Below are 54,121 nucleotides of genomic sequence, written 5' to 3'. Positions count from 1 at the left end.
CTGCACCGAGGTGCCGCTGCTGCTCTGCGCGGCGGATGTCACCGTGCCTCTGGTGGATTCCGCCGAGGTGCTGGCGCAGGTGTGCGTGGAGCGGTGTGGCTGAGACAGGTTGCCTAAAGCCCCGACCCTCGCCAAACCTGTCGCGATGACGACGCGTAGCCTGATTATCGATTGCGACCCCGGGGTGGATGACGCCGTGGGGCTGTTGCTGGCTTTCGCCGCGCCCGGGCTGGAGCTGCTGGCGATCACCACGGTGGGCGGCAATGTCCCGGTCGAGGCGACGGCGCGGAACGCCCGGATCATGCGCCAGATCGCCGGGCGCGAGGACGTGCCGGTCTATGCGGGCGCCGAACGGCCTCTGGTGCGTGAACCCGCGGGAGCGGGCGAGTTTCACGGGCTGGAGGGGACGGGCGACCTGACCGTTTTCGAGCCTGGCGCCCCGATGGCCCAGGGCCATGCGGTCGACGCCATGATCGCCATCGTCATGAGCCGACCGGCGGGCGAGGTCGCGCTCTCGGTCATGGGGCCGATGACCAATGTGGCCCTGGCAATGCGGAAAGAGCCCCGGCTGGCGGCGCATCTGGGCTGTGTGGTGGCCATGGGCGGGGCGCGCAGCGAAGGCGGCAACATCACCGCCTCGGCCGAGTTCAACATCTGGGCCGACCCGGACGCGGCGGCCGAGGTCTTCGCCTCGGGCTGCGAGATGATCGTCATGGGTTTGGACGCCACCCATCAGGTGCGGGCGACCGAGGACCGGATCGCCGCGATCGAGGCTATCGGCACCCCCGCCGCCGAGGCGACCGCGTCCATGCTGCGCTTCTCGCATCGGATCGAACGCGAGATCGTCAGGGGCGAGGACCCGCCCCTGCATGATCCCTGCACCGTCGCCTGGCTGCTCAAACCCGAACTGTTCACGACCCGGCCCTGCCGTATCGAAGTCGAGACCGCGTCCGACCTCACGCGCGGCCATACGGCGGTGGAGTTTCGCATCGACCCCGCGACCGCCCGCCACCACTGGGCGACGAAGGCGGACGGGCAGGGGGTGTTCGACCTGATCACGGCGAAGCTGAAGGCTGCGGCTCCGCAGCAAGGGGCCGTTGGATGAACATCACCGTCGTCGGCTCCATCAACCTCGACTTCGTCGCCTCCGCCCCCAGTCTGCCGGCGCCGGGCGAGACGGTGACGGGCGCGACCCTGATGCGCCATCCGGGCGGCAAGGGCGCCAACCAGGCCCTGGCGGCCGAGAAACTCGGAGCGGAGGTGGCCCTGATCGGCCGCGTCGGCGACGACGGCATGGCCGGGGTCGCCCTGGCGCTGATGGAGGATTTCGGGGTCGATCTGGCCGGGGTGGAGGTCGACATCGCCGCCCCGACGGGCGTGGCCCTGATCGCCGTCGATCCCTCGGGCGAGAACCAGATCGTGGTCGCGGCCGGCGCCAACCACATGGTCACGCCGGAGCAGCTGCCGGCCCGGATCGAGGGGCCGCTGATCGTCCAGCTGGAGCTGCCGATCGCGACGGTGGAGGCTGCCGTCGGCCGCGCCGTGGGGTTCGTCTGCGCCAATCTGGCCCCTGCCGCCCCGGTGTCGGAGGCCCTGCTGCGCCGCGCCGACCTGATCGTGGTCAATGAGGTCGAGGCGGAGTTTTACGGCGACCTGCTGCACCACGGCGGCGGCCGGGTGGTGATCACGCAAGGGGCGCGCGGAGCCGAGATGTACCAGCGCGGGGTCAAGATCGCCTGGGCCAGTCCGCCGAAGATCACGGCGGTGGATGCGACCGGCGCGGGCGACGCCTTCGTGGGCGCGATCACCGTGGCCCTGCTGGACGGAATGGAGCCGGCGGAGGCCCTCAAGTTCGCCTGCGCCGCCGGGGCGGTCGCCGCCACCCGCGCCGGGGCCCAGCCCTCCCTGCCGACGCGGGATGAGGTTGAGGCGCTGCTGGCTAAGGCCTGACTGTTTCCCGTTCGTCGCGGAACCGGCTATAGGCGCCGCGATGAACACGATCCTCTATGGACGGCCGCCGCTGGTCTTCGATCCGCCCGGCGCCGCGACCCAGACCTCGCCCCTGATCCCCGGCTCGACCCCGCTGGAAAGCCTCGCGCCCGGTTCGGTCGACGAGATCATGATCTATGCCCCGCCCGGCGTGCTGGAGCGACGCTATACGCTGGCGCTCGCCCTCAAGGCGCTGAAGGTCGGCGGGCGGCTGGACGTCATGGCCCCCAAGGACAAGGGCGGCTCGCGCCTCAAGAAGGAGCTGGAAGCCTTCGGCGTCGAGATCGGCGAGACGGCCAAGGCGCACCATCGCCGCTGCGTGGTGATCAAGCCCGAAGCGATGACGGGCGTGGACGCGGCCATCGAAGCCGGCGCGCCGCGTCTGGTGGAGGGGCTGGAAGCCTGGTCGCAACCGGGCGTCTTCGCCTGGGACCGGATCGACGGCGGCTCGGCCCTGCTGGCTCAGGTCCTGCCGCCGATGAAGGGTGCGGGCGCCGATCTGGGCTGCGGTTATGGGGCGCTGGCGACGGTGGTGCTGCGCTCGCCGGCGGTGACGGCGCTGAAACTGGTCGACACCGACCGCCGTGCGGTCGAGGCGGCTAAACGCAATGTCGAGGATCCGCGCGCCAGCTTCGACTGGGCCGATGTGCGCACGCTGGACGAGGGCGGCGACCTCGACTTCATCGTCATGAATCCGCCCTTCCACGACGGCGGTGCCGAGGACCGGCGGCTGGGTCAGGCCTTCATCCGCAAGGCCGCCGGCATGCTCAAGAAGGGCGGCGTCCTGTGGCTCGTGGCCAACCGTCACCTGCCCTATGAGAGCGAGCTGAAGGACGCCTTCAAGCGCGTCACCCCGGTCGGCGACGGCGGCGGCTACAAGCTGTTCGAAGCCGTCAAATGAGCCGCGCTCAAGTAGCCCGAAGGGCGATAGCGCAATGAAAAAAGTCCCTACGTCGCGCGTGGACAAGCTGCTCGGCTCCATGGGCTACGGCTCGCGGACCGAGATCGCGCGGCTGGGCAAGGTCGGGGGGATCGTGCTGGACGGCGCCGATCTGACGGATGTGTCGAAACGCATTCCGGTGACGCCCGATCTGCCGTCGCGGATGGAGATCGACGGCGAGCCGCTGGATCCCGTGCCGGGTCTGGTCATCCTGCTCAACAAGCCGCTCGGCATGACCTGTTCGCACAAGGAGGACGGGGCGCTCGTCTATGATGTCCTGCCCGAGCGCTGGCGGCGGCGCGATCCCGCCGTCTCGACCATCGGGCGGCTGGACAAACAGACCTCGGGCCTGCTGCTGCTGACCGACGACGGCGACCTGCTGCACCGGGTGATCAGTCCGAAGAAGCACGTGGCCAAGGTCTATCGCGCCACGCTGGCGAGGCCGCTGGTCGGGACGGAAGGGCCGCTGTTCGAGCAGGGCGGTCTGGTGCTGGAGGGCGAGGACAAGCCGCTGGCGCCCGCCCATCTGGAGGTGCTGTCGCCAACAGAGGCCCGGCTGACGGTGACCGAGGGCCGCTATCACATGGTCCGCCGCATGTTCGCCGCCGTCGGCAACCACGTCGAGGCCCTGCACCGCGAACGGCTGGGCGGGCTGACCCTGCGCGACGATCTGCCGCCCGGCGAATGGCGGCTGCTGGATCAGGCGGAGATCGACGCGATTTTCGGGGGCTCTTGACCTCGGGCCGCCCGCCGCGCACCTGCGAGCCATGACCACCGGCGTGAAAATCTGCGGCCTGACGACACCGGACACCCTCGATGCGGCGCTCGACGGCGGCGCGCGTTTTGTCGGCGCCGTGATCTTCGAGAAGAGCCCGCGCCATCTCGAGCCGCTCGAGGCCGCCTCCCTGTTCGAGCGTGCGCGGCGGCGGGCGAATGTGGTGGCGGTGGTGGTCAATCCGGGCGACCGGCTGCTGACCGAGATCGGTCTGATGTTGAGGCCGAACTTCATCCAGCTGCACGGCTCGGAGACGCCCGGGCGGGCCGAGGAGGTCCGACGACTGACCGGGGCCGGGATCATCAAGGCCCTGCCGATCCGTAGCGCCGAAGACTTCGCCGCGGCCGCCGAATGGGAGCCCTTCGCCGACCATCTGATGTTCGACGCCAAACCGCCCGAAGGCGCGGACCTGCCGGGCGGCGTGGGGGCCTCGTTCGACTGGTCCCTGCTGGCCGGGCGCCGGTTCGCCAAGCCGTGGTTCCTCGCCGGCGGGCTGAACCCGGACAATATCGCCGAGGCGGTCCGGATTTCGGGCGCGCCCCTGGTGGACGTGTCCTCTGGCGTGGAAAGCGCCCCGGGTGTTAAGGACGCAGCCCGGATCGCGGCCTTCCTGGAGGCGGCGCGCCGGTCGTAATTCCGACGCCCGCCTGCCTGAAGGTTCCGCCCGTGAACGCCATCCTCCCCAACGCCTATTCCCAGCCCGACGCCGAGGGCCGTTTCGGCCCCTATGGCGGCCGGTTCGTGCCCGAGACCCTGATGCCGCTGGTGCTGCAGCTGGACGAGGCCTATGCGGCGGCCAAGGCGGACCCGAGCTTCCAGGCCGAGCTGGACAGCTTCCTGACCCACTATGTCGGTCGCGAGAGCCCGCTGTATTTCGCCGAGCGCCTGACCGAGCATTTCGGCGGGGCGAAGATCTGGCTGAAGCGCGAGGACCTGAACCACACGGGCGCGCACAAGATCAACAACTGCATGGGCCAGATCCTGCTGGCCCGTCGGATGGGCCGCACGCGGATCATCGCCGAGACCGGCGCCGGTCAGCACGGGGTGGCGACGGCGACCGTCTGCGCCCGCTTCGGCCTGCCTTGCACCGTCTATATGGGCGCGGTGGATGTGGAGCGGCAGCAGCCGAACGTCTTCCGCATGAAGCTTCTGGGCTCGGAAGTTTTCCCGGTCACCGCCGGCGCCGCGACCCTGAAGGACGCGATGAACGAGGCGATGCGCGACTGGGTGACCAATGTCGAGGACACCTATTACATCATCGGCACGGCGGCCGGGATGCACCCGTATCCGATGATGGTGCGCGACTTCCAGTCGGTCATCGGCAAGGAGATCAAGACCCAGTCGATGGCCCAGATGGGCAAGCTGCCCGAGGCGGTGGTCGCCTGTATCGGCGGCGGGTCGAACGCCATCGGCGCCTTCCACCCCTTCATCGACGACGCCGACGTGCGGCTGATCGGGGTCGAGGCGGCGGGCCATGGGCTGGATACGCCCGACCATGCGGCCTCGCTGAAGGGCGGCCGGCCCGGGGTGCTGCACGGCAACCGCACCTACCTGCTCCAGGACGACGACGGCCAGATCCTGGAAGGCCATTCGATCTCGGCCGGTCTCGACTATCCGGGGATCGGGCCGGAGCACGCCTGGCTGCACGACATCGGCCGGGCCGAATATCGCTCGGCGACCGATCAGGAGGCGCTGGACGCCTTCCAGCTGTGCTCCAAGCTCGAGGGGATCATCCCCGCCCTGGAACCCTCCCACGCCCTGGCCCGCACGGGCGAGATCGCCAGGGAAGTCGGCAAGGGCGGCGATGTGGTGCTGCTGATGTCGGGGCGTGGCGACAAGGATATCTTCCAGGTCGCGAAATATCTGGGTGTGGAGTTGTGAACATGAAAATCCTGACCATCGCCGCCACGGCGCTTTTCGTTTCCGCGGCTTCGGGCGCCTCCGCCCAGACGACGGCCCCGGCCGCGCCCGCCCAGACCGCTCCGGCGCCCGCAGGACCGCAGGGGCGCCCGGCGACCGACATCCCCCTGCTTCAGGGCGCCGAGCCGGCGCCCGATTGCGGCAACCTGTACGGGCTGAACGGCAAGGCCTTCTGCGTCGGCATTCTGATGAGCAACGTCGGCACCGTGGCCGAGGCCTATATCAGCGATCTGGAAGCCAAGGGCTGGCTGGTCGCGGCGGGCGACAACAACCGCGTCGTCTTCATCCGGCGCCAGGAAGGCGGCGGCTGCGAGGGAATGCAGATGCAGGCCTTCTACGACACCAACCGTCCGACCTCGCCGACGGCCGTGGGCTACCTCGGCTTCGCCACCATCCCCGGCAATGTCTGCGCCGCCCAGCCGGCTGCGACGGGGCCCGCCCAATGACCACGGCTCGTATCGACGCCCGTTTCGCCGCCCTGAAGGCTGAAGGCCGGGCTGGTTTCGTGGCCTATGTCATGGCCGGCGATCCCACCCGCGACGCAGCGCTGGAGATCCTGAAGGGCCTGCCCGCCGCCGGCGCCGACATCATCGAACTGGGATTCCCCTTCTCGGACCCCATGGCCGAGGGGCCGCCGATCCAGCGCGCCGCCCAGCGCGGGATGAAGGCCGGGCTGACGCTGCAGGGCACGCTTGAGCTGGCCGCCGCCTTCCGCGAGACCGACGACGATACCCCGGTGATCCTGATGGGCTATCTGAACCCCATCGAGAGCCACGGCTATGAAGCCTTCGCGCACGACGCCGCCGCCGCCGGCATCGATGGCCTGATCGTCGTCGACTGCCCGCCGGAGGAGGCCGACCCTCTGTCCGACGCTCTCGACGCCAACGGCGTGTCGCTGATCCGTCTGGCGACCCCCACCTCGGACGACGCCCGGCTGAAGGTCATCGCGCGGCGCACGTCTGGCTTCGTCTATTACGTGTCGGTCGCCGGTGTGACCGGGGTTAAGGAGGCCCAGGCCGTTTCCGTCGCGCCGGCGGTGGAGCGCATCCGCAAGGCTACCGGCCTGCCGGTCGCCGTCGGCTTCGGCGTCAAGACGCCCGAACGCGCCGCCGAGATCGCCCGCGTCGCCGATGCCGTGGTGGTCGGCTCGGTTCTGGTCGAGGAGGTCGCCGCGGCGATCGCCGCGAACGAACCCGCCGCCCCGCGCGTTCTGGCGAAGGTGAAGGCTCTCGGCGACGCCGTACGGGGTGCGCGCGTGGGCGAAACCGTCTAGAGACCCGCCATGGCCGATAACAAACCCCATCCTGAAAAGCCCCACTCCGATAAGCCAAGGGGTGGCTGGCTCGCCCGCTTCGCTCCGGGGGTGCGCAAGATCGTCAGCCGCCGCAGCAACGAGACCCCCGACAATCTCTGGGTCAAGGACCCGGATACGGGTGAGATGCTCTATCGCTCGGACCTCGAGGCCGCCCTTTGGGTGACGCCGTCGGGCCGCCACATGCGGCTGAACGCCGAGCAGCGTCTGCGCTACACCTTCGACGATGGCCAGTTCGAAGCGATCGACACGCCGGACGTGCCCGAGGACCCGCTCAAATTCTCGGACGGCAAATCCTACAAGGATCGCCTCGGCGCGGCGCGCAAGGCGGCCGGCCGCAAGGACACGATGATGATCGGCTTCGGCGAGATCGACGGCACGCCCGCCGTGGTCATCGTCCAGGACTTCAGCTTCATGGGCGGATCGCTGGGCACCGCGGCGGGCGAGGCCTTCGTCGCCGCCGCCCACGCCGCCATCGCCTGTGAAGTCCCGCTGGTCTGCTTCACTGCCGCCGGCGGCGCCCGGATGCAGGAGGGCGCGCTGAGCCTGATGCAGATGGCGCGTTCGACCCTCGCCGTGCAGGAGCTGAAGGCGGCCCAGTTGCCCTATGTCGTGGTCCTGACCGACCCGACCACGGGCGGCGTAACCGCCAGCTACGCCATGCTGGGCGACGTCCATCTGGCCGAACCCGGCGCCCTGATCGGCTTCGCCGGGGCGCGGGTGATCGAAAGCACCATCCGCGAGAAACTGCCGCCGGGCTTCCAGCGCGCCGAATATCTTCAGGAAAAAGGCATGGTCGACAAGGTCGTCGCCCGTCCGGACCTGCCGGAAACGCTCGGCGCCGTCCTGTCGATGCTGATGGGCGGCAAGCGCCGCGCGGCCTGATCCGGCCAAGGCCCTGACTAGCCGAAGATTGCCCGAATCGACCCCATTTTCAGACGTCTGAGGGTATGAAATACCCTTGGAGTGGCAAATGCGTACCAAAGTTAGGACGCACGTAGGACGCGCGTCCTTTAGATACGCTCTGGTCCGGGCGTTGTATGTCCGGTCGGGCGGCCCGGTCGCATAAGTCCCTTCCAGACTGACCGGGCCGCATCCCTTGCGCGGGAACGGTCCCGTCCTATCAAGGGCGGGAACGGGCCGGCAGCGCGGCGACCTCGGCGTCGGTCAGCTTCTTGTCGATGCGTGCGCGACAGGCCTGAACCGGCGCGGCCGAGCCCGGAACCGCGAGTGTCGCCCATTCATCCGTACACAGACGGCTGGCGCCCATCTCGGGCACGATCGCCATCTGATAGGCGTGGTCAAGGTCGAGACAGGCGCCCGCCGTAGTCAACTGATAGACGCCCGATCCCCGTACCTTGAGGTACAGGGTCTGGTCCCGACCCGAACGGAAATTGTCGACCTGCTGTTGCGAGAAGCACTGGCGTTCGGGCGCTTCGGCGCGGGCCGGGGCAGCGGCGGGCAGGGCGGCCGAACCGACCATCAGGCCGACGGCCGGAACGAGAAGCAGCAAGGACTGACGCACAGCGACCTCCTCAGGAGCGGGAACGGAAGCGTTCGTTTTCAATCTGTACCCTTTGCGAATCTGACGCAAGGGTTGTGAACGATCACTGTTTTCCGGGATCAGGGCGTGATGAGCCGGTCCGGTGACAACCGGCCCGCGAACCCGGCGGGCAGGGGTGAGGGGGTTCCCGTGACGACCGCCGCCAGATGTTCGCCGAGAAGCGGGGCGACGCAGAAGCCGCGCGACCCGAGGCCGCCCAGCACCCAGACCCTCTCCGCCAGCGCGCCGCAGACCGGCAACCGGTCCCCGGTCGTCGCCCGGATGGCCGCCCGGGCCTGGGTCGGGGTCGCCGCGATCGCTTCCTCCAGACCGGGGAGGCGGGCGGCGAGGACGGCGCGGTTGCGGTCGGTGTCGCCGGGGCGAACCTCGGTGGCGGTCTGGTCCCGGTCGTGGGTGGCGCCGAACAGGAAACCCGATCCCGTCGGGGCGACATAGCCGCCCCAGGCCGTGGCCTCCGGCGCGGGATCGATCTCGACCCAGTCCGCCTGACCGCGCACGGGCTTGAGGCCCAGGGCCGGAGCCAGATCGGCGGCGCCCCAGCCGGCAGTCACGATCACGGCCCGGGCCTCGGTCAGGACGGCGCCGGTCGCATCCAGCAGACGGACCGTGTCGCCCTGATGCTCGATCCGCGCGACCCGGCCGGTTATCGTCGCGACCCCGTCCAGCCAGTCGTCGAGGATCCGCCGGGGTGAGGCGGTCAGGGCGCCGGCCATGCGCAGCCCGCCTTCGGACGCGGTCATCTCGCCTTCGGGCCACCAGGGCTGGGTCGCGACCTTGGCGAAGCGGGCGGCGTCGCGGTCGGATTGCGCCAGCTGGGTCACGCCCGGGGCAATCACTGCGCCCGGCGTCGCCGAATAGAGGGCGCGGGCGCGCTCCAGGGCCTGGGCGTGGAAGCCGGCGATAATGGCGTCTCCGGCATCGAGCCGGGGGGTGACCAGAGAGGCGGGAAAGCCCGACCCCCCGGCGCCGGGCCGCTCGGCTTCGATCAGGACGACGGGGACATCGAGAGCCTTCAGGGCCCGGGCGACCGAGGCGCCGGCGACGCCGCCGCCGATGACGGCCACGGTGGCGGTGGCGGTGGCGGTGGCGATGGCGGGGGGGCCGGACGTCGCCACCGCTTCGGGACGCCAGGCCTCGAGCCGCTCGCGCTTGCGCCCGTGGCCGGGACGTTTCTCGACCTGGAAGCCCCGGTCCGACAGGCCGCGCCGCACGGCGCCGGCGACGGTAAAGGTGGCGACCCGGGCGCCCGGCGCGGATCGGGCGGCGATCCCGTCCATCACGGCGTCGGACCACATGCCGGGGTTCAGGGCCGGGGAGAAGCCGTCGAGGAACCAGGCGTCCGCCGTGCCCCGCCACTCCTCCAGCGCCCAGGCCGCGTCGCCGACGGCCAGGTCGATCGTCGCGCGGAAATCGGGCAGGTCGATGCGGTGAAAGCCGGGCGTTCCCGCCGGCCAGGCCGCGATCAGGGCGGCGGCCATGTCGGCGACCTCGGGCCAGGCGGCGAGCGCCCGCGCGGCCTCCTCGGCCGTCAGGGGGAAGGCCTCTATGGAGAAGACGTTGAGCCGTCCGTCCGCCGGTCCCTCGCGCCGCCACAGGTCCAGAAGGGCGATGATGTTGAGCCCGGTGCCGAAGCCCAGTTCGGCGATGGTGAACTGACGTCGTCCCGCCCAGCCGTCCGGCAGGCCGCAGCCGCCGAGGAAGACCGCGCGGCTCTCCGCCAGGCCGTCGTCTTTCGAGAAATAGACGTCGCCGAATCGGGCCGAACGGGGCTCGCCGTTCTCGGACCAGGTCAGGTCGGCGTGTCCGCGTGTTTCGGGATCGGGGAGCATGGCGCTCTCCTACACCGTCCATCCGACGACAGGCGACGTCGGATACCAAATGGGGGATACGAAATGGGATACGAAAAAGGGGCCGCCCGAAGGCGACCCCTGTCCCGTCAGACCCCGAAGCCGTGTCCGGGGTCCGTCCGTAAGATCTAGTGCTTTTCCGGAGCCGGGGCGGCGTGCGGCGCCATGGCGCCTTCAGCCGGGGCGGCGTGGGCGTCGGCGGCCGGAGCGGTCGTCGTGGCGGCGGCGGCGCTCGAAGCGGCCTCGCCGGCGGCGGCGGCGGCGTCGGTCGCGGCCTGGTCGGCGGTCGCGGCGGCGTCAGCGGCGGTATCGGCGGCGGCAGCCGAATCAGCGGCGGCGTCGGCGGCCTTTTCTTCGGGCTTGGCCGAGCAGGCCGTGATGGCCAGGGCAGCGGCGGCGGCGGCCGACAGGGCCATCAGGTGACGAATGGTCATAGGGAATTCCTTCCTTTTCCGCGGGATCGTGAAGCCCCGCGAGGAGGAGCAGACGCCCCCGCGCGCCAAACCGCAAGTTAAAAAATCACGCGTTCGTGATCGCATAACATGGTGCGGTGCGGGGGATCGAGCCGGTTCGTCAGCGTCCGGAACCGGTCGAAACGCTCAGTGCGGCGCCTGTTCGGGCAGGGGGACGGTGGTCGGCGACCCCGGCTCCGGCAAGCCCGCGGCCTCGGCGGCCTGGGTCCCGGCCTGAAGGGCGGCCTCGCTGGCGGCGGCGGCGTCAGCCCCGGCCTTGGCGGCGTCGGAGGCCGCCTGATCCGCGGAGGCTGCGGCGGCCTCGGCCGAGGCGGCGGCGCTCTTTTCGGGATGATCCGAATGGCAGGCGGCGACGGCGAGGGCGGCCCCGAACAGGGACGCGATCAGAAGCGGACGGAGGGTCATGGCGGGCTCCCGGCAGGCGGGCGAAGGGCCCGTACACCGGCGTAACGCGAGGCCCGGCCCGGAAGCAAGAGAGGGGTGGCAAGAGACGCCGCCGCGCTGCGACGGCGTCCCTGAGGGCCTCAGTGCTTCGGCGCCATGGCGCTGTCGGCGGGCGCCATCTTGTCCGCAGGGGCCATCTTGTCGGCAGGAGCCATCTTGTCCGCGGGGGCCATGGCGCCGTCGGAAGGGGCCATCGCGCCTGTAGCGGGGGCGCCGGCGGCGGGGGCCATGGCGCTGTCGGACGCCGGGGCCATTGAGCCTTCGGCGGCGGGGGCCATGGGGGTCTCGGCCTTTTCCTCAGGCGCCGGCTTGCAGGCGGCGATGGACAGGGCCGCGAGGCCGGCGGCGGCGATCATCAGGTGGCGAATGGTCATCAGGGGTTCCCTCTGTCGTTTGCTCGGCGAGACGATTTGCCGCGCCGCTGAAGCGTCCGAGGGCCGGTCCGTCCGGACCCTCAGGCGTGGCTACGCGCCCAGGGACCGGAAGGTTACGGGAGGGGGCCGACTCAGTGCGGGGCGGTCGGGCCGCTGGAGGCGCCGGCGGGCGACAGGGTCCCCTTGGTCGCGCCGATGGTCTCCTGGGTCGTCGGCGGGGTGGTGGTCGTGGGGGCCATGGTCGACCCGGAAGCCGGGGCCATCGATTCCGAAGCGGGAGCCGAAGAGGAAGACCCGCCGCTGGAGGCCGACATGGCGCCCGAGCTGGCCGGGGCGTTGGCCGAGGCGTTCGAGCCGGCGTCAGAGGCCGACATCGCGCCTTCGGTCGAGGCGGCGGGGGCGGTTTCCTCGGCGGGCTTGTTGCAGGCGGCGACGGACAGGGCGGCGGCGCCGGCGGCGAGGATCATCAGTCTTTTCATGGCGTTCTCCCGGACGAGATCGCCTGGGCCGGAACGGCCCGCCATCATCGGCTCGCGCGATCGTCTCGCGGGGTGAACGAGCTTGAGTGGACTGTGTTCCGTCAGTGGACGGAAGGGGGTGGGGCTGGCCGGGGCTCAGTCCGCCGGCGCGGCGGCCAGGGCCTCTTCCATCTCGGCGAAGGACGGCTGGGCCGCCGAGGGGATGTCGCCACGGCCGATTTCGACTGAGATCTGGGCGGCGTTGCCGTGCAGGTGAGCGACCAGCACCGACTGGATAATCTTGTAGAAGGCGGCCTCCTCATCGACGATCGCGTTCAGACGCGCCGCGAACGGGCCGACCAGACCATAGGCCAGGAACACGCCGAGGAAGGTGCCGACGAGGGCCGAGCCGATCATCTCACCCAGCACGGCCGGGGGTTCGGTGATGGCGCCCATGGTCTTGATGATGCCGAGCACGGCCGCGACGATCCCCAGGGCGGGCAGGCCGTCGGCCAGGTTCTGGAGCGCGTGCGGGGCCATGGCGGCCTCGTGGTGGTGCTTCTCCAGCTGCTTCTCCATGGCGTCCTCGATCTGGTGAGGGTCCTCCAGGTTCATCGTCATCATCCGCAGGGTGTCGCAGATGAAGTCGATGGCGAAGTGGTCCTTCATGACCTTGGGATACTTCTGGAAGATGCTGGATTCGCCGGGCTTTTCGATATGGCTTTCCAGGGCGATGACGCCCTTGGACTTCATCGTCTTGGTCAGCTGGAACAGCAGCGACAGCAGGTCCTTGTAGTCCTGCTTCTTCCATTTCGGGCCGGCGAAGCATTTGCCGAAGCCGCCCAGGGACGACTTGATGACGCCGATCGAGTTGGCCATCAGGAAGGCCGCGACGCCGGCGCCGAGAATGGCCATCAGTTCGTGCGGGGCGGCGTGCAGGATCACGTCCATCTTGCCGCCGGACATCAGGAAGCTGCCGAACACAAGGCCGAACAGCAGCACAATGCCGATAATCTGGAACATAGACGGGCGCCCGAAGTCCGCGAGGAGAGGTCGGGATAATCGCCGTTAATGATTAAGGGGCTGTTGCGATTTGCCGCCCGATGTTCTCAGAGCCGGTTTTCGCCGCTGATGATGGCCGCCAGGATGGCCGGGGTCAGCTTCTGATAGCCGGACTTGCCGCCGCGGACATAGATCGGGCCGTCGACCTTGGCGGGATCGAAGCCTTCGGAGACCAGATCGACCTTGCGGTATTTGAAGGTGCCCGTGGTCTCCAGCGACTTGGCGATGCGGATGAAGACCGGCCGCGCATAGGAGGGCAACTGTTCGTCGGCATAGTCGGCGAAGGCCTTGGCCGAGAATTTGTCGTCCAGGATGAGGGTGACCATCCCCGCCTTGCCCTCGGTGAAGGGCACGGGCACGCCATAGGCGATGACTTCGCGGACGCCCGGCGCCTCGGCCAGCCGCTGCTCGACCTCGGAGGTGGAGACGTTCTCGCCCTTCCAGCGGAAGGTGTCGCCGATCCGGTCGATGAAATAGAGGTAGCCCTCCGAGTCCTGGCGCATCAGGTCGCCGGTGCGGAACCATTTGTCGCCGCGCGCGAAGACATCGGTGAGGATCTTCTTTTCAGAGGCGGCCTTGTCGGCATAGCCGGAGAAGTCGTGGCGGACGTCGTTGCCGATGGCGCCGATGGCCTCGCCGATCTCGCCCGGACGGGCTTCCTCGCACAGGCCGTTGGGCGCGCGCACCGGCTCGTTGGTGTCGACGTCGAAGCGGACCAGACGGATGTTGATCTGCTTCTTGAGCAGCTTGGGCACGCGGCCGATGGCGCCCTGTTTGCCATCGAAATTGAACAGGGAGACATTGCCCTCGGTCGAGCCGTAGAACTCGAGAATGTCCGGAATCCTGAAGCGGCTCTGGAAGTCGGGCCAGACATCGGGGCGCAGGCCGTTGCCGAAGGCGAGCTTGAGCTTGTGGGCGCGGTCGTCCTCGCCCGGCGGGCAGTTGACCAGATAGCGGCAAAGCTCGCCGATATAGACGAACATGGTCGCGCCGGTGGAGCGGACGTCGGGCCAGAAGCTCTTGGCCGAGAATTTCTTGCGCAGGATCAGCCGGCCGCCGTTCAGCAGGGCCGGGCCGACCCCGACCAGACCGCCGGTGGAATGGTACAGGGGCAGGACGTCGAAGATGGCGTCCTGGGGCGTGGCGTTCGTGCAGCCGGCGAAGGCGCGCATATAGGTCCGGGCGCGCGAATGGGGGATGCGCGCCGCCTTGGGCAGGCCGGTCGTGCCGGAGGTGTAGATGTAGAGGGCGGTGTCGCGGTTGGTCAGGCCCTCGCGCACCGTCTTCAGCGGGCGCACCGACGAGGCGCTGCGCACGGCGTTGTCGAGGTTGCGGCGCGCGTCGGCCTCTTGCTCGGGCTGCAGCCCCACGACCCACAACATAAGGGTGCGGCTGGTGAAGGCGCGGGCGTCCTCGACCTGATGCCAGGTGCCTTCGTCGGCGACCACCTGGGCCACATTGACGATGTTGAGGCAGTGGGCCAGCGCCTGGCCGGTCAGGTTGGTGTTGATCAGGGCCGTGGCGATGCCGACCTTGGAGAAACCGATCCACGAGGCCAGATATTCGATGCGGTTGGTCATCACCAGGCCGATGACGTCCGACCGGCGCAGGTTGCGCCCGCGCGCCCAGTGGGCATAGCGGTTGGCCAGGGCGTCAAGCTCGCGATAGGTGACTTTGCGGGTCTCGTCCTCGACGGCGATGTTGTCGCCGAATTTGTCGACCGCCTCTTCGAAGTCGTCACAGAGCAGGACCGTGCTATCCAGCTCGATCGGCTTGATCCGCTTCAGCAGCCGCCTGAGACCGGCGGCGAATTTGAGGTCGCGCTTGATGTTCGCTGCGAGACCCATGATTGCCGTTACTCCGTATGCGCCGTCTGCTCTCCTGATGGACAACCCGCCCGCCCGGGTCAACTCGTGCGAGAATTCAGAACGATGGTCGATGTGGTTTCCGGCCGTCCGTGGCGCCGTTGCGCCGGTAACCTACGGTCAAGTTTGGCCTTTAGGCGGGCCTGGGCACAGGTTTGCACCGGCGTCAGTTTTCGCCGACTTGATCCCGGACCAAGCGCGACGTTAAATCGCACAACGCCGGTCGTCGGATCGTCCGAATGAATTGTCGGCGGGGGGAGATTTTCGATATGCGCCGCCTTTCCATCGCCGCCGGCCTGTTCGCCATGGTCGCCGCCGTCGCTGCGCCGGCTCTGGCTCAGGACTATGACGCCGACACCACCTACGGAAACCTGGAGCTTCAGGCCGGGTTCACGCCCGATCCGGCCCTGGTCACCCTGCAGGCCGGCGGGACGATTGACGCCTCGACCCGGTTCAACACCTGCCAGGGCTTCATCGCCCAGTCCCCGGACGTGCGGCTGGTGTGGAGCGGGTCGTCCAAGGGCGGGTCGCCGATCAAGATCTCGGTTGTGTCCAACGCCGACACCACCCTGGTGGTCAATGCGCCCGACGGCAGCTGGCACTGCGACGACGACAGCGGTGAGGATTCCAACCCCTCCCTGACCCTGACGCCCCAGAACGGTCGCTACGAAATCTGGGTCGGCACCTATTCCTCGGGCGAGACCAAGAATTCGGTCCTGTCGGTCTCGGAAGTCACCAGCTTCTGAGGTCAGCCGTAAGGCAAGCGGCGCCGTGACGCACGGTTGTCGTCACGATTGTGGCGGCAACGGTGTTTCTTCTGGGCGCTGACGATTTGGCGGAACCTGGATCGGTGGCGGATGTTCTTTCTCCGAACTTTTGGAGGATACAATGTCCGTCACCTATACTGACGATACCGTCGCCCCGATTAATGAAGACGTCTATGTGCCTGCCTTCTCTCGCCGTCCGGCGAGGCAGAAGAAGGTCCGCGCCTGGATGATCCTGGCCCCCATCGCGGCGGTCGCCCTGATCGGCGGCGGTGCGGCGATGTTGATGTCCAGCGGCGGCGAGCCTGCCCAGCCCCTGGCCGAGCCCGCGCCGACCCTCACGCCGATGGTCCAGCCCACCCCGATCGCTCCGGCTCCGGTCGCCGCGGTTCCGGTCGAGGCCACGCCGGCCCCGGTCGTCCGTGAGGCGGCGCCGGCCCCGGCAGCCCGTCGTGAAGCCACGCAGGTCCGCAGCGCCCCGCGTCCGGCCCCCCGCGCCGAGACGCCGGCCCCGACGACCGGCCCGCAACCCTACAGCGGCGCGGCGTCTTCGCTGAACGCGGCCACCCCCGCGCCGCGCATCGTCACGCCGTCGATCCCGGCTCCCGCCCCGACCGTGACACCCGCCCCGACGGCGCCGGCTCCGGTTATCGTGGTCCAGCCGCTGAACTAAGGCTTGCGCCTGAGGGTCCGCGCGTGAGTTTGCGGACCTGAAAGAAGAGGCCCCGGCGGAGCGATCCGCCGGGGCCTTTTGCTGTCCCAGCCTCAGTTCGCCGAGGACACTCGCCAGATCACATTGCCCACATCGTCTGCGACCAGCAGGGCGCCGGTCCGGTCGGTCTGGACGCCCACGGGCCGGCCCTGGGCCTCGCCCTCGCTGTTGAGGAAGCCGGTCAGGACGTCGCGCGGCATGCCGGTCGGAACCCCGTTGGCGAAGCTCACGAAGATGACCTTGTAGCCATTCGGCGCGGCGCGGTTCCACGAGCCGTGCTGGCCGACGAAGGCCCCGTTGCGGAAGGTGGCGGGCAAGGTCGTGCTGTCCGAGAAGGTCAGGCCCAGCGAGGCCGTATGGGCGCCCAGGGCGTAGTCGGGCTTGATGGCGCTGGCCACGAGCGCCGGGTTCTGCGGCTTGACCCGCTCATCGACGTTCTGGCCGTAATAGCTGTACGGCCAGCCGTAGAAGGCGCCGGGCGTCACCGAGGTCATGTAATCGGGCACCAGATCGTTGCCGATCTCGTCACGCTCATTGACCGAGACCCACAGCTTGCCGCTCTCGGGGTTCCAGGCCAGGCCGACGGGGTTTCTGAGACCTGCCGCATAGACGCGGCTGGCGCCCGTCATCCGGTCGATCTCGAGGATGTTGGCGCGGTGGGTTTCCTCCGCCATGCCGAAGTCGGCGACGTTGGAGTTCGACCCGACGCCCACATAGAGTTTCGTCCCGTCCGGGCTGGCGACCAGACTCTTGGTCCAGTGGTGATTGCGACCGGCGGGCAGGTCGGTCAGCTTGACCGGCGTGGCGGTGATCTGGGTCTGGCCGGTCGCATAGGGGACGCTGACCACGGCGTTTGCATTGGCGACATAGAGTTGGTCGCCGACCAGGGCCATGCCGAACGGCGACATCAGCCCGGTCAGGAAAACAGTCTTCAACTCGGCCGTCCCGTCACCGTCGGCGTCGCGCAGCAGGACGATCCGGTTCGGGCTGGGCGTCACCGCTCCGGCCTTTTTCATGATCAGCTTCTGGAAGAAGCCCTTGATGCCCTCGGATTTTTCCGGCGGCTTGGGCGGGGCGTTGGTCTCGGCGACGAGGATGTCGCCGTTGGGCAGGCGATAGAGCCAGCGCGGATGGTTCAGGCCGGAGGCGAAGGGCTGGACCTTCAGCCCCGCCGCCGGGGTCGGCATGGCGCCGGCCGGCCAGCCGACGGCGTCCGCCACCTTCACCGTCGGGAACAGGCCTGCATGCGGCTTGGGCAGGGTGGGGGAGGGCCCAAAGCCGACGGACGGATCCAGCGACTCCTGACCCCCGCAGGAGGCCAGCATCAGGGCGGCGGCGCAGACGGCGGCGGGGGCGGCGATCAGGGATCGAGACATGGACAAACCTCAGTTGGGAAGCGGTGCGGGAAACTCGAGCCGGGCGGGATCATAGCCCAGCTGGCGAACACGTTCGACGAGCCGCGCCAGCTCCGCCTGCGACGGAACCGTGCGGGCGTAGATCCACAGCCGGTCGAAGGTCGGGTCGGCGGAGATGAACCAGCCGTAGTCGTCGGCGTGATCGAGGATCCAGAACTCCCAGGTCACAAGGCCGCCGAAATAGCGGGCGCGGAACCTCGCATTGGTTCCGGGATCGAGGATGGTCGCTCGCGCGCCGATGGCCTTCTCCCTGCCGGTCGGGGTCTTGTCCTGACAGGTGTCGCGCAGGGTCAGATTGGCCGGACCGGTCAGCGTATAGGTGGTCGTCCCCGCCACGCAGCCGTCGGTCAGCCGCATCGGCAGCCGGCCGATCTCCAGCCAGCGTCCGGAATAGAGCAGGCTCGCATCGACGGCCTTCGCCGGCTGCGGCGCCCGGTACTGGCTGGGGGACGGGGCCGTGGCGCAGGCGCTGAGCCCCGCCGAGAGCACCAGCGCGGCCGAGGCGGCGACGGCGAGGGATCGAAGGGACATCGAGGGCAGGCTCCACGGGTGCGGTGACAACCGTCAGCTACGAACGCGGTTCCCGTCGCGATGCAGCCATGCTCAAGACACAAAAAGATATATCTTGCGAATTGTTCGCAATCACCTATATGCGGAGCCCGACAGAAGGAAAGTCCTCATGGCCGACACTGCTCCCATCACCGTTACCTCGATCTCCGAAGCCCGTACCGAAACCGCCCACGCCAGCCGCTATCTGCAGCAACTGGCCAAGCACTGGAGCCACAAGTTCGAGGTCCAATTCACCCCGACGGCGGCGACGATCGACCTGCCGCTCGGCCGCTGCGAACTGGCCGCAGACGCCGAGGCGCTGGAGGTCACGCTCAAGGGCACGCCTCACGTCGACATGAACCGGTTCAAGACCGTCGTCGCCGAACACCTGCAGCGCTTTGCACATCGCGAGACGCTGACCTTCGACTGGCGCGACGCTACGCCGGCCTGACGCTAATTGTGTCAACAGCGCCGTCCGGCGCCTTGAGACGCCGCTGAACAGGGCCATATTCCGCGCGCGGCCATGACGACGGCGCGCGGGGAGCCTTCATGACGCCGACCACCAATACGCCGCCGAAAGCGGCTCCCGTGATCACCATCGCGGGCCTGTCCAAGACCTACAAGTCCGGCCTTCAGGCCCTGAAGACAGTGGATCTGAGCATCGGCAAAGGCGAGATCTTCGCCCTGCTGGGCCCGAACGGGGCGGGCAAGACCACCCTGATCTCCATCGTCTGCGGCATCGTCACCCCCTCGACCGGCACGGTCGTCGCCGACGGCTTCGACATCCAGAGCCAGTACCGGCAGGCGCGGTCGCGCATCGGCCTGGTGCCGCAGGAGCTGACGACCGACGCCTTCGAGACCGTGCTGGCCACCGTGACCTTCTCGCGGGGTCTGTTCGGCAAGGCGCCGAACCCGGCCTTCGTCGAACAGGTGCTGCGCGACCTCAGCCTATGGGACAAGAAGGACGCCAAGATCATGACCCTGTCCGGCGGCATGAAGCGCCGGGTCATGATCGCCAAGGCCCTGAGCCACGAGCCCGACATCCTGTTCCTCGACGAACCCACGGCGGGCGTCGACGTCGAGCTGCGCCGCGACATGTGGCAACTGGTCCGCAAGCTGCGCGATCGCGGCGTGACCATCATCCTGACCACCCACTATATCGAAGAGGCCGAGGAGATGGCCGACCGGGTTGGCGTCATCCTCAAGGGAGAGCTGATCCTCGTCGAGGAGACGAAGGCCCTCATGAAGAAGCTGGGCAAGAAGACCCTGACGCTGAACCTCGCCGAGCCCATGGCCGCCGTCCCCGCCGAGCTGGCCCAATGGAAGCCCGAACTCAAGAACGAGGGCCATGAGCTGGAATACAGCTTCGACGCCAATGCCGAGGACACCGGCGTGCCGTCCCTGATCCGGGCGCTGGAGAAGCTGGGCGTCGGCTTCAAGGATCTGAACACCAAGCAGAGCTCGCTGGAAGACATCTTCGTCTCCCTTGTTCACCGTGAAAAGGGAGCCGTCGCATGACCTTCAACGCTTACGGCGTCTGGGCCATCTACCGCTTCGAAATGGCGCGGGCCCTGCGCACCCTGTGGCAGTCGGTGGTCACGCCGGTCATCACCACGGCCCTGTATTTCGTCGTCTTCGGCTCGGCCATCGGCGGCCATATGAACTCGGTCGACGGCGTGCCCTACGGCGCCTTCATCGTGCCCGGCCTGATCATGCTCAGCCTGTTCACCCAGTCGATCTTCAACGCCTCCTTCGGCATCTACTTCCCGAAGTTCACTGGCACGATCTACGAGATCCTGTCGGCGCCGGTCAGTTCGATAGAGATCGTCATCGCCTATGTCGGGGCGGCAGCGACCAAGTCGGCGGTGCTGGGGCTGATCATCCTGGCCACAGCGTCCCTGTTCGTGCCGCTGCACATTCTGCATCCGGTGGCCATGTTCGCCATGCTGGTGCTGATCTCGGTGACCTTCAGCCTGTTCGGCTTCATCATCGGGGTCTGGGCCAACGGCTTCGAACAGCTGCAGATGATCCCGATGCTGATCGTCACGCCCCTCACCTTCCTCGGCGGCTCCTTCTATTCGATCGACATGCTGCCCCCGGCGTGGCGGACGATCACCCTGTTCAACCCGGTGGTCTATCTGATCTCGGGCTTCCGCTGGACCTTCTATGGGGCGGGAGATGTCGGCGTCGGCTACAGCGTGCTCGCCACCCTGGGCTTCCTCGCGGTCTGTCTCGTGATCGTCGGCTGGATCCTCAAGACGGGCTACCGGCTCAAGAACTGACCCGATCTCGGCCTGAACCGCGCGTAACGGTCGGGTCACGAAAGGGTCGAACTGCGCCGCCATTGTGGCGTTCCCGTTGTAATGTCCGAACGGTTCTCGCCGCCGGACCGGAGTGCGCATGGCCGACAAGACCCCGGACGATCAGCCCTCATCCGAGACGGGGACGCCCGCCGCTGGGACTCCCGCCGCTGGGACTCCCGCCGCCGGGACGCCCGCCGGGCAGGCCGGCCGGGGACGACCCCAGATCCAGTGGGGCCGACCGCCGTCCCAGGTCTTTCACACCGGCCCCCTGCCCAAGGGACCGCCGATCGCGCTCCGGCCCCAACCGCAACCTCAGCCGCAACCTCAGGCCGCTCCGCCGATTTCCGGCGGCGCGTCGACGGTGACGCCCCCGCTTACGCCGACGCCGAGCCCGGCCCGCCCGGCCGCGACGGGGCGCGGCGGCATCTACAGCGGCTCGCTGATTCCGCGCGCCCGGCCGGACACCGGCTTCGGCGCCCTGCCGCCCGTGGGGACGCCTGCTACCCCCAAGCCGACGCTGGTCACCGCGCCCGGACCGGCCCCCGGACCGGTCCCCGGACCGACGGCCAACCCTGTTCCGAACCTGGTCGAGCATCCGGCGCGCAAGGCGCTGGAGGCGGCCCCGCGCCCCGCGCCTCAACCGGCTGTCGAACCCGCCGCTGCGGCTCCCGCCTGGCCGGACACGACGGTGCGCCCCCTGCCCGAGGCGGTCCCGGCCGCCGTCTCGCCGTTCGATCCGATTCCCGAACCCGCGCGACCTGCTCCGGAGGCCGAGCGCCCGGAAGCAGTGCCCGCCGCCGCTCCGGCCCTGGCCCGGACGACCGCCCGGACCGGCTCAAGCCGCCTGCCGCTCTACATCGGCGGCGGAGTGGTCGTGATCGCCGCGATCGCCGCCGCCGTCTGGGTCCTGCGGCCCAAACCCGTCGCTGCGCCCGCGCCGGTCGAGACGGCGCCCGCTGCCGCACCGGTTCAGCCGGCTCCCGCGCCGGTTCAACCGGACGCCGGCGTCCCGACCGGGACCGCTGCGCCCGTCGTGGAGACCGCGCCGACCGCTCGTGCGCCCACTCGCACCCCGACCCCGGCCGCAACACCGGCCCGTCCGACGACAGCGACCCAAACGCCGACGATCCAGACGCGTCCGGCCGCCGCGACCCAGCGTCCGGCGCCGACGACCGCGCCCGTGACGGTTCCAGCGGCGCCTCCGCCCCAGATCATCGTCACCCCGCCGCCGGTCCAGCCCGCGGCCCCGCCGCCGACGGCCGCCCGGCCGCAGACGGCCGACCCCGACGCCCCGATCTCGACGCGGCCCCAGCCTCTGGACTAGGAGGGGGCTGCAGGCGGACGGCCAGCCTCATTCCTGCCGCTCATCCCGGCGAAGGCCGGGATCCAGATGCAAATCAGGCGTCTGAAGGTCTGTGGGATTGCGTCTGTGCGGCAGGCATCCCGTCTGGATCTGGATCCTGGCCTTCGCCGGGATGGGCGGTGAGAGGGTCTCAGCGCAGGGTGATATAGCCCCGCTCGACCATCCGGCGCAGGCCCTCATAGGCCTCGGCCAGTTCCTCATAGGCGCTGCGGTGGGCGGTCAGGCGGGCGGTCTGGTCGGGCGTCACCGGCGAGCCGGATTCCGACAGGCGCAGCGCTTCGGACACCCATTTGGTCCGGGCCGTGGCCACGGTTACAGCCAGCCGCTGGAAGGTCGAAGGATCGATCACCGACAGGGCCGAGCCGATCACCTCGCGGTTCGAGATGAAGGCGGTGTAGTCGATCTGCTCCATCAGGCCGCGCAGCTTGCGGACCTCGCTGGGATCGCTGTCCTGGGGCTCGAAATGATCGCGGGTGCGGCGGGTGCTCGAGGTCATGATGCTCGACATCGGATCGTCCTCTGGCCTCTGGATGGCCGTTCAGAACGGAGGTTGCGCCGCGCCGGTTAACGATCGGTTCCGGATCATCCCCAACTGCGACGTTCAGGCCGCCGATCCCGTCTGGCCCAGCTTCCGGAATCGCGCGATTCTTCCGTCACGGAAGGGGGAGACGGCGGATGCGGGAGCGACCTTACATGCGGCTGGCCATCGTTCTCTTCGGCGCCCTGATCGTGATGCTGGGCGTCGGTCACGCCCTGACCGCGCGGGCCGAGCACATCCACATCAGCGCCGACCACATCTACCTGGCCCTGATGGCCGTGGCCCCGATCGGCCTGCTGCTGCTGTTCCTGCTGGGCGAGCTGTTTCCCAGCAAGAAGATGAACTACGGCCTCAGCGTCGCCTTCGCGGTGATCTTCGTCGGCGCCTTCGTCGGGGCCCGCACCCAGATCGGCGTCAGCGAGAACGACTTCGCCGGGGCGATGATCACCCATCATTCCCACGCCGTGACCCGCTGCGGCAACGCCAGCCTGAAGAATCCCCGGCTGATCGCCTTCTGCGAGCGGATGACCGCCCGCAACCACGCCGAGATCGCCGAGCTCGAACAGATTCTCGACAAACCCTGACGCTGCGTCACAGTGAAATCCTGCTAGACCCGTGACGGGCGAAGGCGGAAAACACGCAGGCCCGGGAGACGATATGACCGATCTGGAAACCTTCCGCGCGGAGACCCGCGCCTGGCTGGAGGCGAACTGCCCGGCCGAAGTCCGTGGCCCGATGGACAGCGAAGAAGACCGCGTCTGGGGCGGCCGCAACCCCACCTTCAAGACCCCGGCCCACAAGCTCTGGATGGAGCGGATGGGGGCGAAGGGCTGGACCGCGCCGGAATGGCCGGCCGAGTACGGCGGCGGCGGTCTGAGCCGTGAGGAGGCCAAGGTCCTGCACTCCGAACTGCGCCGCATCGACGCCCAACTGGCCCTGTCCAGCTTCGGCATCTGGATGCTGGGCCCGGCTCTTCTGCAGTTCGGCACCGAGGAACAGAAGAAGCGCTTCCTGCCCGAGATTGTGCGCGGCGAGATCCGCTGGTGCCAGGGCTATTCCGAGCCGGGCGCCGGCTCCGACCTGGCGGGCATCCAGACCCGGGCGGTGGATGAGGGCGACCACTGGATCGTAAACGGCCAGAAGGTCTGGACCTCCTACGCCGACAAGGCCGACTGGATATTCTGCCTGGTCCGCACCGACCCGGACGCGCCCAAGCATCTGGGCATCTCCTTCGTCCTGTTCGACATGACGACGCCCGGCGTTACGACCAAGCCGATCACCCTGATCTCCGGCAAGTCGCCCTTCTGCGAGACCTTCTTCGACGACGTCCGGGTCGAGAAGGCGAACCTGGTCGGGACGCTGAACCGCGGCTGGGACGTGGCCAAGGCGCTGTTGGCGCACGAGCGGACCATGATCGGGGCCATGGGCTCCATCGCCTCGGGCCGGCCCATGGGTCTGGTCGCCGCCGACAGCCTGGGCGTCGATTCCGACGCGCGTCTGGAAGACCCGATGCTGCGCGCACGCATCGCCGAGCTGGAGGTCGACCTCGCCGCCTTCAACCTGGCCATGGAGCGGGTCGGGGATCAGGTGAAGGCGCGGCAGGTCTCGCCCGCCATCGCCTCCATGCTCAAATACTACGGCTCGGAGCTGAACAAGCGCCGCCACGAGATCCTGATGACGGCCGGCGGCTCGGATACGCTGGAATGGGAGAGCGAGCGCTCGGGCCACGGGTCGGCGGCGCGCGACTGGCTGCGCACCAAGGCCAATTCCATCGAGGGCGGGACCAGCGAAATCCAGCTGAACATCATCGCCAAACACCTGCTGCAACTGCCGGGAGCCTGAGCGGATGCCGCTGATCCTGACCGAAGAACAGACCATGCTGAAGGAGGCCGCCGACGGCTTCCTGAGCGAGAACGCGCCCGTCGCCCACCTGCGGGCCCTGCGCGACAGTCACGACGCCGACGGCGTCTCGCGCGACCTGTGGAAGGCGTTCGGCGAGATGGGCTTCGCCGGGGTGATCATCCCCGAGGAACACGGCGGCTCCGGCCTCGGCGCCGTCGAGGCGGGGGTGATGGCGGAGGCGCTCGGCCGCACCCTGACGCCTTCGCCCTTCATGGGATCGGGCGTCCTGTGCGCCAGCCTGCTGGCCGAGGGCGGATCGACCGAACAGCAGGGCGAATGGCTGCCGAAGATCGCGGCGGGCGAGGCCATCCTGGCCCTGGCGCTCGACGAGGGACCCAAGCACCGGCCCTCGGCCATGACCGCCCGCGCCGAGCGGTCGGGCAACGGATTCAAGCTGAACGGCGCCAAGGGCTTCGTGCTGGACGGCCATATCGCCGACGCCCTGATCGTGGCGGCCAAGACCGACGACGTGACTCTGAGCCTGTTCCTCGTCGATCCGAAGACGGCGGGCGTGGAGATCGAGCGCACCGTCATGGTCGACGCCCACAACGCCGCCCGCGTCACCCTGACCGACGTCCAGGTCGACGCCGACGCCATGGTCGGGGCCATCGACCAGGGCGAACCCCTGCTGCAGAAAGCGCTCAACCTCGGCCGCGCCTGCGCCGCCGCCCAGCTGAACGGGGCGGGCGATCAGGCCTTCCAGATCACCCTCGAATACCTGCGCACCCGCAAGCAGTTCGGCAAGCTGATCGGCGAGTTCCAGGCCCTGCAGCATCGCGCCGCCCATCTGTTCTCCGAGATCGAACTGTCCCGGGCCGCGACCCTCGGCGCCCTGCAGCGCATCGACGCCGGGGTCGACGAAAAGGGACTGTCGGCCTCCATCGCCAAGTCCAAAGCCGGCCGCGTCGCCGAACTGGCTGTGCAGGAGGCGGTCCAGATGCACGGCGGCGTCGGCATGACCGACGAGTTCGACGTCGGCCTCTATATGAAACGGGTCCGGGTCCTGAACGAACTGTTCGGCGACGCCGGCTTCCACGCGGATCGCTTGGCCCGAGCCCAGGGGTACTAGAATCCTTCTCCCCTTGCGGGAGAAGGAAGATGGGGTGTCACGAAACGGACCCATCCCGTCTCTAGGCGTGTTTCAATACTGAAGCCTTGCCCGGAGACCTCCATGCGCATCCTGATCGCCGCCCTCGCTCTCGCCGCCTCCGTGGCGGCCTGCACCCCGATGGCGGCGCCTGCCGATCCCGCGGTCCCGGGCCAGAGCGCCGACGCCGCCTCGTGCGCCGCGCGTGGCGGCGAGCTGCGTCGCGTAGGCCGGATGCAGACCCAGCAGTGCATCGTCAAATACGCCGACGCTGGCAAATCCTGTACCACGGGCTCCCAGTGCGCCGGCGACTGCCGTCTGGAGGGCAACAGCGGCGTCGCGCCGGGCGCCGCCGTCACTGGCCAGTGCCAGGCCGACAGCGACCGCTTCGGCTGTCACACCCAGGTCGAGGACGGCAAGGCCGGCCCCACCCTCTGCGTCGATTGATCGACCCCGGTCTCAAATGAAAAAGCCCCCGCCGATCGCTCGGCGGGGGCTTCGTCATTTCAGGCGATCAAGCGATCAGTGCTTGGCCGCATCCTTGACCGCGTCGGCCTGGGCGTTCGCGTTTTCCTTGGTCTGGTCGGCCGCGGCGCGCATGGCGTCGGCGGTCGCTTCGCCCTGCGCCTGAGCCTGATCCGCGGCGGCGTCGGCGTGGGCCTCGGTCGTCTTGGCGTCGGCTTCAAGCTTCTCGGCGTTGGCCTCGCCCTGGGCCTGGATGGCATCGGCTTGCGAGTCGGCAGCCTTTTCGGCGGGCTGCTGGCAGGCGGCGACCCCGGTCAGGGCGGCGACGGCGGCGGCGGCGATAATCAGCTTACGCATGGGAACTTCCTCCTTATGGAGATACCCAAACGTCTCGCGACTCTTTCGGTTCACGCTGCCGTGAGAGTTTCGTGATGCCGAGGTGATCGCATTTGGCGCGCCAACGAAAAACCCCCGCCGATCGCTCGGCGGGGGCTCTGTCGTCAGAATGTCTGGCCTTAGTGCCCGGCGGTTTCGCCAGCGGTCGGCGAGGTGCTCGGCGTGTTGGCGGTGGTCGTGCCGCCGTCGGCGTTGCCGGCCTGTTGTTCGATATGATCCGCCTGAGCGTTCAGATTCTTCTCCTGCTGCTCGTTCGGCGTCGCGGCCGCCTGGGCTTCCAGGGCGTCGGCCTGTTTTTCGGCGGTCTTGTCGGCGGCGCTTTCACCGCAGGCGGCGACGCCGGCCAGGGCGAAGGCGGCGGCGGTGGCGAGGATCATCTTACGCATGGTGTTTCCTTCCGATTCTGGAGACCTCGTGTCTCCTTGCTGGAAGCAACCCAACGTCGCGAAGCTGAAACGGTTCACGCCGCCGTGAGAAAACCGTGACCGATCAGTGATCCGACTTGTCGGCCGGGACCGGTGTGACTTCCATCGTCTGCATCTGGGCCTCGATCTGGCGTTGGGCGCTTTCGATCTGCAGCTCGTGGCGGCGCTCTTCCGGGGTCATGGTCGACTTGTCCGGAACCGGTTCGGCGGCCGGGGCGGGCGCCGGGGCTTCAGCCTTCTGCTCGCAGGCGGCCATGGTCAGGGCGGCGAGCGCCAGGGCGGAAACGGTCAGGATGCGCATTGCGAAGGTTCCAATCAGCCGATGTCGGCAAAAGCCACGCGGGCGGCGCCCAGCAGGGCGGCGTGTTTGTGCAGGATAACGTGCGTCGGAATGGCCTGCATATACTCCTTGAACCGGCCCTTGCGCTCGAACCGCTCTCGGAACGGGCTGACCTTCAGGAAGGGCAGAATGCGCGGGGCGATGCCGCCGGCGATATAGACCCCGCCGCGGGCGCCGGTGGTCAGGGCGATGTCCCCGGCGACCGCGCCCAGAATGGCGCAGAAGCGGGCCAGGGTCGCGCCGCAGTGGCTATTGGGATTGTCCAGGGCTTCCTGGGTGATCTGGGCCGGGTCGTCGATATGGCTCTCGCGGCCGTCGATCTCGGCCAGGGCCCGGTGCATGTTCAAGAGGCCGGGACCGCAGATCAGGCGCTCGATCGAGACGCGGTCATAGCGGCGGCGCAGGATGCGCAGAATCTCGTCCTCGATCGGATCGCCCGGCGGGAAACAGGCGTGACCGCCCTCGGACGGCATGGCCAGCTCATTGCCGTGGGCGTCGCGGATCAGGGCCGAGACGCCGAAGCCGGTGCCCGGGCCGAGCACCGCGACGGCGGCGTGGGGATCGCCCTCTTCGGGGCCGCCCAGCGAGGCCAGCTGATCGGACGGCACCACCGGGGCGCCCCAGGCCAGGGCCTCGAAGTCGTTGATCAGCCGCACCGGGTTGAGGCCCAGCGTGCCCAGTTCCTTCTCTGACACCGCCCAGGGCGAGTTGGTCAGGTCGATCTCGCCGTCGGTGACCGGTCCGGCCACGGCGATGACGCCGCCCGTCGGCTTGACCTCACAGCCGTCAATGAAGGCCTTCACCCCTTCAAGGAAGGTCGGATAGGTTTCGGCGGGGAAGCTGTCGTGATGCTCCAGCACCGGCTTGCCCTCGACCATGTGGGCCAGGGCGAAACGGGCGTTGGTGCCGCCGACGTCGCCGACGAGCAGGGTCTTGTCCCAGGTTACGGCCATCAGTCTTCATCCTCCCGGGAGAAACAAACGGTGGCGCCCTCTTCTGCGGAGGTGACCACCCGGCGGAACGCCGAGAACAGTTCGCGACCATAGCCCCAGGTCGAGGCTTCGCGATTGGCGGCCGACCGTTTGGCGGCCGGACGGGCATCAAGGTCGGCGACGGCGACCGTGGTCAGGACCCCGGCCTCGGCGTCCAGACGGATGACGTCGCCGGTCTGGACATGGGCCAGCGGTCCGCCGGCCAGAGCTTCGGGCGAGACGTGGATGGCGGCGGGCGTCTTGCCGCTGGCGCCAGACATCCGGCCGTCGGTGACCAGGGCGACCTTGAAGCCGCGGTCCTGCAGCACGCTCATCGCCGGCGACAGGGAGTGCAACTCGGGCATGCCGTTGGCGCGCGGGCCCTGGAAGCGCAGGACGACGATCACGTCGCGGTCCAGCTTGCCGGCCTTGAAGTCGGCTAGAACGTCTTCCTGGGTCTCATAGACCTCGGCGGGGGCCTCGACGATGCGGTTCTCGGGCTTGACCGCCGAGATCTTGATCACCGCCCGGCCGAGGTCGCCCTTGACCAGACGCAGGCCGCCCTCGGTGTCGAACGGGTTCGAGGCGGGGCGCAGAATGTCGAGATCGAGGCTTTCCCTGACCCCGTCACGCCAGACCAGCTCGCCCTCGACCATCGACGGCTCCTGGAAATAGGCGTCGATTCCCTTGCCCATGATCGTGGTCACGTCGGAGTGCATATGGCCGTTCTCGGCCAGTTCGCGGGCCACGAAGGCGACGCCGCCGGCGGCTTGGAAGGCGTTCACATCGGCCGAACCGTTCGGATAGACGCGCGCCAGCAGCGGGGTCACGGCCGACAGCTGGTCCATGTCGGTCCAGTCGATCAGCACGCCCGCGGCCCGGGCCATGGCGACCAGATGGATGGCGTGGTTGGTCGATCCGCCGGTGGCCAGAAGGGCCACGATCATATTGACCACCGCCTTCTCGTCGATGACGTCGGCCATGCGGCAGTCGCCGGTCTTCGCCAGTTCGACCGCCCGCTTCGCCGCCGCCGCCGTCAGGGCGTCGCGCAGGCCGGTGTCCGGATGGACGAAGGCGGTGGAGGGCATGTGCAAGCCCCCAAGCTCCATCATCATCTGGTTGGAGTTGGCCGTGCCGTAGAAGGTGCAGGTGCCTGGCGAATGGTAGGAGCCGACCTCGCTCTCCAGCAGGGTCTGACGGTCGACCTTGCCTTGCGCATATTCGGCGCGGACCCGGGCCTTTTCGGCGTTCGGAATGCCCGAGGGCATGGGGCCGGCCGGGGCGAAGACGACAGGCAGGTGACCGAAGGCCAGGGCGCCCATGAACAGGCCGGGGACGATCTTGTCGCAGACGCCCAGCATGATGGCGGAATCGAAGGCGTCGTGGGTTAGGGCGATGCCCGCGGCCATGGCGATGGCGTCGCGGCTGAACAGCGACAGCTCCATGCCCGGACGGCCCTGGGTGACGCCGTCGCACATGGCGGGGGTTCCGCCCGCGACCTGGGCCGTGCCGCCCACTTCGCGCGCGGCCTTGCGGATGATGTCGGGGAAGCGCTCGAACGGCTGGTGGGCCGAGAGCATGTCGTTATAGGCGGTGACGATGCCGACATTGGGCCTGGACCCGTCCATGGCAGTGAGTTTGTCGGCGATGGTCTGGCCGGCGAAGGCGTGGGCCCAGTTGGCGCAGCTCAGCTTGGCGCGACCGGCGCCGCTGTCGCGGGCGGCGTCCATGCGGCGGATATAGTCGGCGCGGGTCGCCTTGGACCGTTCGACGATACGGGCGGTGACCTCGGCCACCACCGGATTGAGGGGGGGATTGAGCGTAGGCATCAGCTGGCTTCCGTCCACACCACTTCGAGCGGGACCTTGTTGGCGATCAGGGCGGCGATGGGCTGGATGGCCGGATCGCCTTCGGCCTCCATTTCGAAGACCTCGCGCTTGGCCGCGCCCTTGAGGCCCAGGATGACCCGCTCGGCCTTCATCAGCCAGGGCAGGTTGATAGAAATCCGCTCAAGCGTCGGGGCCGAGCCGTCGCGGCCGTGGGGCACACCGAGGACGGTCGGCTTGATGGCGGGGCTGAGCAAGGTCTTCAACGTCGGACTGTTGGGGAACATGGAGCAGATATGGCCATCCTCCCCCATGCCGAGAAGGACGGCGTCGAAGCGACCGTCCTTGCCGCCTGTGGCGTCGAACAGGGCGTGGGCGGCGACGGCGGCGGCGCGGTCGACGGTGACCTCGGGCGTGTACAGCGGGATGAAGGTCGCGGCGGCGGCCTTGTCCTGCAGCAGGACGTCACGGATCAGCCGCGCGTTCGACTCCGGCGAACTCTCCGGGACATAGCGCTCGTCCACCAGGGTCACGGCGATCTTCGACCAGTCGATGTCGGCCTGGGCCATCCGCGCGTAGACCGGTGACGGCGTCGAACCTCCAGGACCCGCGAAGGCCGCGCGGCCGTTGGCGAGAACCGCCTCGCCTAGGGTTTCCTCGAGCCGGCCCGCGATTGTCGCGGCCCAGCTGTCGAGCGTGGGGAAGGCCTCAAGCATCGGTGGTGTTCCAGTCGCGGCCGGTGCGGGCCATCAGCATGTCCGAGCCGTCCGGACCCCAGGTCCCGGCGACATATTCCTGCGGCTTCACATCGCCGTCGACCCAGGCTTCGGAGACCTCATCGACCCATTTCCACGCCTGCTCGGCCTCGTCGCGGCGCACGAACAGGGTCGAGTCGCCCTTCAGCGCATCCAGCAGCAATCGCTCATAGGCGATTCGGCGGCGTGGCGGCGTGTCGTGCTTGTCGCGGAAGCCCCAGCTCAGGCTCATCTTGATCGGCTGCAGCTGCATTCGGCTGTCGAGACCTGCCTTCTTGTTCATCACCGTCAGGGAGATGTCTTCCTCGGGCTGCAGCTCGATGATCATCTTGTTGGCCTGCGGCTCGCCGTCCTCATAGTCGAAGATGGAGTGGGGCAGGGGCTTGAATTGGATGACGATCTCGGTGCGCTTCTCGGGCAGCCGCTTGCCGGTGCGCATGAAGAAGGGCACGCCCGCCCAGCGCCAGTTGTCGATGTCCGCGCGGATGGCGACGAAGGTCTCGGTGTCCGAATCCTGGCCGCGCTCCTCGTCATAGCCCTTGACCAGTTTGCCATCGACGAGCCCGCCGACGTACTGGCCGCGCACGGTGACCCGCTCGGCCTCATCGTGGGTGATAGGCCGCAAGGACCGCAGCACCTTGACCTTCTCGTTGCGCACCGACTCCGGATCGAGGTCCGACGGCGGCTCCATGGCCACCAGGCACAGAAGCTGCAGCATATGGTTCTGCAGCATGTCCCGAAGGGCGCCGTACTCGTCGTAGTACGGCCAGCGGTCGCCGACGCCGACGGTCTCGCCGACGGTGATCTGGACGTGATCGATGTTCTGGGCGTTCCACAGCGGCTCGAACACGGTGTTGCCGAAGCGCAGGGCGATCAGGTTCTGGACCGTCTCCTTGCCGAGGTAGTGGTCGATGCGGAAGACCTGGTTCTCCGAGAAGGCGTCGGCGACGGCGTCGTCGATTTCCAGGAAGGTCTTCAGGTCGCGGCCGACCGGCTTTTCCAGAACCACACGGTCGTCTACCTCGGCGAGGCCCGCGGCGCGCATGGCCGTGACGATCTTCGCATAGAGGGACGGCGAGACGGCGAGGAAGGAGGTCACCGACCCCTGACCGACCTTGTCCTTGAGCGGCTTCAGGCTTTCAGCGCTGGTCGCGTCGACGGCGAGATAGTCGAGCCGGGCCTCCATCCGTTTCCAGACGGCCTCGTCCCAGACGTTGTCGGCTTTGGCCTTGGCCTCGCAGGTCTCGCGCACCTTGGCGATGTATTCGGCGGCGCTCTCCTCCGACCGGGCGGCGCCGATGATCTTCAGATCGTCAGGCAGCAGGCCGTCGTGGTCGAGGAAATAGAGCGAGGGCAGCAGCATCCGCATGGCGAGATCGCCGCCGCCGCCGAACAGCACCAATGCCGCCATGCCTGTTTCCTTCCGGAGATGGGGGCCGCGAAAGACCCTTCTTACGACGCGTCTTTGGCCGGTTGGGCCCGCTGAGCCAACACGTCCAAGACGTCCTGAAACACCAATTGACGCGACCGTAACAGGACCAGCAGATGATAGACCAAATCCGCAGCCTCGCTTGCGAGTTCCGTATCCGGTCCGGCGGCGCCGGCCAGAGCCGTCTCGACGCCTTCCTCGCCCACCTTCTGGGCCAGACGCTTGGGCCCTTCGGCCATCATCCGGGCGGTGTAGCTGACCGACGGATCCTGCGAGGCGCGCTCGGCGATGGTGCGTTCCAGCGCCGCGATCCGGCCGAGACCCGGGGCGTCGGCGTCGCCGAAACAGCTGGTCGTGCCGAGATGGCAGGCCGGGCCCATCGGCCGCACGGCGACCACCAGCGCGTCGCCGTCGCAGTCGGGGGTGATCGAGACGACGGTCTGACGGTTGCCCGAGGTCTCGCCCTTCCGCCACCGTCCGCCACGCGAGCGCGAGAAGAAGGTCGCCTCGCCGCTCTCGATCGTCTCCTCCAGCGCGGCGCGGTCCATATAGGCCAGGGTCAGCACCTGAAGCGTATCGGCGTCCTGGACGATAGCCGGGATCAGGCCGTCGCCTTTTGCGAAGTCCAGAGTATCGGGATCGATCATTGTCTCACCTCCACGCCGGACGCCGCCAGCGAGGCCTTCAGGTCGGGGATGGCGATGGCGCCGGTGTGGAAGACGCTGGCGGCCAGTGCGCCCGAGACATTGGCCTGCTCGAACACGTCGAGGAAGTGCGATACGGCGCCGGCGCCGCCCGAGGCGATCAGGGGGATGGTCAAAAGGGCGCGCGCCTCGGCCAGCTGGGCCACGTCATAGCCTTTCCGCACCCCGTCCTGGTCGATGCAGTTGAGCACGATCTCACCGGCGCCGAGGCTCTGCGCCTCCTTCAGCCAGTCCAGGGTCCGCTTGCCGGCCGGCCGGCGGCTGTCGGGATCGCCGGTGTATTTGTGGACGACGTACTCGCCGTTCTCACTGCGGCTGTCGACGCCGACGACCACGCACTGGCTGCCCAGACGCTCGGCCATCTCGGCGATCAGCTCGGGGCGCTCCAGCGCCGGGGAGTTGATCGAGACCTTGTCGGCGCCGTGGTCCAGACAGGCGGCGGCCTGATCGACGCTGCGGATGCCGCCCGCGACGCAGAAGGGGATGTCCAGCAGTCGGGCGATCGACTTGACCCAGGCATAGTCCAGGGTCCGGCCCTCGGGGCTGGCGGTGATGTCGTAGAAGACCAGTTCGTCGGCGCCTTCGTCGCGATAGCGCGCGGCCAGTTCGGCGGCGTCGCCCATGTCGACATGGCCCTCGAAGCGCACGCCCTTCACGACCCGGCCGTCCTTGACGTCCAGACAGGGGATGATCCGGCGCGCCGTCACTGGCAGGCCGCGATGGCTTGCGCGGCCGTGAACCGGCCTTCGTAGATGGCGCGGCCGACGATGGCGCCGTCGCAGCCGATGGCGGCGGCGGCGGTCAGGTCGTCCAGCGACGACACCCCGCCCGAGGCCTGAACCTTCAGGTCCGGACGACGGCGGCGGACCTCGGCCAGCAGGTCGAGATTGGGTCCGGTCAGGGCGCCGTCGCGGCCGACGTCGGTGATCAGGACATGGCTCAGCATTCCGGCAGGATAGCGGTCCAGCGCTTCCCACAGGTCGAAGCCCGCCGCCTCGGTCCAGCCCTTCAGCGAAGGCACCGGCACGCCGTCCTCGCCGATGCGGACATCGAAGGCCAGGGTCAGCTGTTCGGCCCCGAACCGCTCCAGCCAGCCTGCGACCTCATCGGGTTTCGTCACCGCCAGAGAGCCGACGACGATGCGCGACACGCCCGCGCGCAGCAGGTGGATGACGTCCTGATCGGACCGCACCCCGCCGCCGGACTGGATGGCCACGTCGAAGCTGGAGGCCAGTTCGCCGATCAGGGTGTGCTGCACCGCGCGCCCGGCTTGGGCGCCGTCCAGATCGACGATATGGACCCAGGTCGCGCCGTCGCGGACGAAGCTGGCGAGGCGCCGCATCGGGTTCTCGTCATATTCGGTGACCTGATCGAACCGGCCGTGCATCAGCCGCACGCAGGTCCCGGCGCGGAGGTCGATGGCGGGATAGACGATCATGCGGGCAACTCGAGGAAATTCTTCAGGATGCGGGCGCCGGCCTCGGCCGAGCGCTCGGGGTGGAACTGGCAACCCCAGCGATTGCCCTTGCGGACCACGGCGGGGACGACGGTTCCGTAGTCGGCGCGGGCGAGGGTCGCCTCGCCGTCCGGACAGACGAAGCTGTGCACGAAATAGGCGTAAGACCCCTCGGCGACGCCCTCGATCAGCGGATCGGCCTTCATGGTGGTCAGCCGGGTCCAGCCCATGTGCGGCACGGGCAGTTCGGGGTCGATGTCGAACTTCGTCACCACGCCCGGGATGAAGCCGAGCAGGTCCACTCCACCGCCCTCTTCACTGCGTTCGAACAGCAGCTGCTGGCCGAGGCAGACGCCGAGCAAGGGGCGTTCGAACGCGCGTAAAGGCTCGATCAGGCCGAGCGCCGCCAGCCGCTCCATCGCATAACCCGCCGCCCCGACGCCGGGCAGGATGACCCGCTCGGCGGCCGCGACCACGGCCGGGTCGTCGGTGATGACGGCCTCCGCGCCCAGCCGTTCCAGCGCGAACTGGACCGAGGCGGTATTGCCGGCGCCGTATCCGATAATGGCGACGGTCAAAGAACACCCTTGGTGCTGGGCACCGCGTCGCCTTCGATACGGATGGCCTGACGCAGGGCGCGGCCGAAGCCCTTGTAGACGGCCTCGGTCTTGTGGTGGTCGTCGTCGCCCGTGACCTTGATGTGGACGGCGGCGCCCATGGCTTCCGCCAGCGAGCGGAAAACGTGGGCCGTCAGGTCGGTGCGGTATTCGCCGATGAAGGGGGTTGCGAAGGTCCCTTCGAACAGCGGATAGGGTCGGCCCGACAGGTCGATGGCGACATGGGCCTCGGCCTCGTCCATGGCCAGGACGAAGCCGTAGCGGGCGATGCCGCGCCGCTCGCCCAGCGCCTGTTTCAGGGCCTGACCGAGGGCGATGGCGCTGTCCTCGATGGTGTGGTGCGGATCGGTGTGCAGGTCGCCCTCGCACGACAGGCGCAGGGAGAAGCCGCCGTGGGCCGCGACCTGTTCCAGCATGTGGTCGAAGAAGCCGACGCCGGTGTGGATCGCGATCGGCCCGGTAGTGTCGAGGTCGACGGCGCAAACGATGCGCGTCTCCTTGGTGTCGCGCACGGCCTGTCCGGTGCGGTGCGGCCGGGTGCGCGGGACATTGAGCCCCAGCGCCAGCAGCAGCCGGTCGTTGACCTCGGGCTTGATCGAGATCGGCAGACGCAGCCGGTCGCCGGAGCGGTCGGCGGCGACACCATACTTCGCCAACTCGGCCAGGGTCGCCTCGGGATCGGCGGGCCGGGCCATCAGGATGGGGCCGACGCCGCTCTCGACCGTCATCAGCCGCTCGACCTCGCGGGCGACGCGGGCGCGCTCCAGCTTGACCGAGGCGATGCGTTCGGCGGTCTCGATCATCCGCGACGGATCCAGCGCCTGCTGCGCCAGCCGGACCAGGGGTTCGGGCAGGGCGTAGGGCTCCAGCACCGATGTCAGACGCGCCAGGGTCTGCGGCTGTGCGACCGCCGCCCCGACGCGGGCGCCGGCCAAACCATAGGCCAGCGACAGGCTCCGCAGGACCACCAGATTGGCGTGGTCGTCGACGACGGTCACGGCCGAGGCGCCGTCGGCGAACTCGATCAGGCCCTCATCCACGACCAGCAGGGCGGGGGCGACGCGTTCGGCCATCTCGGCGACCGCCTCGGGCGAGCCAAGGGCGCGGATGACGATGGCCGCAGCTTCCCCGGCTCCGGGATAGATGGCGGCAAGACCGGTATAGGGCTGGGCGTCGGGCGACTGAACGGACTTGCCCTCGCGCGCGGCGAGACGCCAGACCAGCTCCAGCCCATGGGTCAGCCCGCGCACCGGCAGCACCTGCTCGACTGGCGCGCCATAGATCTGGGCCATGCGGGCGGCGAGAGCCGACGGATCGGCCGGGTAGCGGTCGAGGCCTTCGCCGCCGGAGACCAGCGGGGCATAGGGGGCGGGCAGGGTCATTCCGGGCTCCGCAGATCGGCGGCCCGCGCGTGGGCCTCCAGCCCTTCCAGCCGCGCCAGACGGGCGGCGACGGGGCCGAGGACGGCGGCCCCGGCCTCGGTCACCGTCTGGACTGACATGGTGGTCATGAAGCTCGAGGTGGTGATCCCGCCGAGCGTCCGCGCCCCGCCGTCGGTCGGCAGGACGTGCGACGGCCCGGCGGCATAGTCGCCGAGCGTCTCTGCGGCCCAGCGGCCTACAAAGACGGCGCCGGCGCACGCGATCTGTTCGACCAGTTCGTCCGCGTCCTCGGTCTGGATGGCGAGGTGTTCGGGGCCATAGAGGTTGGCGACCTCGCAGGCCGCCTCCATGTCGCGCACCTTGACGATCCGGGCCTCGGCGAGGGAGGCGCGGGCGATCTCGGCGCGGGGCAGGGTCTCAAGCTGGGCCTCGACCTCTTCGAGGATGGCGTTGATCGTTGCGGTCGAATCCGAGACGAGGATCACCTGCGCATCCGCATCGTGCTCGGCCTGGCTCAACAGGTCGGCGGCGGCGATCTCCGGATCGGCCGAGCCGTCGGCGATGACCAGCAGTTCCGAAGGTCCGGCCGGCATGTCCTGCGACGGGCCGCCGGGCAGGGAAGAGGCATAGCGCTTGGCCTCGGCGACATAGGCGTTGCCAGGACCAAACAGCTTGTCGCAGGCCGGGATGACCCCGTCCTCAAGCTCGACCCCGAAGGTCAGGGCGGCGATCGCCTGGGCTCCGCCGATCAGCCACAGGGCGTCGAGCCTGGCCTCGGACGCGGCCAGGATCATGGCCGGGTGAACCCCGCCGTTCTTGGCCGGAGGGGTGACGGCGACCCGCTCCCGCACCCCCGCCACGCCCGCCGGAATGGCCAGCATCAGCAGGGACGAGAAGAGGGGCGCCGACCCGCCGGGCACATAGAGGCCCGCCGCCCCGATGGGCCGCCAGACCAGACGCGACTTCACGCCCGGCGTGGTTTCGACGAAGGGCGTGTCGGCGGGTTTCGTCATCTGGTGGAAGACGCGCACGTTCTCGGCGGCGATGCGCAGCGACCGGGTGTCGGCGGGCGCCAGCGCATTGCGCGCCTCGTTGACGGAGTCCGGCGTAATGGCAATGCGGCGCGGCGCGGCCTTGTCGAGCTTCAGGCTCCAGTCGGTGACCGCCTGACCGCCCCGGGCGCGCACGTCCTCGAAGATTTCGCGCACCACATCGACGACGCGGCCCTCGGTGCGCTGCGTCGGGCGGGCGAGCGCGGCCTTGCGACCCACCGCGTCCAGCGATGCCCAATCGAGCCTCTTCATCACATCATTTTCTCGATGGGGAGGACGAGGATGGCCGAGGCGCCTGCGGCCTTCAGCTTCTCCAGCGTTTCCCAGAAGACGGCTTCCTGACACACGGCGTGGACGGCGACCGCGTCGTCTCGGCCCATCAGGGGCATGACGGTCGGGGCGCCGGCGCCGGGCAGGATGGCGGTGATCTCGTCCAGCGCCGAGCGCGGCGCGTTCAGCATGACGTATTTGGCGCCCTGAGAGGACACCACGCCGGCCATCCGCTCGATGATCGATTCCAGCAGATGGGCGAGTTCGGGCTCCGGTCCTGTCGGCGACTTGATCAGGACGGCCTGGCTCTCGAACACCGTCTCCTTGGCGATCAGGCCGTTGGCTTCCAGGGTCGCGCCGGTCGAGACGAGGTCGCAGATGGCCGAGGCCAGCTTCAGCCGGGGAGCGACTTCGACCGCGCCGCGCATGACGACCGTGTCGGACTGCACGCCATTGTCGTTCAGGAACCGGCGCAGGATCTTGGGATAGGAGGTGGCGATGCGCAGCCCTTGCAGCGAGTGCGGGCCCTCATAGGCCAGGGTCGGCGGCACGGCGAGCTTCAGGGTGCAGCGACCGAAACCCAGCGGCATGACGACCTCGGCCGTCGCTCCGCCGTTCTTGTCCTCCTCCAGCACATTCTCGCCGACGATGCCCAGGTCGCAGACGCCGTCGGCGACGAAGGTCGGAATGTCGTCATCGCGCACGCGCAGCAGATCGATCGGATAGTTCTCCACCCGGTACAGCAGGTCGTTATGGCCCTTGACCCACTTCAACCCCGCGTCGCGGATCAGCTCGAGCGAGCGGTCGGCCAGACGGCCGGATTTCTGGACGGCGATGCGCAGCCGCCCCTGGACAGTACTCATGGCGGTGTCAGGCTTTCTTCTTGGTCAGTCGATCCAGCACCAGGCTGTAGCCCTGATGCGGCATGTCTTTCAGGAACCGGGCGACGCGCACCACGGTGGTCGGGCTGGCGCCCGCCTCGGCGGCGATCTCGCGATAGGACTTGCCCTGCTCGTGCAACAGACGCGCCACGGCCCAGCGCTCAGCGAAGGCGCGCAGTTCCGAAGGGGTGCACAGGTCCGACAGGAAGGCGTCGAACTCCTCGCGCGTCTTCAGCGACAGCAGGGCGTCATAGAGCGCAATGCGGTCGTCGGCGGCTTTATTAACGGCCTTGCGGGTGATCGGGGCGGTCATGGCGCGTTCCACTAGAGTGTAACAGTGGAACAGTCAAGGGCGCCGCGCCGTTTGGACGTGAAGTTCGCGCACGCCCCTGACCCGGCGAAAGAAAACGTCTTTGCGCTGCAACATTTCTGTTGCGCGATGCGATGAGGCCAGCCCAATCTGAACGGGCTTAACAGAGGGAATGGGGCCACGTTCGACGAAATGTCAGGCGAAAGCGGATCCGGCGAGATCCGTCCCAGCTACCGGACCCTGGCCCGGTGGCTCGAGAACGCGCCGTCCGATCTGCTGCAGTCGCGGTCCCGTCAGGCCGAACTCTTCTTCCGCCGCATGGGGGTGACTTTCGCCGTCTATGGCGATGTCGAGTCCAATGAGCGGCTGATCCCCTTCGACGTGGTGCCGCGCATCATCGGGGCGAAGGAGTGGGAGGACCTCGAGAAGGGACTCAAGCAGCGCGTCTCGGCCATCAACGCCTTCCTCAAGGATATCTACGGTCCGCAGGAATGCATCAAGGCGGGCATTGTCCCCGCCGACCTGATTTTCACCAATCCCCACTATCGTCCCGAGATGCAGGGCCGCCGCCCACCGGGCGACATCTGGACCCACATCTGCGGCGTCGATCTGGTCCGCACCGGCGAGGACGGCTTCCTGGTGCTGGAAGACAACTGCCGCACTCCCTCGGGCGTCTCCTACATGCTGGAGAACCGCGAGATGATGATGCGGCTCTTCCCCGACCTGTTCGCCGAGCACCGCATCCGCCCGGTCGAGACCTATACCGACATGCTGCTGGCCAGCCTTCAGGCCTCGGCGCCGGCCGGGGCGGGGGCCGATCCGAACATCGTCGTCCTGACGCCGGGCCCGTACAACTCCGCCTATTACGAACACTCCTTCCTGGCCGACAAACTGGGGGTGGAGCTGGTCGAGGGCGGCGACCTCGTGGTCAATGACGACATCGTCTACATGCGCACGACCGAGGGTCTGAAGCGCGTCGACGTCATCTATCGCCGCGTCGACGATGAGTTCCTCGATCCCCTGACCTTCCGCCCGGACTCGGCGGTCGGCATTCCGGGGATCATGGCGGCCTATGCGGCGGGCAACGTCACCCTGTCGAACGCGGTCGGCACCGGCGTCGCCGACGACAAGGCCGTCTACACCTATATGCCCGACATCATCCGCTTCTTCTCGGGCGGCGATCCGATCCTGGGCAATGTGCCGACCTGGCGCTGCCGCGAGCCGGAAGCGCTCAAGGAGGTGCTCGACAAGCTGCCGGAGCTGGTGGTCAAGGAGGTCGGCGGCTCGGGCGGCTACGGCATGCTGGTGGGGCCCGCCTCGACCAAGGCCGAGATCGAGGCCTTCCGCGCCAAGCTGATCGCTGATCCCGACGACTTCATCGCCCAGCCGACGCTGGCGCTGTCGACAGCGCCGACGCTGGAAGGCGGCAACCTGTCGCCGCGCCACGTCGACCTTCGCCCCTTCGTCCTGTCCAGCCCCAAGGGTATTCGCGTCGCGCCCGGCGGTCTGACGCGGGTGGCGCTCAAGGCCGGCTCCCTGGTGGTCAATTCCAGTCAGGGCGGCGGAACCAAGGACACCTGGGTGCTGGATGACTAGTTTGAAGAAGATCGTCCTGATCAGCGCGATCGTCTTCGTATCGATCGCCTCCGCGTGTGTGCTGTGGGCCCGGAGCACGGGTCGGCTGGATGTGGGCGACGTAAGCCCGATCTTCGGCATTCTCACCATGGTGATGATTGCTGTCTCTGTCTGGGCCAGCCGCGTTCGCCCGACTTCGGCGAAGGTTGACTGAAGAGCCATGCTTAGCCGTACCGCAGACAGCCTTTACTGGACCGGCCGCTACATGGAGCGGGCGGACTTCCTCGCCCGGATTCTGGAAGCCGCCGTGCGTCTGGCCGCCCTTCCGGCCAAGGACGGCGCCGCCGCCACGGCCTGGGCCAGCGCCATCGCCTCGGCCGGGGTCTCGCGCGCCTTCGCCGCTTCGGGCCGGACCCCGAACGAAAAGTCGGTGCGCGAATACCTGGCCTTTGCCCCGGACAATCCGTCATCGATCCGCGCCTGCATCACCGCCGCCCGCACCAATGCGCGCTCGGTTCGCACCGCCCTGACCATCGAGCTGTGGGAGGCGATCAACGGCGCCTGGAACGGCATGAACGAGCTCGGCGAGCCGTCAAAGCGCGACGACTTCGTACGCTTCCTCGAATGGGTGAAGACCGTCTCCTTGAACGTCGAGGGCGCCTCCTCGCGAACCATGCTGCGCAACGACGCCTACTGGTTCCTGCGTCTGGGCATGGCCATCGAGCGGGCCGACAACACCGCCCGCCTGCTGGACGTGAAATACCACCTGCTGCTGCCGGCCGACGAGCGCGTCGGCGGCCAGCTCGACTATTTCCAGTGGACCACCCTGCTGCGTGAGGTCTCGGCCCTGACCGCCTATCGCTGGGTTTATCGCGAGAGCGTGCGGCCCTGGCTGGTCGCGGACCTGATGGTGCTCAACCGCCAGATGCCGCGCTCGCTCGCCAGCTGTCAGGGGATGATCGTCTCCTATCTGGAGAAGCTGGCCACCGACTATGGCCGGCGCGGTCCGTCCCAGCGGCTGGCCTCGTCGCGTCTGGCCCAGTTCAACGACGCCAAGATCGAGGACATCTTCCAGTCGGGCCTGCACGAATACATTCTCGGTTTCCTGAACGAGAACAACAATCTGGCCGCCGCCATCCACGACCAGTACTTGGTATGACCTGATGCGCATCCGGATCGACTACCAGACCCAATATGCCTACGCCCGGCCCGCGCGATTCATCGTCCAGACCCTGCGTCTGACGCCGCGGTCGACCGACAGCCAACAGGTCCGCGAATGGCGGATCGAGACGGACGTCGACACTCGTCTGCGCCGCTCGGACGACGCCTTCGGCAACATCGTCCACACCCTCTATACCGAGCGGCCCACGCCGACCCTGACCATCCGGGTCTCGGGGGAGGTGGCGACGACGGACACGGGCGGCGTCCTGCGCGGCCCGCCCGAACGTCTGTCGCCGCTCGTCTATCTTCGCGACAGCGCCCTGACCCACGCCGACGCGGCCCTGCGCGAGTTCACCGACAAGGTTGACGGCGAAGGGGATGTGCTGGCCCGTCTCCACCGGCTGATGGCGGCCATTCACGGCGAGGTCGCGTTCATGGTCGGGGCGACGACCGCCGATCACACCGCCGCCGACGCCTTCGCCCAACGGCAGGGCGTCTGTCAGGACCACGCCCAGATCTTCATCGCCTGCGCCCGCCGCATGGGCATCCCGGCCCGCTATGTCTCCGGTCACCTGCATCGCTCGGACGGGATCATCGATCAGGACGCCGCCCACGCCTGGGCCGAGGCCTGGGTGCCGGATCTGGGCTGGGTGGGGTTCGACGCGGCCAACGGCATCGCCCCGACGGAGCACTATGTGCGCGTGGCCTCGGGTCTCGATGCCCTGGGCGCCTCGCCCTTCCGCGGCACCAGCTACGGCGGCGGTCCGGAGACCATGACCGTGGCCCTGCGTGTGCGTCAGATGCAACAGACCCAGCAACAACAACAGACCATCGGATGGTCATGAAGTGTCAAGGGTCGTTGTGAGAAGAGAATCTGTTAGCCTTACGGCTTGCTTAGCGCGTGTGCGCCCCGAGGCTGTACTGAACCGATGACCTATTGCGTCGGCATGCTTGTGAACGATGGTCTGGCGATGATCGCCGACACGCGCACGAACGCGGGCGTCGACAACATCTCGTCCTACAAGAAGCTGCACGTCACCGAGGTCCCGGGCGAGCGCATCATCTCCATCTGCACCGCCGGTAATCTGTCGGTGACCCAGACGGCCCTGGCCATGGTCGCCGAGGGCATCAAGATGCCCGGTCACGACGACATCGAGACCCTTGAGAACACCCCCAGCCTGTTCCGCGCGGCCCAGCTGGTCGGCTATGCGCTCAATCAGGTCCGCAAGGAGATCGCGCCCTCGCTCGAGGCCGACAGCCTGCGCGTCTCGGCCTCCATGCTGCTGGGCGGCCAGATACGCGGCGGCAAGATGGGCCTCTATCTGATCTATGCCCAGGGCAATTTCATCCAGTGCAGCGCGGACACCCCGTACATGCAGATCGGCGAGCTCAAGTACGGCAAGCCGATCCTCGACCGCGCCCTGCGGCCCGACACCCCGATGGCCGAGGCGGTCAAGCTGGGGCTGATCAGCTTCGACTCGACCATCCGTTCGAACGTCGCCGTCGGCGCTCCGTTCGACATGGTCGTGATCAAGCGCGACAGCGTCCACGGCGAACAGCGCCGCATTGAGGTCGACGATCCCTACTTCAAGGACCTCGGCCGTCGCTGGTCCGAGGCCTTGGCCAACGCCCACCGCGCCATGCCGGCCCCGCCTTGGCTTGAGGACAATAGCGGCCGTCCGCAGATTTCGGTGGTGGGCTAGTCCCTCCCGCCAGCAATCGGTTTCAAATCGCCTATATTGCTCCCGATGACCGAGGAGACGATTCTGGCTGAAGACGGTTCAGGCGCGCTGAAGGCCGCCGAGCTGATCCGCGACGAGGCGCGCCGCGCGCCGGACAAACCCGGCGTCTATCGCATGTACGGCGAGGACGGGACCTGCCTCTATGTGGGCAAGGCGCGCTCGATCAAGAAGCGCATCCTCCAGTACGCCCAGGGCCGGTTCCACACCCAGCGCATCGGGCTGATGGTCTCCCTGACCCGGTCGATGGAGCTGGTGGTCACGGCCTCGGAGACCGAGGCCCTGCTGCTGGAATCCAACTTCATCAAGAAGCTGAAGCCGCGCTTCAATGTCGTGCTGCGCGACGACAAGTCCTTCGCCGAGCTGATGATCCGCCGCGATCACCGCGCGCCCCAGGTCCGGAAGCACCGCGGCGCCCACACGACGCCCGGCGACTATTTCGGACCCTTCGCCTCGACCTGGGCGGTGAACCGGACCCTGAACACCCTGCAGAAGGCCTTCCTCCTCAGGTCGTGCTCGGACAGCGTCTATGAGACCCGCACGCGGCCCTGCATGCTGCATCAGATCAAGCGCTGCTCGGCGCCCTGCACCGGCCTGATCTCGCTGGAGGATTACGGCGAGCTGGTCACCGAGGCCGAACAGTTCCTGCGCGGCAAGTCGCGCGCCGTCATCAGTCGCCTGTCCGCCGAAATGACCAACGCTGCCGAGGCCGAGGACTTCGAACAGGCCGCCCGCGTTCGCGACCGCATCCGCGCCCTGTCGGCCATCTCGATGGAGAATTCGGTCTCGGCCGAAGGCGTGGCGGAGGCCGACGTCTTCGCCCTGTTCAGTGAAGGCGGTCAGGCCTGCGTGCAGGTCTTCTTCTACCGCGCCGGCCAGAACTGGGGCGGCCGCGCCTATTTCCCGCGGGTCGACAAGTCGGACACCGATCCCGAGATCCTGTCCTCCTTCCTCGGCCAGTTCTACGAGGACAAGCCGGTCCCGCGCGTGATCCTGTCCAACGTCGTCCCGTTCGAGAAGGAGCTTCTGGAAGAGGCCTTCTCGATGAAAGCGAGGGAGGCGGACGGGCGGCGCGTCGTCTCCATCGATCGCCCGCAGCGCGGCGACAAGGCCGCCCTCGTCGAGCACGCCCTGACCAACGCCCGCGAGGCCCTGGGCCGGAAGATGGCCGAGGGCTCGGCCCAGGGCAAGATCCTCGACGAGGTCTGCGAGGCCTTCGGTCTGGACAGCAGGCCCGAGCGGATCGAGGTCTATGACAACGCCCACATCTCCGGGACCAATGCGGTCGGCGGCATGATCGTGGCGGGCCCCGAGGGCTTCCAGAAGTCGCAGTACCGCAAGTTCAACATCCGCGATCAGGAGATCACGCCGGGCGACGACTACGGCATGATGCGTGAAGTCATGCGCCGTCGCTTCGGGCGACTGGTCAAGGAAGAGGAGGAGGGCGCCGAGGAGGTGGTCCGCCCCGACCTGCTGCTGATCGACGGCGGCGCCGGCCAGCTGGCCGAGGTGCTGGCCGTGCTGGCCGATCTGGGGCTGGACGACATCCTGGCCGTCGGCGTGGCCAAGGGGCCGGACCGCGACGCGGGCAAGGAGCATTTCTTCGTGCCCGGCAAGCCGCCCTTCATGCTGCCGCTCAAGTCGCCGGCCCTCTACTACATCCAGCGGCTTCGCGACGAGGCCCACCGCTTCGCCAACGGCGCCCACGCCAAGCGCCGCTCGATGGACATCAAGCGAAACCCCCTCGACGAGATCGAGGGCGTTGGGCCCGGCCGCAAGAAGGCCCTGCTGCACGCCTTCGGCTCGGCCAAGGGGGTGGGTCGGGCCTCGGTGGTCGATCTGGTCAAGGTCGACGGGATCAGCGAACCTCTGGCCGAACGCATCCACGCCTTCTTCCGCAAGGCCTGACTTCCGTTAGGGCCTGACTTCCGCAACGGACCTTCCCGGCCTAGAACCGGGCTCATGAGCGATCCCACCGAAGACGCCCTGACCGAGGGCTACCGCCGTTTCCGCCAGGAGCACTGGCCGGAAGCCCGCGCGGAGTACGAGACCCTGGCCAAGGGCCAGAAGCCGCACACCCTGATCGTGGCCTGTTCCGACAGCCGCGCCGACCCGGCCCTGATCTTCGACGCGGCGCCGGGCGAGCTGTTCGTGGTCCGCAACGTCGCCAACCTGGTCCCGCCTTATGAGCCGGACGGCCAGAGGCACGGGGTCTCGGCGGCACTGGAGTTCGGGGTCAAGGTGCTGGAGGTGTCGCGCATCGTGGTCATGGGCCATGCCAGCTGCGGCGGCGTCGGCGCCATGCTGCACGGCGCCCCCGACAACTGCCGCGACTTCGTCGCCCCCTGGGTCGAGCAGGGCACGCCGGTGGTCCGCCATGTCGCCGAGACGGTCGCCCCCGAAGAGGTCCAGAGCGCGGCGGAGGAGGCCGTGGTCCGGCTGTCGATCCGCAACCTGCGCACCTTCCCCTGGATCGCCGAGCGCGAGGCGGCGGGCAAGCTGACCCTGACAGGCCTGCATTTCGGCATCGCCGACGGCGTGCTGCGCAAGCTGGGCGACGGGCCGAGGTTCGAACCTCTGGGCTGATCGGTCGTTTGGTTCAGGCAGTCGCGTCCGGCGGCGAAGCATGGCAAACGATATGCAGCCGCCTGAAAGAGACTCGATGACCCCCGCCCATCACGCCAATCCGATCCCCAACATCCTGACCGGCATTCGCCTGTTCGCCGGGGTGGTGATGTTCCTGATCCTGGCCGGGGCCACCGGGGGCTTCGGGCCGCTGTCGGCCTATCTGGACCCGGACGACCAGTTCGCCCTGTACCGCGCCGCCTTCTGGATTTTCGTGGTCGCGGCCTCGACCGACTGGGTCGACGGCTATCTGGCGCGCCGCTGGAACGCCACGACCCGCTGGGGCGCCATCCTCGACCCGATCGCCGACAAGATCCTGGTCACGGGGGCCATTCTGGGCGTGCTGACCTCGGGCTCCGTGCCCCAGATCGCCATCCCCTGCGGCCTGATCCTGTTCCGCGAGTTCGCCGTCTCGGCCCTGCGCGAGACCGTCGCCGGCAAGGTCAAACTGGATGTCACCCTCCTGGCCAAGTGGAAGACGACGCTGCAGATGGTCGCCCTCGGCGCCCAGCTTCTGGCCCGCAACTGGGACGGCTTCGGCTGGGACCTCGACTATATCGACCAGTTCCAGCTCGTCGCCGACACCCTGATCTGGGCCGCGGCCTTCGCCACCCTGTGGACCGGCTGGCAGTATTTCGACAAGGCGCGCCGCGAGATGAACAAGCCCGAAGTCGTCAAGCTGGACCCGCTCTAGATCAGAGCGCCTTCGTCAGCACCACGAACTCCAGATCGCGCCGCTTGGGCAGGCCGAAGCGCTCGTCGTTGAGAGGGAAGGGCTGGGTCTCGCCGGTCAGGGCATAGCCGCGCCGTTCGTACCAGGCGATCAGCTCCGCCCGCTGGCGGATGACCGTCATCTCCATGCGCGGCGCCTTCAGCGTCTGCGCCGCGAAGGCCTCGGCGCCCGCCATCAGTCGACGGCCCAGACCGCCCGCCTGCCGCTCCGGATCGACCGACAACATGCCCAGATAGGCCGAACCGTCAGCCTGACGGGCCACGAGGACGCAGCCGACCAGAGCCGCCCCCTCCAGCGCCAGAAGGAGGGTTTTGTCCGGTTCGGCGATGATCTCGGCCAGGCCGTCCGCGTCGGTGCGCTGACCGCCCAGCAGGTCGGCCTCATGGGTCCAGCCCTTTTTCGCCGTTTCGCCGCGATAGGCGCTCTCGACCAGACGGTGCAGGGCCGGGATGTCGTCCGGCGTGGCCGGCCTCAGGTTCAGGCTCACCGAACCCCCAGTTCCGCGACCAGACCCGACATGCCGTAGACGTCGCGCAGGGCGGCGGTGACGGCGCCGGTGGTGACGATGACGCTGCGGTTGACCTGGCGGTCATAGCCATAGGCGTTGCGCTGGCTGAGTACGGTCGAGTCGAAGTTCGCCCCGACGATCTCGCCCTTCGCATTGACAACGGGCGAGCCCGAGGAGCCGCCGATGGTGTCCGACGATACGGTCATGTCCAGCACGGTGTCGGCCGGGATTCGGTCCTTCGCGGCCAGCAGCTTCGGCGCGACGTCGAACGGCGGGGCGCCGGTGGCGCGGTCCCACAGGCCGGCGAAGGTGGTGAAGGGGCCCCAGCGCTGGCCGGGCACGTCCGAGCCCTCGATCTTGCCATAGGTCAGGCGCAGGGTTCCGGTCGCATCCGGATAGACGGCGTCGCCATAGGCGGCGAAGCGGGCCTTGGCGAGGGCTTCGGAGCCGCGGTCGGTCGGGGCCTGAACCTTCTCCTCCCACTCGGTGCGGATGGCGCGGGTCGGCTCCTGGATCAACAGCAGATACTGGATCATCGGATCGTCCGACGCCTGAATGGCGGCGAGACCGCCTTCCCACAGGGCGCGGCGCACTGCCGGATCGGCCAGCTTCGTGCCCGAGACGACGCGGGCCGACAGCTGTTCAGGCGATTCCCGGCCCAGCAGCGGACGCACATAGGGGCTGTCGACGGTCAGCCATTCGCGCGTCTTGGACAGCCACCACTCCATGCGAATCTGCTCGAGCTCCGGATAGACGGGCTTTTCGGCGAACAGGGCGGTCCGGGCGGCCGACAGGCGGCTGTCGGCGAACTCCGGCAGGCGCTGGTCCGACGGCTTGGCCCGCTCCTGCGCGCCGCGCACCAGCGTCCGCGCCCAGAGGAACAGCTGCGATCCGCCGGCGACCGAGGTCGTGCCGATGCCGGTGCCGCCCTCCAGCAGGGCGTAGGGGGCATAGAGTTCGCGCACCGCCGGCTGGATCGCGGCCAGATCATTGAAGGTCGCCTCGCCGGCCTTCTGTCGGAAATCGGCCTCGCCCGCTGCTCGCGTCGCCATGAAGGCCGGGTCGGTCAGGGCGCGCATGCGACCGAGACCGCGCTTGTAGGTGTTCTCGAGGCTGACGATCGGGTCCATGGCCTCGAAGGCCTGACGCTCGCCCTCTTCGGAATAGCGGATCATCCGGCCGCGCAGCTCGGACGCAATCAGCTGATCCATCGGCAGGACCACGTCGCGCACCGTCATCAGCTGGTCCTGGGTCAGCAGGCGCTGGGTCGCACCCGGGCTGCCGGAGACGAAGACCGGCGTGCCTTCGACCGGCGCCGAAGCGTTCCAGGCGAAATGGGTCGGGGTCCGGGCCGGAGCGTCGTTCTCATACAGCCGGATGAAGGCCGCATCGATGGCGAAGCGCGGGAAGGAGAAGTTGTCGAGGTCGCCGCCGAAGGTCGCGGCCCGGTCCTCGGGCGCGAAGGCCAGACGGATGTCGGTGTATTTCTTGTAGGTGTAGAGCTTGAACTGGCCGCCGCGGTACAGGCTGACGACCTGACAGCGTTTGTCCGTCGCATCACCGCAGGCTTCGCTCTCGATACGGCCCGCTTCGGCGTCACGCGCCTGGGTGAAGGCGGCGCCCGAAAGGCCCTCTCCGGCCTTGTGCATCCGCTCGGTCACGTCGGCGATGCCGGTCAGAACCTCGGCCGTGCCGCCCGGACATTTGACTTCTTCCTCGCGCGCCCTGGGCGTGAAGCCGGTCTCGGCATAGTTGGTCGCCTGGGTCGAGATATTGGCCACGCAGGTCGCGACGCAGTGATTGTTGGTCATCACCAGCCCTTCGCCGGAGACGATCCCCGCCGAACAGCCGCCGAACTTCACCGACGAAAGCCGCACCTGATCGAGGAAACCCTGATCGATGCTCGTCCCCAGGGTCTGGTTGGCCCGGGCGATCGGGAAGTTGTCGAAGGTCCACATGCCTTCTTCCGCGCTCGCCGACGAGGCGGCGGCGAAGGCGAGGACGGCGATGGAGGCGGCGAGGGTGAGATGACGCATCTTGAATCTCCTTCCTTCTCCCCTTGCGGGAGAAGGTGGCCGGCGAAGCCGGTCGGATGAGGGGTCACGCGGTGGCGTGAACAATTCTGGGTGCACGTATGAAAGAAAAAGGGGCCGACCGGCAAGACCGGTGCGACCCCTCATCCGTCAGCCTGCGGCTGCCACCATCTCCCGCAGGGGGAGAAGGAAGCCGGTGATCGTTATCGAACGCCCAGTTCCGCCAGCAGGCGGGGCTGATGGTAGATGTTGCGCAGGGCCTCGGTGATCGCGGCGGTCGAAACCGTCACCGTCCGGTTCAGCGCGCCGTCGTAACCGAACGAACCGCCCAGCGAGTGGATGTTGCCGTCGAAGGCGGCGCCGATCACCTCACCCTTGGCGTTGATCACGGGCGAGCCCGAGTTGCCGCCGATGATGTCGTTGGTCGAGACGAAGTCGTAGACGGTGTCCTTGTTCACCTTCGACTCGTTGTCGAGGAAGGCCTGGGCCGCGTTGAACGGCTCGGCGCCCGTGGCCCGCTCATAGAGGCCGCCCATATAGGTGAAGGGCGGAACGGTGACGCCGCGATAGGTCCAGCCCTCGACCGCGCCGTAGGACAGACGCAGGGAGAAGGTCGCGTCGGGATAGAGGTTGGTGCCATAGACCGCAAACCGGGCCTGGGCGATCTTCTCGCCGGCCTTGGCCGTCGGGCCGTTGACGGCCGAGTCCCACTGGGCGCGCACGGCTTGGGCCGCGTTGTCATTGGCCAGGACGAAGGCGATCATCGGGTCGCCCGAGGCGGCCAGCTGTTCCGGGGTCATGGCGAACATCTGGGCGCGCACGGCCGGGTCGCCCAGCTTGGTGCCCTGAACCAGACGGTCGGCGATGTCGGCCGGGGCGTCCTTGCCGAGCATGGCCTTCACCTCGGCATTGTCGACGGTGAGGTATTCCCGCGTCTTCAGCATCCAGTGGGTCAGGTAGATTTCTTCCAGACCCTGGTCGATGGGGGTGACCTCGGCCAGGCGGCGGGCCTGTTGGGCCAGGGCGGCGTCGGTATAGCCGGCGCGGCGCTCGGCCAGGGGCTTGGCGCGTTCCTTGGCGGCGCGGACTATGGTCTTGGCGTAGCGGTACAGGTCCGAGCCGCCGCCGGCCGAGGCTTCCAACTGGCGGTAGGGCAGGTAGAGGTCGCGGGCCGAGGCCTGGACCTTCTCCAGATCGCCCCACGGATCGCCGATGCGGGCGGCGATGGCGGGATCGGCGGCGACGCGGGCGCGCAGCTCGGCTTCCTGCTCACGCTTCTTGCCCATAAAGTCTGGGTCGGTCAGGGCGCCTTCCTGGCCGTAATAGACCTTGAAGCTGTTCTCCAGACCGAACAGAGGGTCGAAGACGACCCGCTTGGCCTCTTCCGAGGTGGTCGCATATTCCTGCAGGCGGCCGCGCAGTTCCGAAGCCTGGATCAGGGTGATCGGGTTCACCTGGTCGCGCAGGCGCTCCAGCTGCGACATGGTCAGCAGACGCGAGGTCGAGCCCGGGTTGCCCGCGACGAAGGTCACGTCGCCTTCCTTGGGCGCGTTCGGGTTCCAGGTCAGGTGGGTCGGGGTCGCGACCGGCTTGCCGTCCTCATAGATGCGCAGGAAGCCGGTATCGAGGGCGTAGCGCGGGAAGTTGAAGTTGTCGGGATCCCCACCGAAGAAGGCGGCCTGGTTTTCCGGCGCGAAGACCAGGCGGACGTCCTCGTACTTGCGGAACTTGTACAGGGCGTAGCGGCCGCCGCGGTAGAAGCTGATCACCTGACAGGTCTGGGTTTCCTTGTCGGTGCAGTTCTCGTCCTCGATCTTTGTCGTCTCGGCGCCGCGCGCCTGGACGAAGGCCGCGCCTTCCAGCCCCTGGCCGGCGCCCAGCACCCGGTCGGTGACGTCGATGATGTCGGTCAGGATCTCGGCGGTCTGGCCGGGGCACTCCTTCTCTTCCTCGCGGGTCGCGGTCAGGAAGCCGTTCTTGACGTAGTCATGCTCGGCCGAGGACAGCTCCTGGGCGCAGCCGACGACGCAGTGCCAGTTGGTCAGGATCAGACCCTCGCCCGAGACCAGCGAGGCCGAGCAGCCGTTGATGCGCACGGCGGAATTGCGGACCCGGTCCAGCCAGGCCTGATCGATGTGGGTGCCGTATTTGTCGTTCACCGTCTGGATGGGGAAGTTGTCGAACGTCCACATGCCTTCGTCCGCCTTCGCGGGCGTGGAGGCGGCGGACAGGACGGCCGTCGCCGCGCCGAGTGCGGCGAGCGAGACGGTGAATCGAAGCGACATTTTTGGCGTTCTCCCGGTTTGAGCCGGGATTGCTAGACCCAAGCCGGGCCGCCGTCCATGCTGCCGGGCTGTGTCATCGCGACACCTCTGTTCGCCGACCGTGCGCCTTACCCCGATTTAACTTGGACTTGACCTTCGTCGGCCTCAGATAACGGGACACTTCGGGGTTGAAACGCTTTTCCATGTCGCTTGCACTATCCACGCTGCTGTTTGAGTGGCGGCGCTATATGGCCGCCGTGATGGCCCTGGCCCTGTCCGGGCTGCTGGTCCTCGCCATGACCGGTGTCTTCATCGGCATCGGCAAGGGCTTCACCGCCACCATCGAACGGTCCAGCGCCGACATCATCATCATGCAGCCCGGCGCCAAGAGCCTGATCGGCGGCCCCTCGGGCGTGCCGCGTCGGTTCATTCCCCTGGCCTACAACCATCCCGAGGTTGTCGAGGTGAAGCCGCTCGACGGCGCCGGCGGCACGTTCCAGTCCATCAAGGACGTCGATCCGACCATGTCCCAGGCCGAGCGCGCCCGGCGCGGCGCGCCCAAACAGCAGTTCGTCCAGACCTCGATCATCGACACCACGCCCGGCGCGGTGACCATTCCGACCGACTATTCCCAGGAACTGATCGACGCCCTGCGCCAGCCCTATACTGTCGCCATCGATGAAACCAGCCTGCCGAAACTGGGCGTCAAACTGGGCGACAAGGCCCTGTACAACGGCCAGACCGTCACCGTCGTCGCCGTGTTGCGTGGCTATCCCAACATGATGCAGTCGACGATTGTGATGTCGCGCGACACCCTGCGGATGGTGGGTCAGGCCGACACCGGCCCGCGCGTCGGCCCCCTGATGGTCAAGCTGCGTGATCCGAGCCGCGCCCAGCTCGTCGCCGCCCAGCTGAACACCATCGGCAACGGCCAGTGGAAGGCGTGGACGCGTCAGGAATTGGCCGACGCCAACGCCGGCGCCATGTTCGAGGAAGGCATTCTGGTCATCATCATCGGCGGCTGCGTGGTGCTCGGCACCATCATCGGGGTGGCCATCACCTGGCAGACCCTGCGCGGCGCCATCATGGCCAACATCAAGGAGTTCGCCTCCCTGCGGGCGCTCGGCGTCGGCATGGGTTCGCTGAACCGGATCGTGGTCGAGCTCAGCTTCTGGGTCGGGTGCGTCGGAGTGATCGCGGCGATTGTCCTGACCTGGCTGGTGTCGCTGCTGGCCATGGCCAACGCCGTCATCATCGCCTTGCCGCCCATCCTTCTGGTGGTCGTCGGCGGCGGACTGATCGTGATCGCCATGCTGTCCGGCATCCTGTCGCTGGGCATCCTCAAGAACAGCCAACCGGCGGACCTGCTGCGATGAACGCCCATACGAAAGTTCACGGCAAGCACGGCGACTTCGCCATCGAGGCCAAGAAGCTGGTCAAGCGCTTCAAGTCCGGCAAGGCCTATGTCGAGGTGCTCAAGGGCGTCGATTTCGATGCCCGCCACGGCGACCTGACCATGGTCATGGGACCGTCGGGCTCGGGTAAGTCGACTCTGATCGCGGCGCTGTCGGGCCTGCTGCGTCCTGAGGAAGGGCGCGTCGACGCTCTCGACGTCGATGACCTGTGGAAGCTGTCCAGCGGCCGGATCGACAAGTTCCGCCTGGACCACTGCGGCTTCATTTTCCAGGGCTTCAACCTGTTCCCGGCCCTGACCGCCCTGCAGCAGGTCGAGATCGTGCTCAAGTTCCAGGGCCTGTCGCCAGGCCAGGCCAAGAAGCGCGCCACCGAGGCCCTGACCGAGGTCGGGCTGTCGCACCGCCTGCATCAGCGCCCCGCCATCCTGTCGGGCGGTGAAAAGCAGCGCGTCGCCATCGCGCGGGCCCTGGCCAAGGATCCGAAGATCCTCTTCGCCGACGAACCCACCTCGGCGCTGGACGGCGAGAACGGTCAGGTGGTCATCCGCCTGCTGCGCCGCGCCGCCACCGAACACGGCGCCGCCGTCATCTGCGTGACCCACGACCCCCGCCTCGAGGCCTGGGCCGACCGGGTCATCAAGATCGAGGACGGCGTTATCGTCTCCGACGAGCGCCGCGTGCCCGACCCGACCGCCACCCTCTCCTCGCACCACTGATCGCCAGAACAAGATCCCTCAGGACCCAACGCCCATGCCCGCCTTTCTGAAGAACAAATGGACCTGGATCGGCCTTCTGCTGATCATCGTGCTGGTCGTCGGCTTCCTCATGTTCAGCCAGGGACAGGCCGCCAAGAAGGCCGAGGTCGAGAAGGCCGCTGCGACCAAGGTCGAAAGCCCCTATGCGGCTATCGCCAACGGCAAGGTCGATATCGAGGGCGGCATCATCCAGATCGCGGCCCGCCGCGGCGGCATCATCCGCGAAGTCCTGGTCCAGGAAGGCGACCGCGTCGTCGCCGGCCAGATTCTCGCCCGCCAGGAAGACGATGAAGCCCGCCTGGCCGTCCAGAGCGCCCGCGCCCAGGTCGTCCAGGCCGAGAGCCAGCTGGCCCAGATCCGCGTCGACATCCGCACCGC

Annotated in this window: 60 protein-coding genes (2 of these 60 only partly in view); 31 read left to right on the top strand and 29 right to left on the bottom strand. The window is 68.2% G+C overall.

Annotation, left to right across the window (positions count from 1 at the left end; genetic code table 11):
• The 10 genes in view from IFJ75_RS14105 to accD are tightly spaced (at most 42 nt apart) and all read left to right on the top strand, a layout consistent with a single transcriptional unit that may run on beyond the window.
• On the top strand, nt 1-103 hold the 3' portion of the coding sequence (locus tag IFJ75_RS14105) for a cysteate racemase (RefSeq protein WP_207868815.1). Its footprint begins 557 nt before the window's first position; 103 of the gene's 660 nt are visible here — the last part of the coding sequence; the start codon falls outside the window, past its left edge; its stop codon occupies nt 101-103.
• 42 nt (nt 104-145) lie between these two features.
• Nucleotides 146-1,105 (top strand): nucleoside hydrolase, encoded by a 960-nt coding sequence (locus IFJ75_RS14100; protein WP_207868814.1) that lies wholly within the window; start codon nt 146-148, stop codon nt 1,103-1,105.
• The gene (locus IFJ75_RS14095) at nt 1,102-1,950 is read left to right on the top strand and encodes a ribokinase (protein WP_207868813.1); all 849 of its coding nucleotides are present in this window, start codon (nt 1,102-1,104) and stop codon (nt 1,948-1,950) included. Before IFJ75_RS14100 ends, IFJ75_RS14095 begins: the two co-directional genes overlap by 4 nt.
• Nucleotides 1,951-1,990: 40 nt before the next feature.
• Nucleotides 1,991-2,890, top strand: a complete 900-nt coding sequence (locus IFJ75_RS14090; RefSeq protein WP_207868812.1) for a class I SAM-dependent methyltransferase — start codon at nt 1,991-1,993, stop codon at nt 2,888-2,890.
• A gap of 34 nt (nt 2,891-2,924) precedes the next feature.
• A complete protein-coding gene (locus tag IFJ75_RS14085; protein ID WP_207868811.1) occupies nt 2,925-3,665 on the top strand; it encodes a pseudouridine synthase in 741 nt (246 codons plus the stop codon).
• A gap of 31 nt (nt 3,666-3,696) precedes the next feature.
• The gene (locus tag IFJ75_RS14080) at nt 3,697-4,338 is read left to right on the top strand and encodes a phosphoribosylanthranilate isomerase (RefSeq protein WP_207868810.1); all 642 of its coding nucleotides are present in this window, start codon (nt 3,697-3,699) and stop codon (nt 4,336-4,338) included.
• 32 nt (nt 4,339-4,370) lie between these two features.
• The gene (trpB, locus tag IFJ75_RS14075; RefSeq protein ID WP_207868809.1) at nt 4,371-5,585 is read left to right on the top strand and encodes a tryptophan synthase subunit beta; all 1,215 of its coding nucleotides are present in this window, start codon (nt 4,371-4,373) and stop codon (nt 5,583-5,585) included.
• Between the two features lie 2 nt (nt 5,586-5,587).
• Nucleotides 5,588-6,070, top strand: coding sequence for a hypothetical protein (locus tag IFJ75_RS14070; RefSeq protein WP_225896834.1), 483 nt, complete (start codon nt 5,588-5,590; stop codon nt 6,068-6,070).
• Nucleotides 6,067-6,897 (top strand): tryptophan synthase subunit alpha, encoded by an 831-nt coding sequence (trpA, locus tag IFJ75_RS14065; protein WP_207868807.1) that lies wholly within the window; start codon nt 6,067-6,069, stop codon nt 6,895-6,897. The genes IFJ75_RS14070 and trpA overlap by 4 nt, the downstream gene beginning before the upstream one ends.
• Nucleotides 6,898-6,906: 9 nt before the next feature.
• On the top strand, nt 6,907-7,821 hold the full coding sequence (accD, locus tag IFJ75_RS14060) for an acetyl-CoA carboxylase, carboxyltransferase subunit beta (protein WP_207868806.1): 915 nt from the start codon (nt 6,907-6,909) through the stop codon (nt 7,819-7,821).
• A gap of 238 nt (nt 7,822-8,059) precedes the next feature.
• On the opposite strand, the gene IFJ75_RS14055 is transcribed toward accD, so the two are convergent.
• The 8 genes from IFJ75_RS14055 to IFJ75_RS14020 all read right to left on the bottom strand — a co-directional run bounded on the left by IFJ75_RS14055 (nt 8,060) and on the right by IFJ75_RS14020 (nt 15,005).
• On the bottom strand, nt 8,060-8,461 hold the full coding sequence (locus tag IFJ75_RS14055) for a DUF6491 family protein (RefSeq protein ID WP_207868805.1): 402 nt from the start codon (nt 8,459-8,461) through the stop codon (nt 8,060-8,062).
• A gap of 98 nt (nt 8,462-8,559) precedes the next feature.
• Complete coding sequence (mnmD, locus tag IFJ75_RS14050; RefSeq protein WP_207868804.1) at nt 8,560-10,329, bottom strand: tRNA (5-methylaminomethyl-2-thiouridine)(34)-methyltransferase MnmD; 1,770 nt, start codon at nt 10,327-10,329, stop codon at nt 8,560-8,562.
• A gap of 146 nt (nt 10,330-10,475) precedes the next feature.
• Nucleotides 10,476-10,781, bottom strand: coding sequence for a hypothetical protein (locus IFJ75_RS14045; RefSeq protein ID WP_207868803.1), 306 nt, complete (start codon nt 10,779-10,781; stop codon nt 10,476-10,478).
• Between the two features lie 165 nt (nt 10,782-10,946).
• Nucleotides 10,947-11,225, bottom strand: coding sequence for a hypothetical protein (locus IFJ75_RS14040; RefSeq protein WP_207868802.1), 279 nt, complete (start codon nt 11,223-11,225; stop codon nt 10,947-10,949).
• A gap of 119 nt (nt 11,226-11,344) precedes the next feature.
• Nucleotides 11,345-11,638, bottom strand: a complete 294-nt coding sequence (locus IFJ75_RS14035) for a hypothetical protein (RefSeq protein WP_207868801.1) — start codon at nt 11,636-11,638, stop codon at nt 11,345-11,347.
• Between the two features lie 131 nt (nt 11,639-11,769).
• Nucleotides 11,770-12,117, bottom strand: coding sequence for a hypothetical protein (locus tag IFJ75_RS14030; RefSeq protein ID WP_207868800.1), 348 nt, complete (start codon nt 12,115-12,117; stop codon nt 11,770-11,772).
• 135 nt (nt 12,118-12,252) lie between these two features.
• The gene (gene motA / locus IFJ75_RS14025) at nt 12,253-13,119 is read right to left on the bottom strand and encodes a flagellar motor stator protein MotA (RefSeq protein WP_207868799.1); all 867 of its coding nucleotides are present in this window, start codon (nt 13,117-13,119) and stop codon (nt 12,253-12,255) included.
• Between the two features lie 86 nt (nt 13,120-13,205).
• Nucleotides 13,206-15,005 carry a long-chain-acyl-CoA synthetase gene (locus IFJ75_RS14020; RefSeq protein WP_207868798.1) on the bottom strand — a complete coding sequence of 600 codons (1,800 nt, stop codon included), beginning with the start codon at nt 15,003-15,005 and terminating at the stop codon, nt 13,206-13,208.
• 287 nt (nt 15,006-15,292) lie between these two features.
• Here IFJ75_RS14020 and IFJ75_RS14015 point away from each other — a divergent pair, with 287 nt between their 5' ends.
• Complete coding sequence (locus tag IFJ75_RS14015) at nt 15,293-15,769, top strand: peptidase S1 (protein ID WP_207868797.1); 477 nt, start codon at nt 15,293-15,295, stop codon at nt 15,767-15,769.
• A gap of 142 nt (nt 15,770-15,911) precedes the next feature.
• The gene (locus tag IFJ75_RS14010) at nt 15,912-16,460 is read left to right on the top strand and encodes a hypothetical protein (protein WP_207868796.1); all 549 of its coding nucleotides are present in this window, start codon (nt 15,912-15,914) and stop codon (nt 16,458-16,460) included.
• 92 nt (nt 16,461-16,552) lie between these two features.
• On the opposite strand, the gene IFJ75_RS14005 is transcribed toward IFJ75_RS14010, so the two are convergent.
• Both IFJ75_RS14005 and IFJ75_RS14000 read right to left on the bottom strand, forming a co-directional pair.
• A complete protein-coding gene (locus IFJ75_RS14005; RefSeq protein WP_207868795.1) occupies nt 16,553-17,875 on the bottom strand; it encodes a PQQ-dependent sugar dehydrogenase in 1,323 nt (440 codons plus the stop codon).
• 9 nt (nt 17,876-17,884) lie between these two features.
• A complete protein-coding gene (locus IFJ75_RS14000) occupies nt 17,885-18,445 on the bottom strand; it encodes a lipocalin family protein (RefSeq protein ID WP_207868794.1) in 561 nt (186 codons plus the stop codon).
• Nucleotides 18,446-18,593: 148 nt separating this feature from the next.
• Between IFJ75_RS14000 and IFJ75_RS13995 the strand changes: the two genes are divergently transcribed.
• The 4 genes from IFJ75_RS13995 to IFJ75_RS13980 all read left to right on the top strand — a co-directional run bounded on the left by IFJ75_RS13995 (nt 18,594) and on the right by IFJ75_RS13980 (nt 22,090).
• Nucleotides 18,594-18,914, top strand: a complete 321-nt coding sequence (locus tag IFJ75_RS13995; RefSeq protein ID WP_207868793.1) for a DUF2218 domain-containing protein — start codon at nt 18,594-18,596, stop codon at nt 18,912-18,914.
• A gap of 98 nt (nt 18,915-19,012) precedes the next feature.
• Nucleotides 19,013-19,981 carry an ABC transporter ATP-binding protein gene (locus IFJ75_RS13990; RefSeq protein ID WP_207868792.1) on the top strand — a complete coding sequence of 323 codons (969 nt, stop codon included), beginning with the start codon at nt 19,013-19,015 and terminating at the stop codon, nt 19,979-19,981.
• A complete protein-coding gene (locus IFJ75_RS13985) occupies nt 19,978-20,745 on the top strand; it encodes an ABC transporter permease (protein WP_207868791.1) in 768 nt (255 codons plus the stop codon). The genes IFJ75_RS13990 and IFJ75_RS13985 overlap by 4 nt, the downstream gene beginning before the upstream one ends.
• A 118-nt stretch (nt 20,746-20,863) precedes the next feature.
• Nucleotides 20,864-22,090, top strand: coding sequence for a hypothetical protein (locus IFJ75_RS13980; protein ID WP_207868790.1), 1,227 nt, complete (start codon nt 20,864-20,866; stop codon nt 22,088-22,090).
• A gap of 169 nt (nt 22,091-22,259) precedes the next feature.
• Here IFJ75_RS13980 and IFJ75_RS13975 read toward each other — a convergent pair whose 3' ends face one another.
• Nucleotides 22,260-22,637 (bottom strand): hypothetical protein, encoded by a 378-nt coding sequence (locus IFJ75_RS13975; protein WP_207868789.1) that lies wholly within the window; start codon nt 22,635-22,637, stop codon nt 22,260-22,262.
• A gap of 167 nt (nt 22,638-22,804) precedes the next feature.
• On the opposite strand from IFJ75_RS13975, the gene IFJ75_RS13970 reads away from it, so the two are divergent.
• The 4 genes from IFJ75_RS13970 (at nt 22,805) to IFJ75_RS13955 (ending at nt 26,103) form a co-directional block, all read left to right on the top strand.
• The gene (locus tag IFJ75_RS13970; protein WP_207868788.1) at nt 22,805-23,251 is read left to right on the top strand and encodes a DUF305 domain-containing protein; all 447 of its coding nucleotides are present in this window, start codon (nt 22,805-22,807) and stop codon (nt 23,249-23,251) included.
• A gap of 73 nt (nt 23,252-23,324) precedes the next feature.
• On the top strand, nt 23,325-24,509 hold the full coding sequence (locus IFJ75_RS13965) for an acyl-CoA dehydrogenase family protein (RefSeq protein WP_207868787.1): 1,185 nt from the start codon (nt 23,325-23,327) through the stop codon (nt 24,507-24,509).
• Nucleotides 24,510-24,513: 4 nt separating this feature from the next.
• Entirely contained in the window at nt 24,514-25,638 is a 1,125-nt protein-coding gene (locus IFJ75_RS13960; protein WP_207868786.1) for an acyl-CoA dehydrogenase family protein, read from the top strand.
• Between the two features lie 102 nt (nt 25,639-25,740).
• Nucleotides 25,741-26,103 (top strand): hypothetical protein, encoded by a 363-nt coding sequence (locus IFJ75_RS13955; RefSeq protein ID WP_207868785.1) that lies wholly within the window; start codon nt 25,741-25,743, stop codon nt 26,101-26,103.
• A 75-nt stretch (nt 26,104-26,178) separates the two neighbouring features.
• Here IFJ75_RS13955 and IFJ75_RS13950 read toward each other — a convergent pair whose 3' ends face one another.
• The 15 genes from IFJ75_RS13950 to IFJ75_RS13880 form a co-directional block, all read right to left on the bottom strand.
• Nucleotides 26,179-26,478 (bottom strand): hypothetical protein, encoded by a 300-nt coding sequence (locus tag IFJ75_RS13950; protein WP_207868784.1) that lies wholly within the window; start codon nt 26,476-26,478, stop codon nt 26,179-26,181.
• 158 nt (nt 26,479-26,636) lie between these two features.
• A complete protein-coding gene (locus IFJ75_RS13945) occupies nt 26,637-26,903 on the bottom strand; it encodes a hypothetical protein (protein ID WP_207868783.1) in 267 nt (88 codons plus the stop codon).
• A gap of 103 nt (nt 26,904-27,006) precedes the next feature.
• A complete protein-coding gene (locus tag IFJ75_RS13940) occupies nt 27,007-27,243 on the bottom strand; it encodes a hypothetical protein (RefSeq protein ID WP_207868782.1) in 237 nt (78 codons plus the stop codon).
• A 14-nt stretch (nt 27,244-27,257) separates the two neighbouring features.
• Nucleotides 27,258-28,235, bottom strand: a complete 978-nt coding sequence (gene glk, locus IFJ75_RS13935; protein ID WP_207868781.1) for a glucokinase — start codon at nt 28,233-28,235, stop codon at nt 27,258-27,260.
• The gene (edd, locus tag IFJ75_RS13930; protein ID WP_207868780.1) at nt 28,235-30,082 is read right to left on the bottom strand and encodes a phosphogluconate dehydratase; all 1,848 of its coding nucleotides are present in this window, start codon (nt 30,080-30,082) and stop codon (nt 28,235-28,237) included. Before edd ends, glk begins: the two co-directional genes overlap by 1 nt.
• Nucleotides 30,082-30,795, bottom strand: a complete 714-nt coding sequence (pgl, locus tag IFJ75_RS13925) for a 6-phosphogluconolactonase (protein WP_207868779.1) — start codon at nt 30,793-30,795, stop codon at nt 30,082-30,084. Before pgl ends, edd begins: the two co-directional genes overlap by 1 nt.
• Complete coding sequence (gene zwf / locus IFJ75_RS13920) at nt 30,788-32,245, bottom strand: glucose-6-phosphate dehydrogenase (protein WP_207868778.1); 1,458 nt, start codon at nt 32,243-32,245, stop codon at nt 30,788-30,790. Before zwf ends, pgl begins: the two co-directional genes overlap by 8 nt.
• Before the next feature lie 41 nt (nt 32,246-32,286).
• Nucleotides 32,287-32,910: a bifunctional phosphoribosyl-AMP cyclohydrolase/phosphoribosyl-ATP diphosphatase HisIE gene (hisIE, locus tag IFJ75_RS13915; protein ID WP_207868777.1), complete on the bottom strand. Its 624-nt coding sequence runs from the start codon at nt 32,908-32,910 to the stop codon at nt 32,287-32,289.
• Nucleotides 32,907-33,674 carry an imidazole glycerol phosphate synthase subunit HisF gene (gene hisF, locus IFJ75_RS13910; protein WP_207868776.1) on the bottom strand — a complete coding sequence of 256 codons (768 nt, stop codon included), beginning with the start codon at nt 33,672-33,674 and terminating at the stop codon, nt 32,907-32,909. The genes hisIE and hisF overlap by 4 nt, the downstream gene beginning before the upstream one ends.
• A complete protein-coding gene (gene hisA / locus IFJ75_RS13905; RefSeq protein WP_207868775.1) occupies nt 33,671-34,405 on the bottom strand; it encodes a 1-(5-phosphoribosyl)-5-[(5-phosphoribosylamino)methylideneamino]imidazole-4-carboxamide isomerase in 735 nt (244 codons plus the stop codon). Before hisA ends, hisF begins: the two co-directional genes overlap by 4 nt.
• Complete coding sequence (gene hisH, locus IFJ75_RS13900; RefSeq protein WP_207868774.1) at nt 34,402-35,001, bottom strand: imidazole glycerol phosphate synthase subunit HisH; 600 nt, start codon at nt 34,999-35,001, stop codon at nt 34,402-34,404. The genes hisA and hisH overlap by 4 nt, the downstream gene beginning before the upstream one ends.
• Complete coding sequence (gene hisB / locus IFJ75_RS13895; RefSeq protein ID WP_207868773.1) at nt 34,998-36,422, bottom strand: imidazoleglycerol-phosphate dehydratase HisB; 1,425 nt, start codon at nt 36,420-36,422, stop codon at nt 34,998-35,000. Before hisB ends, hisH begins: the two co-directional genes overlap by 4 nt.
• Nucleotides 36,419-37,726 (bottom strand): histidinol dehydrogenase, encoded by a 1,308-nt coding sequence (gene hisD, locus IFJ75_RS13890; RefSeq protein WP_207868772.1) that lies wholly within the window; start codon nt 37,724-37,726, stop codon nt 36,419-36,421. The genes hisB and hisD overlap by 4 nt, the downstream gene beginning before the upstream one ends.
• A complete protein-coding gene (hisG, locus tag IFJ75_RS13885) occupies nt 37,726-38,607 on the bottom strand; it encodes an ATP phosphoribosyltransferase (RefSeq protein ID WP_207868771.1) in 882 nt (293 codons plus the stop codon). The genes hisD and hisG overlap by 1 nt, the downstream gene beginning before the upstream one ends.
• Nucleotides 38,608-38,614: 7 nt before the next feature.
• On the bottom strand, nt 38,615-38,938 hold the full coding sequence (locus IFJ75_RS13880; protein ID WP_207868770.1) for a YerC/YecD family TrpR-related protein: 324 nt from the start codon (nt 38,936-38,938) through the stop codon (nt 38,615-38,617).
• A 189-nt stretch (nt 38,939-39,127) separates the two neighbouring features.
• On the opposite strand from IFJ75_RS13880, the gene IFJ75_RS13875 reads away from it, so the two are divergent.
• The 8 genes from IFJ75_RS13875 to pgsA all read left to right on the top strand — a co-directional run bounded on the left by IFJ75_RS13875 (nt 39,128) and on the right by pgsA (nt 46,729).
• Nucleotides 39,128-40,531, top strand: coding sequence for a circularly permuted type 2 ATP-grasp protein (locus tag IFJ75_RS13875; RefSeq protein WP_207868769.1), 1,404 nt, complete (start codon nt 39,128-39,130; stop codon nt 40,529-40,531).
• A 1-nt stretch (nt 40,532) separates the two neighbouring features.
• Nucleotides 40,533-40,724, top strand: coding sequence for a hypothetical protein (locus IFJ75_RS13870; RefSeq protein WP_207868768.1), 192 nt, complete (start codon nt 40,533-40,535; stop codon nt 40,722-40,724).
• A gap of 6 nt (nt 40,725-40,730) precedes the next feature.
• Nucleotides 40,731-41,669 (top strand): alpha-E domain-containing protein, encoded by a 939-nt coding sequence (locus IFJ75_RS13865; RefSeq protein WP_207868767.1) that lies wholly within the window; start codon nt 40,731-40,733, stop codon nt 41,667-41,669.
• 4 nt (nt 41,670-41,673) lie between these two features.
• Nucleotides 41,674-42,516 carry a transglutaminase family protein gene (locus IFJ75_RS13860; RefSeq protein WP_207868766.1) on the top strand — a complete coding sequence of 281 codons (843 nt, stop codon included), beginning with the start codon at nt 41,674-41,676 and terminating at the stop codon, nt 42,514-42,516.
• 102 nt (nt 42,517-42,618) lie between these two features.
• Complete coding sequence (locus IFJ75_RS13855; protein WP_225896833.1) at nt 42,619-43,374, top strand: peptidase; 756 nt, start codon at nt 42,619-42,621, stop codon at nt 43,372-43,374.
• A 45-nt stretch (nt 43,375-43,419) separates the two neighbouring features.
• Nucleotides 43,420-45,318 (top strand): excinuclease ABC subunit UvrC, encoded by a 1,899-nt coding sequence (gene uvrC, locus IFJ75_RS13850; protein WP_207868764.1) that lies wholly within the window; start codon nt 43,420-43,422, stop codon nt 45,316-45,318.
• Between the two features lie 54 nt (nt 45,319-45,372).
• On the top strand, nt 45,373-45,996 hold the full coding sequence (locus IFJ75_RS13845; protein WP_207868763.1) for a carbonic anhydrase: 624 nt from the start codon (nt 45,373-45,375) through the stop codon (nt 45,994-45,996).
• 76 nt (nt 45,997-46,072) lie between these two features.
• Entirely contained in the window at nt 46,073-46,729 is a 657-nt protein-coding gene (gene pgsA / locus IFJ75_RS13840) for a CDP-diacylglycerol--glycerol-3-phosphate 3-phosphatidyltransferase (protein WP_207868762.1), read from the top strand.
• Nucleotide 46,730: 1 nt separating this feature from the next.
• On the opposite strand, the gene IFJ75_RS13835 is transcribed toward pgsA, so the two are convergent.
• The 3 genes from IFJ75_RS13835 to IFJ75_RS13825 form a co-directional block, all read right to left on the bottom strand.
• The gene (locus IFJ75_RS13835) at nt 46,731-47,249 is read right to left on the bottom strand and encodes a GNAT family N-acetyltransferase (RefSeq protein ID WP_207932620.1); all 519 of its coding nucleotides are present in this window, start codon (nt 47,247-47,249) and stop codon (nt 46,731-46,733) included.
• A gap of 2 nt (nt 47,250-47,251) precedes the next feature.
• The gene (locus IFJ75_RS13830; protein WP_207868761.1) at nt 47,252-49,312 is read right to left on the bottom strand and encodes a S46 family peptidase; all 2,061 of its coding nucleotides are present in this window, start codon (nt 49,310-49,312) and stop codon (nt 47,252-47,254) included.
• 200 nt (nt 49,313-49,512) lie between these two features.
• Complete coding sequence (locus IFJ75_RS13825; RefSeq protein ID WP_207868760.1) at nt 49,513-51,594, bottom strand: S46 family peptidase; 2,082 nt, start codon at nt 51,592-51,594, stop codon at nt 49,513-49,515.
• Between the two features lie 182 nt (nt 51,595-51,776).
• On the opposite strand from IFJ75_RS13825, the gene IFJ75_RS13820 reads away from it, so the two are divergent.
• The 3 genes in view from IFJ75_RS13820 to IFJ75_RS13810 are tightly spaced (at most 34 nt apart) and all read left to right on the top strand, a layout consistent with a single transcriptional unit that may run on beyond the window.
• Entirely contained in the window at nt 51,777-52,949 is a 1,173-nt protein-coding gene (locus tag IFJ75_RS13820; RefSeq protein WP_207868759.1) for an ABC transporter permease, read from the top strand.
• Nucleotides 52,946-53,704 (top strand): ABC transporter ATP-binding protein, encoded by a 759-nt coding sequence (locus IFJ75_RS13815; RefSeq protein ID WP_207868758.1) that lies wholly within the window; start codon nt 52,946-52,948, stop codon nt 53,702-53,704. The genes IFJ75_RS13820 and IFJ75_RS13815 overlap by 4 nt, the downstream gene beginning before the upstream one ends.
• Before the next feature lie 34 nt (nt 53,705-53,738).
• On the top strand, nt 53,739-54,121 hold the start of the coding sequence (locus IFJ75_RS13810) for an HlyD family secretion protein (protein WP_207868757.1). Its footprint extends 628 nt past the window's final position; only the first 383 of its 1,011 coding nucleotides appear in the window; its start codon is at nt 53,739-53,741; the stop codon falls past the right edge of the window.

It is taken from the genome of Brevundimonas goettingensis (assembly GCF_017487405.1).
Lineage (GTDB): Bacteria > Pseudomonadota > Alphaproteobacteria > Caulobacterales > Caulobacteraceae > Brevundimonas > Brevundimonas goettingensis.
The sequence above is the reverse complement of the archived record's forward strand: the minus strand, read 5'-3'. Positions and strand labels throughout refer to the sequence as shown.

What these genes read in the sequence shown, in the direction of transcription:
- IFJ75_RS13815 (WP_207868758.1), top strand. Translation starts at nt 52,946, where the DNA reads ATGAACGCCCATACGAAAGTTCACGGCAAGCACGGCGACTTCGCCATC.
- hisD (WP_207868772.1), bottom strand. Translation starts at nt 37,726, where the DNA reads ATGAAGAGGCTCGATTGGGCATCGCTGGACGCGGTGGGTCGCAAGGCC.
- IFJ75_RS14045 (WP_207868803.1), bottom strand. Translation starts at nt 10,781, where the DNA reads ATGACCATTCGTCACCTGATGGCCCTGTCGGCCGCCGCCGCCGCTGCC.
- pgsA (WP_207868762.1), top strand. Translation starts at nt 46,073, where the DNA reads ATGACCCCCGCCCATCACGCCAATCCGATCCCCAACATCCTGACCGGC.
- IFJ75_RS13965 (WP_207868787.1), top strand. Translation starts at nt 23,325, where the DNA reads ATGACCGATCTGGAAACCTTCCGCGCGGAGACCCGCGCCTGGCTGGAG.
- IFJ75_RS14095 (WP_207868813.1), top strand. Translation starts at nt 1,102, where the DNA reads ATGAACATCACCGTCGTCGGCTCCATCAACCTCGACTTCGTCGCCTCC.
- IFJ75_RS14000 (WP_207868794.1), bottom strand. Translation starts at nt 18,445, where the DNA reads ATGTCCCTTCGATCCCTCGCCGTCGCCGCCTCGGCCGCGCTGGTGCTC.
- IFJ75_RS14100 (WP_207868814.1), top strand. Translation starts at nt 146, where the DNA reads ATGACGACGCGTAGCCTGATTATCGATTGCGACCCCGGGGTGGATGAC.
- IFJ75_RS14080 (WP_207868810.1), top strand. Translation starts at nt 3,697, where the DNA reads ATGACCACCGGCGTGAAAATCTGCGGCCTGACGACACCGGACACCCTC.
- IFJ75_RS14010 (WP_207868796.1), top strand. Translation starts at nt 15,912, where the DNA reads ATGTCCGTCACCTATACTGACGATACCGTCGCCCCGATTAATGAAGAC.
- IFJ75_RS13855 (WP_225896833.1), top strand. Translation starts at nt 42,619, where the DNA reads ATGCTTGTGAACGATGGTCTGGCGATGATCGCCGACACGCGCACGAAC.
- IFJ75_RS13830 (WP_207868761.1), bottom strand. Translation starts at nt 49,312, where the DNA reads ATGCGTCATCTCACCCTCGCCGCCTCCATCGCCGTCCTCGCCTTCGCC.
- IFJ75_RS13845 (WP_207868763.1), top strand. Translation starts at nt 45,373, where the DNA reads ATGAGCGATCCCACCGAAGACGCCCTGACCGAGGGCTACCGCCGTTTC.
- accD (WP_207868806.1), top strand. Translation starts at nt 6,907, where the DNA reads ATGGCCGATAACAAACCCCATCCTGAAAAGCCCCACTCCGATAAGCCA.
- IFJ75_RS13985 (WP_207868791.1), top strand. Translation starts at nt 19,978, where the DNA reads ATGACCTTCAACGCTTACGGCGTCTGGGCCATCTACCGCTTCGAAATG.
- mnmD (WP_207868804.1), bottom strand. Translation starts at nt 10,329, where the DNA reads ATGCTCCCCGATCCCGAAACACGCGGACACGCCGACCTGACCTGGTCC.
- uvrC (WP_207868764.1), top strand. Translation starts at nt 43,420, where the DNA reads ATGACCGAGGAGACGATTCTGGCTGAAGACGGTTCAGGCGCGCTGAAG.
- IFJ75_RS13945 (WP_207868783.1), bottom strand. Translation starts at nt 26,903, where the DNA reads ATGCGTAAGATGATCCTCGCCACCGCCGCCGCCTTCGCCCTGGCCGGC.
- IFJ75_RS14070 (WP_225896834.1), top strand. Translation starts at nt 5,588, where the DNA reads ATGAAAATCCTGACCATCGCCGCCACGGCGCTTTTCGTTTCCGCGGCT.
- zwf (WP_207868778.1), bottom strand. Translation starts at nt 32,245, where the DNA reads ATGGCGGCATTGGTGCTGTTCGGCGGCGGCGGCGATCTCGCCATGCGG.
- IFJ75_RS13975 (WP_207868789.1), bottom strand. Translation starts at nt 22,637, where the DNA reads ATGTCGAGCATCATGACCTCGAGCACCCGCCGCACCCGCGATCATTTC.
- IFJ75_RS14030 (WP_207868800.1), bottom strand. Translation starts at nt 12,117, where the DNA reads ATGAAAAGACTGATGATCCTCGCCGCCGGCGCCGCCGCCCTGTCCGTC.
- IFJ75_RS13820 (WP_207868759.1), top strand. Translation starts at nt 51,777, where the DNA reads ATGTCGCTTGCACTATCCACGCTGCTGTTTGAGTGGCGGCGCTATATG.
- IFJ75_RS13880 (WP_207868770.1), bottom strand. Translation starts at nt 38,938, where the DNA reads ATGACCGCCCCGATCACCCGCAAGGCCGTTAATAAAGCCGCCGACGAC.
- IFJ75_RS13960 (WP_207868786.1), top strand. Translation starts at nt 24,514, where the DNA reads ATGCCGCTGATCCTGACCGAAGAACAGACCATGCTGAAGGAGGCCGCC.
- IFJ75_RS13825 (WP_207868760.1), bottom strand. Translation starts at nt 51,594, where the DNA reads ATGTCGCTTCGATTCACCGTCTCGCTCGCCGCACTCGGCGCGGCGACG.
- IFJ75_RS14090 (WP_207868812.1), top strand. Translation starts at nt 1,991, where the DNA reads ATGAACACGATCCTCTATGGACGGCCGCCGCTGGTCTTCGATCCGCCC.
- IFJ75_RS14005 (WP_207868795.1), bottom strand. Translation starts at nt 17,875, where the DNA reads ATGTCTCGATCCCTGATCGCCGCCCCCGCCGCCGTCTGCGCCGCCGCC.
- IFJ75_RS14020 (WP_207868798.1), bottom strand. Translation starts at nt 15,005, where the DNA reads ATGGGTCTCGCAGCGAACATCAAGCGCGACCTCAAATTCGCCGCCGGT.
- IFJ75_RS13875 (WP_207868769.1), top strand. Translation starts at nt 39,128, where the DNA reads ATGTCAGGCGAAAGCGGATCCGGCGAGATCCGTCCCAGCTACCGGACC.
- hisIE (WP_207868777.1), bottom strand. Translation starts at nt 32,910, where the DNA reads ATGATCGATCCCGATACTCTGGACTTCGCAAAAGGCGACGGCCTGATC.
- hisB (WP_207868773.1), bottom strand. Translation starts at nt 36,422, where the DNA reads ATGACCCTGCCCGCCCCCTATGCCCCGCTGGTCTCCGGCGGCGAAGGC.
- IFJ75_RS13865 (WP_207868767.1), top strand. Translation starts at nt 40,731, where the DNA reads ATGCTTAGCCGTACCGCAGACAGCCTTTACTGGACCGGCCGCTACATG.
- IFJ75_RS14040 (WP_207868802.1), bottom strand. Translation starts at nt 11,225, where the DNA reads ATGACCCTCCGTCCGCTTCTGATCGCGTCCCTGTTCGGGGCCGCCCTC.
- IFJ75_RS14035 (WP_207868801.1), bottom strand. Translation starts at nt 11,638, where the DNA reads ATGACCATTCGCCACCTGATGATCGCCGCCGCCGGCCTCGCGGCCCTG.
- IFJ75_RS13990 (WP_207868792.1), top strand. Translation starts at nt 19,013, where the DNA reads ATGACGCCGACCACCAATACGCCGCCGAAAGCGGCTCCCGTGATCACC.
- IFJ75_RS13970 (WP_207868788.1), top strand. Translation starts at nt 22,805, where the DNA reads ATGCGGGAGCGACCTTACATGCGGCTGGCCATCGTTCTCTTCGGCGCC.
- IFJ75_RS13950 (WP_207868784.1), bottom strand. Translation starts at nt 26,478, where the DNA reads ATGCGTAAGCTGATTATCGCCGCCGCCGCCGTCGCCGCCCTGACCGGG.
- pgl (WP_207868779.1), bottom strand. Translation starts at nt 30,795, where the DNA reads ATGCTTGAGGCCTTCCCCACGCTCGACAGCTGGGCCGCGACAATCGCG.
- IFJ75_RS13995 (WP_207868793.1), top strand. Translation starts at nt 18,594, where the DNA reads ATGGCCGACACTGCTCCCATCACCGTTACCTCGATCTCCGAAGCCCGT.
- hisG (WP_207868771.1), bottom strand. Translation starts at nt 38,607, where the DNA reads ATGAGTACTGTCCAGGGGCGGCTGCGCATCGCCGTCCAGAAATCCGGC.
- edd (WP_207868780.1), bottom strand. Translation starts at nt 30,082, where the DNA reads ATGCCTACGCTCAATCCCCCCCTCAATCCGGTGGTGGCCGAGGTCACC.
- IFJ75_RS13980 (WP_207868790.1), top strand. Translation starts at nt 20,864, where the DNA reads ATGGCCGACAAGACCCCGGACGATCAGCCCTCATCCGAGACGGGGACG.
- glk (WP_207868781.1), bottom strand. Translation starts at nt 28,235, where the DNA reads ATGGCCGTAACCTGGGACAAGACCCTGCTCGTCGGCGACGTCGGCGGC.
- IFJ75_RS14015 (WP_207868797.1), top strand. Translation starts at nt 15,293, where the DNA reads ATGCGCCGCCTTTCCATCGCCGCCGGCCTGTTCGCCATGGTCGCCGCC.
- IFJ75_RS13940 (WP_207868782.1), bottom strand. Translation starts at nt 27,243, where the DNA reads ATGCGCATCCTGACCGTTTCCGCCCTGGCGCTCGCCGCCCTGACCATG.
- IFJ75_RS14085 (WP_207868811.1), top strand. Translation starts at nt 2,925, where the DNA reads ATGAAAAAAGTCCCTACGTCGCGCGTGGACAAGCTGCTCGGCTCCATG.
- motA (WP_207868799.1), bottom strand. Translation starts at nt 13,119, where the DNA reads ATGTTCCAGATTATCGGCATTGTGCTGCTGTTCGGCCTTGTGTTCGGC.
- IFJ75_RS13955 (WP_207868785.1), top strand. Translation starts at nt 25,741, where the DNA reads ATGCGCATCCTGATCGCCGCCCTCGCTCTCGCCGCCTCCGTGGCGGCC.
- trpA (WP_207868807.1), top strand. Translation starts at nt 6,067, where the DNA reads ATGACCACGGCTCGTATCGACGCCCGTTTCGCCGCCCTGAAGGCTGAA.
- IFJ75_RS13860 (WP_207868766.1), top strand. Translation starts at nt 41,674, where the DNA reads ATGCGCATCCGGATCGACTACCAGACCCAATATGCCTACGCCCGGCCC.
- hisA (WP_207868775.1), bottom strand. Translation starts at nt 34,405, where the DNA reads ATGATCGTCTATCCCGCCATCGACCTCCGCGCCGGGACCTGCGTGCGG.